Here is a 57671-nt window from a genome sequence, read left to right on the forward strand (position 1 = left end):
ATGATGAGGTTCCCTGGCTTGTCATACGGGGTCGGTGCCCCTTGCAACTGTTCGGGTGTCATCGAATGACAGGGCCTTGCTCACCATCGGACTGCAATGTCCGCTTGTCGAAACGGCATCCTGTCAATCGGTCCACGTGCCGGGAAAGGGTACGTGGACCTCTTCACATTATACCATCTCTAACAGACAAGCTTGTCGAACCACGAACCCCACAATCACCACCCGAGTTGACGACATTCTCCGATTGGCGATACTTACCGTCTCCAGGCAATCGGAGAAGTGAAATGGCCAAGGATGCACTTGTTGTTATCGACGTGCAGAATGATTTTTGCCCGGGCGGTACGCTGGCAGTGGATGGCGGCAACGAGATTGTTCCAATCATCAACAAGCTGATCGTCCGGTTCGATCATGTCATCCTCACGCAGGATTGGCATCCTGCGGGCCACTCCAGTTTTGCCTCCACCCATCCCGGCAAGGCCCCCTTCGATACGATCAAAATGCCCTATGGTGACCAGACCCTATGGCCCAATCATTGCATTCAGGGCACACCGGGCGCCGAGTTTCATTCCGATCTGCACTGGACCAAAGCTGAACTCGTCATTCGCAAGGGTTTCCGCCCGCACATCGACAGCTATTCGGCTTTTTTCGAAAATGACCGCAAGACCCCAACCGGGCTTGGCGGTTACTTGCGTGAACGCGGAATCACCAATGTGACCCTTGTCGGTCTTGCCACGGATTACTGTGTTGCCTATTCCGCGCTGGATGCCGTAAGCCACGGTTTTTCGGCTGATGTGCTGCTCGATGCCAGCCGTGCCATCGACATGGGCGGGTCGCTTGCCGCCATGGTCACAAAAATGCGCAATGCCGGTGTTACCCTGATCTGACCGGCAAAAAGTGAACAGCTGCGCATTTTTTCCACAGGCTCGGTGTCAGACTTTAGGCCAACGTTATAAAACTGTTGTTTCTCTGTCACATAATGAGGATAGTGCCCGTAAGCGCACTCTAGATGACGCCTCATTATGGGAGACACACATGACATTTCGCGGCACTTCGCTAAGCCTCGCATTCGGGCTTATCCTTGCATCCTCCACCTCATCTTTCGCCCTCACCGAAATCAGCTGGTGGCACGCCATGACCGGTGCCAACAACGAGGTTGTTGAAACCCTCTCCAAGGAATTCAACGAGAGCCAGAGCGAATACAAGGTGGTTCCTGTATTCAAGGGCACCTACCCCGAAACACTCAATGCAGGCATTGCCGCGTTCCGTGCCAAGCAGGCGCCGCACATCATGCAGGTTTTCGACGCTGGAACGGGCGTCATGATGGGCGCTGAAGGCGCTATCAAGCCGGTTGCCGACATCCTCTCCATGGGTGGCGCAAAGTTCGACAAGAGCCTCTATCTGCCTGGAATCGTTGCCTATTATTCCAAGCCTGACGGTACCATGCTGTCCTTCCCCTACAACAGTTCGTCGCCAATCCTTTATTACAACAAGGATATCTTCAAGAAGGCCGGGCTTGACGAGAACAATCCGCCAAAGACATGGCCCGAGGTTTGGGAAGCAGCCAAGAAGATCAAGACCAGCGGCGCGGCCAAATGCGGTTACACCTCCACTTGGCTGACATGGATTCACACGGAAAACTTTGCTGCCTGGAACAATATCTCCTACGGCACCAATGAAAACGGCATTGCCGGAACCGATGTCGAACTGAAGATCAATGCTCCGCTCTTCGTCAAGCATTTTCAGGAACTGGCCGATCTGGCCAAGGACGGTACATTCCGTTATGGCGGCCGCACTTCCGAAGCCAAGCCGCTATTCCTGTCGGGCGAATGCGGCATCTTCACTGAATCGTCAGGCGGTCTCGGCGATGTGGTCAAGTCAGGCATGAACTACGGCACCGGCCAGCTTCCCTATGATCCCGATGCCAAGGGCGCACCACAGAACACCACACCCGGCGGCGCCAGCCTTTGGGTATTCGGCGGCAAGACCGATGCCGAATATAAGGGCGTAGCAGCCTTCTTCACCTTCCTGTCGCGCACCGACATTCAGGCCCGCCTGCATCAGGTTTCGGGCTATCTGCCGGTTACGCTTGCCGCTTACGAGGAAACCAAGAAGTCTGGTTTCTACGATAAGAACCCTGCCCGCGAAATTCCAATCAAGCAGATGATGGGCAAGGCACCGACCGAGAACTCCAAGGGCGTGCGCCTGCCAAACCTGCCACAGGTGCGTGATATCGAGAACGAAGAGTTCGAAAACATGCTCTCCGGCAAGCAGACTGCCCAGCAGGCCCTCGACAATGCCGTCAAGCGCGGCAATGCAGCCATCAAACAGGCTAACGGCCAGTAAGCGCCTGTTCATGAACATCCCGTCCGCATTCCCAGCGGGCGGGATAATTTTCAAGAGGGGCAATCATGGCATCGTCAACGCGCGTCACTTTTCCAAATAAGTTTCTGCCTTATCTCCTGCTGGCGCCGCAACTCGCCATCACGATTGTCTTTTTCTACTGGCCCGCATCCCAGGCCATCCGCCAGTCGGTCCTGCGGGAAGACCCGTTTGGCCTGTCGACCCAGTTTGTCGGACTTGGAAATTTCAAACGTATCCTCAGTGACCCCAATTACCTGAACTCGCTTCAGGTCACGGTCGTCTTCTCCATCGCCACAGCCGTGATCGCCATGGGTTTTGCCCTGATGTTTGCCGTCATGGCCGACAAGGTCATCCGCGGCAAAGGCATCTACCGCACGCTGATGATCTGGCCTTACGCGGTGGCTCCGGCCATTGCCGGCATGCTCTGGCTGTTCCTGTTCAATCCATCCATGGGCACATTTGCCTATATGATCCGCTCTGCCGGATATAATTGGGACCCGTTGCTCAATAGCGGTCAGGCAATGCTGCTCGTGGTTGCCGCTGCCGCATGGAAGCAGATCAGCTACAACTTCCTGTTCTTTGTTGCTGGACTCCAGTCTATTCCGAAATCACTGATTGAAGCTGCCGCCATTGACGGCGCGGGTGAAACCAAGCGTTTCTGGACCATTGTCTTCCCGCTGCTCGCCCCGACGACGTTCTTCCTTCTGGTGGTCAACACCGTCTACGCCTTCTTCGACACGTTCGGCATCATCCACGCCGTTACGGGCGGAGGCCCCGGCAAGGCAACGGAGACACTGGTCTACAAAGTTTATAATGACGGCTTCGTCAATCTGATCCTCGGCGACTCCGCCGCGCAATCAGTCATCCTCATGGTTATTGTTATCGGTCTGACGGCGATCCAGTTCCGTTATGTCGAGCGCAAAGTTCATTACGGCTGAGGGGAAAAGACATGATCCAGAACAATCCCATCAGCCGTATCGTGGCCCATATCGTCCTGATTATCGGTATCCTGATCGTCGCCTTCCCGATCTACTACGCCTTTATCGCATCAACACAGTCGCTGCAGGACATTATGCGGCCGCCACTGTCGCTGCTGCCCGGCGGGCATTTCTGGGAAAACTATACAACGGCGCTTTTCGGCGGCATTGGCCGTATCGGCGGCGTCGGCGTCGGGCGCCTGCTCATCAACACAACGATCATGGCGCTGGCAATTGCCGTCGGCAAGATCATCATCTCGATCCTTTCGGCCTATGCCATTGTGTTTTTCCGGTTCCCCGGTCGCATGATCTTCTTCTGGTTGATCTTCATCACGCTGATGCTCCCTGTCGAAGTGCGTATCCTGCCAACCTATAAGGTCATGGTCGATCTCGGTCTCATCGACACCTATACGGGCCTTACGGTTCCACTCATGGCATCGGCAACGGCAACGCTGCTGTTCCGCCAGTTTTTTATGACCATACCGGGTGAACTGGTCGAGGCGGCGCGTGTCGATGGTGCGGGTCCATGGCGCTTCTTCAAAGATATCCTGTTGCCCCTGTCCAAAACCAATATCGCAGCGCTGTTCGTCATTCTCTTCATTTACGGCTGGACCCAGTATCTCTGGCCGCTGCTGATGACAAACCGCAATGACATGACCACCATCGTCATCGGTCTGCGCAAAATGATTTCCTTCGCCGATGCCGATACCGAATGGCATCTGGTGATGGTGACCTGCATTCTGGCCATCCTCCCCCCGGTTCTCGTCGTTGTCCTGATGCAACGCTGGTTCGTGCGCGGTCTGGTCGAAACGGAGAAATGATCTCACATGGCAAGTGTTGAACTTACAAATGTCCGCAAGGTCTATGCCGGAGCCGTCGAGGCGGTAAAAGGCGTCGACATCGCCATCAAGGACGGCGCGTTGTGCGTGCTTGTTGGTCCTTCAGGCTGCGGGAAATCGACGCTTCTGCGTATGATTGCCGGATTGGAATCGATCACTGACGGTACGGTCAAGATCGACAACAAGGTCGTCAATGATCTCGGACCGGCCGAGCGTGATATTGCCATGGTCTTCCAGAATTATGCGCTTTATCCGCATATGAAAGTCTACGACAATATGGCTTACGGGCTGCGCAACCGCGGCATGCCGAAGGATCAGATTGACAAGCGTGTGCGTGAGGCAGCCGCGACCCTCGAACTCACGCATCTTCTCGAGCGCCGCCCGAAGGAACTGTCAGGTGGTCAGCGCCAGCGCGTGGCCATGGGCCGTGCCATCGTACGCAACCCGAAAGTGTTTCTCTTTGACGAGCCGCTTTCTAATCTGGATGCCAAGCTGCGCGGTCAGATGCGTGTCGAAATCAAGAACCTGCAGCGCCAGCTCGGCGTGACCAGCGTTTATGTCACCCATGATCAGTTGGAGGCGATGACGCTCGCCGACATTCTTGTGGTAATGAATGCCGGTGCCGTTGAACAGATCGGCGCACCACTGGATATCTACGAAAAGCCTGCCAGTACATTCGTGGCAAGCTTTATCGGCGCACCGCCAATGAACCTTATTCCGGTGACATCAGACGGTTCGGGATTGATCCTGAAAGACGGCACCCGGATCGGGGCGCAGGGTCTTGCGGTGACCGACAAGGACGCAATCATCGGTTTCCGTCCGGAAGATCTGGAAGTTGCCACCGGGACCGAGTCGCATGTTGGCGGTCTTTTGCTTGACCTCAAAGTGCTCGGCGTCGAGCCTGTCGGTGCGGAAAGCTATGTCTATGGCATTATCGGCGGCGAACGGGTTGTCGTCCGGGTTGCGGGTCGTTCGGTATCAAAGCCCGATGATCATCTCAGGGTCATCATCCCCAAGGAAAAGCTGCACCTTTTTGGCGGCAACGGGAAACGTCTTTAAGGCGTTTTAGAGAGATCACTCCCCTCTACCATCAAGGCAGAAGGGAGTGAGATTATCATTTACCAGGCTGGAACAGCAGCACCCTTGTACTTGTCGAGGATGAACTGCTTGACCGGGTCGGAATGGTAGGATTCGATCAGCGTCTTGACCCAAGGCTTATCCTTGTCGGCTTTACGAACGGCGATCAGATTGACGTAAGGCGCCTTTTCGCCTTCCTTCAGGATCGGGTCCTTCATCGGGTCAAGGCCAGCTTCCAGCGCATAATTGGTGTTGATCGCGGCGGCATCGACATCATCGATCGAACGCGGCAGCTGGGCTGCATCGAGCTCGACGAACTTGAAGTTCTTCTTGTTCTCGACGATATCGGCAAGCGTTACCTTGAGGCCGGAACCTTCCTTCAGCTTGATGACGCCCTTGTCCGCGATGATGAGCAGCGCGCGGCCGCCATTGGTCGGATCGTTCGGAATGGCAATGGTCGCACCATCGGCCAGTTCATCAAAGCTCTTCACCTTCTTCGAATAAACGCCCATCGGAAAATTCACCGTATAGGCGACATCAACCAGATCAAATTTGCGGTCGGCAATCTGGTTGTCGAGATAGGGCTTGTGCTGGAACGAGTTGGCACCAAGCTCACCATCATTAAGCGCCTGATTGGGCACGACATAGTCGGAAAATTCGAAAATCTCGATATCAAGACCCTTGGGCTTGGCGATCTCCTTGACCTTTTCCATGATCTGCGCGTGTTCGCCGGGCGTTACGCCAATCTTGATCGTTTCGGCAAACGCACTGGTCGCGCTGAGAATTGCCGCCAGCGCAGCTGTGGCGAGGATTTTCTTCAACATTTTACTCTCCTGTTTTAACAAAACTCAATTCAGCGGGGACGAATGCGCTTGTCGAACTGCCGCGCCAACCGGTCGCCAGCGCTTTGGACAAGTTGAACAAGCACGATCAACACAAGAACCACGATTGCCATCACGTCAGGCATGAAACGTTGATAGCCATAACGGATGCCGAGATCGCCCAGACCTCCACCACCAACGGCGCCGACCATGGCTGAATAACCGATGAGGCTGACAATGGTCAGTGTTAACGCCGATGCAATACCGGGCCGCGCTTCCGCCAGCAGAACCTTGAACACGATCTGAACCGGGCTTGCCCCCATAGCGCGGGCCGCTTCCGTCAATCCCGGATCGACCTCGCGGATCGCCGATTCAACCAGCCGCGCGATAAAGGGAATGGTTGCAATGGTCAGCGGAACAATAGCCGCCGTCGTGCCGATTGAGGTTCCGGCAATCATCCGCGTGAATGGGATAATGGCAACAACGAGAATGATGAAGGGCGTCGAGCGCGCGGCATTGACGATAAGCCCCAGCACCTTGTTGACCGAAGGCGCGGCAAACAGCTCGCCCCGCTCACTGGTCGCCAGAAAAACGCCCAGCGGAATACCAAACAACGAACCAATGAAGCCGGCCACTGCAACCATATAAAGCGTCTGGCCCATGGACTTCAAAAGCAGTGCGAAAATATCAGCGGACATAACCGACAACCTCCGATGACAGGCCATGATCGGCGAGAAAGCGTCGGGCCTCGACTATCCTTGCCTCATCCGCCAGCAATGAAACAACCAGCATACCAAAAGGACGACCGGCAATCTCGTCAACCGCACCCGCCATAATATTGACCTCAATACCAAGATCGCTGCCGAGCCGTGCAAGCATAGGCTCTGTCGCATTCTCACCCTTGAAGATGATGCGAAGAATCGTTCGCAGACCCGGTTCCGGCTCTTCCACCATCTGCCGCGTCAGAAACTCCGGCAGGTGCAGACCTGCGAGACCGCCGAGCAGCGAACGTGTGGTTGCATGGGTATGGCCGGTGAAAACATTAAAAGTCGGTCCCTGCTCGACAATGCGCCCGCCATCGATCACTGCCACATGATCAGCGATGGTTTTGATCACTTCCATCTCGTGGGTAATCAGAAGAACCGTAAGGCCAAGCTCCCTGTTGATCGTCTTGAGCAGGGCAAGAATGGAACGTGTCGTTTCCGGATCGAGCGCCGATGTCGCCTCATCGGACAAAAGCAGTTTTGGTTCCGTTGCCAAAGCACGGGCAATACCAATGCGCTGCTTTTGCCCTCCTGAAAGTTCGGATGGGTAACGGTTGCGCTTGTCTGAGAGACCAACAAGATCAAGCAGCGGTGTCACGCGCTTTTCAATAGTCTGTCTATCGATACCGGCGATCTCGAGCGGCAGCGCAATATTGTCGAACGCTGTGCGCGACGAAAGCAGATTGAAATGCTGGAAGATCATACCGATTGAGCGGCGCACGTCTCGCAAGCTTTTCTCGTCAAGCTCGGCAATGTTCACGCCATCCACAATGACGCGGCCCGCGGTGGGTTTCTCCAGCCCGTTGACCAGCCGGATCAATGTGGATTTGCCCGCACCGGAGCGCCCGATAATGCCTGTCACGGAACCGCGCGGGACCGTGAGATCAACACCATCCAGCGCCGCGACTTCCGCGCTGGTGCGCCCTGCAGCAAACCGCTTGGAAACACTGTCAAACACCACCATGGGATTTGCCGCTTCGGCCAACCCCTTGTCAGCAGCCTCTCCCGTCTTTTGTACCAACGTTGTCATACTCATTTGCGCTGCACTTGCAGCCGCCCTGTTGTCTGTTTGCGCCTGTCTATACCGATCAGGTCGAGATTTCGATAGGGCCTGCGGACAAGCATGAACATTTTCGACGGAAGAAATATTGATTTCATCGAACTGTGGTCTGAATTGTTCTCATGAACAACGCAGTTTTCTTGCCACTTTAGTTATAAATAACTATTAAAAACAACCACTTACCTCACGAGATTCAACTCTGTATTTCTGGCAAGGCCGGATGAAAACAGGCAATGCATTTGAGCAGGCGTTCTACACGCAATCCGTTTGAGGGTGAAGCAGCACGCACCGAGCCAGCCGGTGTATCGAGAAGATGGGCCTCTCGACCGTGGCAACGGCCTTGCTCTCAAATCTGGAGGTGCTGGTATAAACCGTTTAGCGTCACGCTAGTTGTGAAAAGAACCCGGACCGGCTGGCAGCTGATGTTCCGGGTTCAATTCACTAGCTAGAACAGAGGGACGGGCGAAAGTCCGTCCTTCACTCCAGAACCTTACAACACCTCATCGGGAATTCCAACCAACCACAGGTTTCAGATCATACTTTCAAGTGGCATGAGATACCTTCAACTTTAGTTCCAAACTTCCTTGTTAGAACAACCGCTTACCTCAAAAGATTCAACTCTGCATTTCTGGCGCGGCTTCCAAAAAGCAGGCAGCGTTGAGCAGGCGTTTTCACGCACAATCCATTTGAGGGTGAAGCAGCACGCACCGAGCCAGCCGGTGTATCGGGGAGATGGGCCTCCCCGACCGTGGCAACGGCCTTGCCCTCAAATCTGGAGGTGCTCTATGCGGTATAAACCGTTTAGCGTCACGCTAGTTGTGAAAAGAACCCGGACCGGCTGGCAGCTGATGTTCCGGGTTCAATTCACTAGCTAGAACATAGGGACGGGCGAAAGTCCGTCCCTCACTCCAGAACCTTACAACACCTCATCGGGAATTCCAACCAACCAGAGGTTTCAGATCAGGCTTTCACACAGCATGGGTCACTTCAACTTTAGTTTCAAACTTCACTTTTAAAACAACCACTTACCTCACGAGATTCAACTCTGCATTTCTGGCGCGGCTTCCAAAAAGCGGGCAGCGTTGAGCAGGCGTTTTTACACGCAATCCGTTTGAGGGTGAAGCAGCACGCACCGAGCCAGCCGGTGTATCGGGGAGATGGGCCTCCCCGACTGCGGCAACGGCCTTGCTCTCAAATCTGGAGGTGCTCTATGCGGTACAAACCGTTTAGTGTCACGCTAGTGGTGAAAAGAACCCGGACCGGCTGGACGCTGATGTTCCGGGTTCAATTTACAAACTAGTCCGTGAGGGGTGGATGAAAATCCATCCCTCACTCCAGAACCTTACAACACCTCAATCATATTTCCAACCAACCAGAGGTTTCAGATCAGGCTGCAAGTGCAAGTTTTGATGCGTTCAGGCCACGCTCCAGATCGTCGAGGATATCGTCGATATGTTCGATGCCAACCGAAAGGCGAATATACCCTTCAGAAACACCACTTGCGCGTTGCTCGTCCGGTGAAAGCTGGGAGTGTGTGGTTGTGGCTGGATGAATGGCGAGGCTTCGCACATCGCCGATATTGGCAACATGATAGAAAAGTTCGAGCGCTTCGATGAATTTGCGCCCGGCCTGCAAACCGCCTTTCAGCTCGAAACCGACCAGACCACCGAAACTGCCGGAAAGGTATTTTTCCGCCCGTTCGCGATCGATCCCGCTCTGCTGGGATGGATGGATAACCTTGGCAATTTCCGGTCGCTTCGCCAGAAAATCCGCGACCTTCTTGGCATTTTCCACATGACGTTCGAGACGCAGCGCCAGCGTCTCGATCCCCTGTATCGTCTGGAAAGCATTAAAAGGTGAAAGCGCTGCACCGAGGTCACGCAACAGTGTCACGCGCGCCTTGATGATGTAGGCCACCGGACCAATGGGCTTGACGGCGTCTGTCCAGACCGCACCATGATAGCTTGGATCAGGCGTATTGAGCGCGGGCTGACGTTCCGGAAATTTCTCCCAGTCGAACTGGCCACCATCGACGATGATGCCACCGATGGAAGTGCCATGGCCGCCCAGATATTTGGTGGTGGAATAAACGACGATGGCAGCGCCGTGCTGCAAAGGGCGCGCAATCAATGGTGCCGCCGTATTGTCTACGATCAGCGGAATGCCATATTCGCGCCCGATGGCCGCAACTTCGGCGATTGGAAATACAGTCAGCTTCGGATTGGGGAGCGTTTCCGCATAATAGGCGCGGGTTCGCTCGTCCGTTGCGCGGCGAAACGCTTCCGGGTCTTGAGGATCAACAAAGCGCACTTCGATCCCTTGATCCTTCAGCGTATTGGCAAAGAGATTCCATGTGCCACCATAAAGATCGGTGGAGCTGACGATATTGTCACCTGAACGCGCAAGGTTCTGGACAGCAATCGCCGAAGCCGCCTGCCCTGAAGCAACCGCGAGTGCGGCAATGCCACCATCAAGTGCCGCAATGCGCTTTTCCAGCACATCAGTCGTCGGGTTGCCGATGCGCGTATAAATATTGCCAAGTTCCTTCAACGCGAAGAGATTGGCTGCATGTTCCGTATCGCGAAACTGATAGGATGTGGTTTGGTAGATCGGCACTGCCACGGCACCGGTTGCGGGATCAGCCCGCCAGCCGGCATGCAGGGCGATAGTCTCAGGATGCAAATGGACTGCCATGGTTTTCGTCCTTGTGTTGGTGACGGATTAATCACCTGTGACACTAGGAGAACTTCGAAAAGCGGGACACGCAGACTGTTTCTTATTTAAGCTGGTTCCGGCAATCCTATGCTAAAAACAGACTGGAATAATCCAATCCATGCCGGTGGGCCGCAAGCAAAGCCGGAAATGGAGAATTCCATTCCCGGCTTTACGAAAATCAATAATTTGAGATTACGCGGCCCGATAGCGTTCCAGCCAATGGGCATAGGGAGATGGCAAAACCCATGACGGCTTTTCGACACCAAGTTCCTTGGCGGCACGGAAAGGCCAATGCGGATCAGTCAGCAACGGACGGGCCAGCATGACCAGATCAACCTTGCCTTCCCGTACCAGCGCATCCGCTTCCTGCGGGGTGCTGATGTACCAGGATGTGGAGGCTGGCAGACCGGTTTCACGGCGAACCCGTTCTGCGACTGGTCCAAGGAATGCCGGACCCCATGGAATGCTGGTCTTGCCAAGCGAGAAGCCCATGCTGACATCGATAAAATCAAGGCCATTGTCTTTCAACAATTTGATAAGCTCAATGGCTTCGCTGAGCGTCTTCTCGTCCTGTCCATCATATTCGATAACGCCGAGGCGGGCTGTGAGTGGCAGGTTTTCAGGCCAGACAGCCCGAACAGCGCGAACGGTTTCGATCAGAAAACGGCTGCGGTTTTCAAAACTGCCACCATATTCGTCTGTGCGCTTGTTGGAGTGCTCAGACAGAAAACTCTGGGCGAGATAACCATGGGCGAAGTGCAGTTCCAGCCATTCAAAACCGACGGCAAGCGCACGCTTCGCGCTATCAACAAATGCCTGCTGTACCCGCTCGATATCAGCCTTGGTCATTGCGCGCGGAACCTTTGGAAGTCCTCCCCCATAGGCAACCGCCGATGGGGCGATAGTCTCCCAGCCCCGTGCGTCATCTTCGGCAATATGGTCATCGCCTTCCCATGGGCGATTGGCACTGGCCTTGCGTCCCGCATGGGCAATCTGAATGCCCGGAACGGCGCCCGCATCCTTAATGGTCTGCACCGCAGGCGCAAACGCCTTTGCCTGTTCGTCATTCCAAAGCCCGGCACAACCCGGCGTAATACGGCCTTCCGGCGAGACGGCTGTTGCCTCAACAATCACCAGCCCGGAGCCACCACGCGCCAGCCCACCGAGGTGAACGTGATGCCAATTGTTGATCACGCCATCATTTGCCGAATACTGGCACATGGGCGACACCGCGATTCGGTTACGCAATGTCACATCCTTCAAGGTGAAGGGGTCGAAGAGAGAGGCCATACTGTTACTCCGGTTTAAGAATCTTTGGCTCCACGCCAATCATATTTCTATAGTTCGATATAATTCGAACAATAGCAATACACAAAATTTTGTGCTAGGAAGAGTTTATGAGAGAATATCGTCACCCCCAGATCACCGAAGTGCAACTCGAGTCTGTGCTTTACGCCTTGAGCGACCCCATCCGCCTGTCGATTGTTCGACAGCTTGCGCGGGAGGGTGAAGCAAGCTGCGCAGCGCTTGAAAACGGGCGCCCGAAATCCAGCGTGTCGCATCATTTTCGCGTGCTGCGCGAAGCTGGCATTATCAAGACCCGCAATGACGGAACGTCCCGCATTAATGAGTTGCGCGATAATGAACTCGCCGAAGTTTTCCCCGGTTTGCTGCCTGCAATTCTCGCAGTGCGCAGCTAGGAGATTTCTGCGCGTCCAAAGGGAGCGAGCAACCAACTGTGAGCTGCTGGCGCCCGTAAGCAGCGGGATACGCAACAAACTCGTCGTATATTCTGGTTATACCTTGTTTTATTACAAATATTGACCGCGCAAGTCTTACTTTTTACTTATGACAAGTATCCATCTGTCGATTTACAGGTGGGGATTACAAAACATTTTGCTGGGAATGCAATATTGCTGCGGCATAAACCATAGAACCATAAAGACATTGGTAACTATTATAAAAAATGGTAAGCAAATTAACCAATGCCGAACGTAATAAAAATAGCATAGGGAAATATGAACTCGCCTGTCTGAGGTCCGTGGGTGCCACTGTCGAATTTCCATACACCTGACGCTATCCGGTCGATGTTCGGCATGCGGGGAACGATCAACCCTGCTGTCAAACGGCGTGTCTATGCTGAACAGATGGATGTGGCGCTGAGACTGGCGCCGTTTACCGTCGTTGTCGCCATGAGTGTGGTGTTCGTTGTGGCTTTTGTCTTCTGGGATCAGGGACATAAGCTCTATCTGGGAAGCCTCTCAACAATCGTCACCCTGATGACTGCTGCATCGCTCTTTGCATGCTGGCAATGGTACAAGGTGCCGAAGGTCAAGGAACTTAGCTTTGACGGCATCAAATATCTGATCATCACATCCGCCTGCTATGGCTTATGTCTGGCCAGTATCCCGCTCATGTTGTTTCTGGAAGCCGATGCTTACCATAGGTTGCTTATCGCCTGCACAGCCGCAGGCCTGATGGCAACCGGTATTGGTGTCGCTGTGGTTCCACTTGCAGCCATTGCCTTTTCGGGGGCGATTATCACAGGTTCGTTCTTCGCCCTCGCCTCAACCGGTGAGGATTTCTTTCTTTTCATCGCAATTCTGCTGGCGATCTACGCACTCTTCATTCTGTTCACCATTGTTCACATGAGCAATCTGATCGTTATGCGCACACTCGACCAGATCAAGGTTGAGCAGCAGAAGGAAGTTATCAGTCTGCTGCTTTATGACTTCGAAGAAAACGCCAGCGACTGGATCTGGGAAACCGATGCGGATCTGAAACTTCAGCACACCTCGCCCCGGCTTGCACAGATCGCTGAAAAAACCACCAAGCAATTGCAGGGAATGCCGTTTGCCCAACTCTTCAAGGTTGACCAGTCGCACGCCGAAGAAGCGGTAAAAGTCGGCTCCATCTGGCAGGCCATCGAGAACCGCACGACGTTCCGCAATCACATCCTGCCGATCAACATTAAGGGCGAGACCCGTTGGTGGTCACTTACCGGCAAGGCGATTTTTGACAATGCCGGACAGTTCTGCGGCTATCGCGGTGTTGGTTCCGACGTGACAGCCGCCAAACAGTCGGAAGATCAGCTGTCCTACCTCGCCCGTTATGATGTGTTGACTGACCTGCCCAACAGAACCCTGTTCACGGATCAGCTTTCACAAGCGACCAAAGAACTTGAAGAGGGTCTTGCCGGATTTGCTGTGTTCTGTATCGACCTCGATGAGTTCAAGACGGTCAATGACAGCTTTGGCCATGGTATCGGTGATCAACTGCTGAAACAGGTTGCAGAACGTCTGCGCAGCACATCACCAGCCACTTACATAGTGGCGCGTCTATCGGGTGACGAATTTGCCATCCTCGCCCCCGGCGCGGACCATGCGGATGCAACAACTCTGGCTCAGGATCTCGTCCAGACGATTTCTCAGCCATTCTGGATCGATGGTATCCAGATCAACATTCATATCAGCGTCGGTATTGCTCTTGCGCCGACAGACAGCGTCAATGACATCATGCGTTGCGCTGATCTGGCACTTTATCGCACCAAGAACGAAGGCCGGAACAGTTATCGTTTCTATGAAGTGGAAATGGATRCCCGCATTGAGGCAAAGCGCGCACTCGCAATGGATCTGCGCGGGGCTTTGGCCCGCAAGGAATTTATTTTGCATTTCCAGCCGATTGTCTCGGCCATAACGCTCAAGACAGTCGGATTTGAAACGCTACTGCGTTGGAAGCACCCGGTGCATGGCTATATTTCGCCAGCTATTTTTATCCCGATCGCTGAAGAGACCGGCAATATTATTCCGCTTGGCGAATGGATCATTCAGGAAGCCTGCAGAACGGCAGTGCTCTGGCCAGATGATATTAACGTAGCGATCAATATCTCGGCCATCCAGTTTCGCCACTCGGACCTTGCATCCATTGTTCGCGATGCGCTGACAACGAACAAGTTGAAGCCGAACCGGCTTGAACTCGAAATCACCGAGTCGGTGTTTCTTGAAGCAAATGTCGCTGCCATATCCCTGCTTCGCCAGTTCCGCGCCATGGGTGTCAGCATCGCCCTTGATGACTTCGGTACGGGCTATTCCAGTTTGAGCTATCTGCGCAAAATGCCATTCGACAAGATCAAAATCGATCAGTCCTTCGTGCGTGATCTTCCACACAACCGGGGCAGCCTTGCCATTATTCGCGCTGTCATGGGACTGGGTGCCAGCATGGGCATGAAGATCACAGCGGAAGGCGTGGAAACGCGCGAACAGCTTGCCTGTCTGCAAAAGGAAGGCTGCGATCAGGTTCAGGGCTTTCTCTTCAGCCCCGCAGAGCCTTTTGAAAAGACCTCCGGCCTCATGTCATTTGACCGCGACCGTTACGAAGTCGCCAGCTGAAACCCACAGGGATTGCCCCCTCCAAGGATTAAGCCTGACGTTTTGTCTTGTCCTGCACAACAGGACGATAGCTTGGTGACAGCCGCGAGTCCTTGGGCCAATAGGCCAGAAACCCCTTGATGACCTCGCCCGGAATATCGAGCGGGTTATACTGATCCCGGTCCACAAACATCAAAGACTGTTCCCCATGGCCAAGCAGGCCCTGAGCCGCGCTGTGGATCTCGTGCTGCAATGTTACAAACTTGCGGTTGTGCTTGGCGATCTTGATGCGAACACTGATCTGTTCGAATTCCTTCGATTCCCGGCGGTAGTCATGGGTGAAGGAGCGCGTGAGAATATAGAAGCGTGTTGTTGCCAGATCAAAATCCGGCATGCAGACATTGAAAAACAGCTCACGCGCCTTGCCAACCCAGCGCACATAATTGGCGAAATACACATTACCCACGGAATTGGTGTCGTCATAGGTCGGTGTGAGATGCATGACAAACCACTCGCCATCGAAGCCATGCGATTGCGAGATTTCCTGCGAACCCGTGGCAGTGGTCAGCGGCGCGGCACTCATCATGCGGATTGGCTGATCAACGATTTCTACCGGTATCGCCTTGGATTTCGGACCAATCAATTCGATGATGACAGGCAATGCGCCGATCAAACCGATAAACGGTGACAGGAACAGGAAGCCGGGCACGGGCTGGATGTAACCCAGAACGAAGATCAAGGATGATCCGCAGCCAATAAGAAAGCTCAGCACGGGATCAAATTTCGGCTTCGCACCAAGCGCTTCACACACGAGGTTGGCCGAGGCGCTGACAAACAATGTCGCAAAAGGCATCATGAAATACATGAGTGAAAAATTCGCAGGCACTGCCGCATAGGCGACCCAGGCGGCACCAATCAGCAGCCAGAGCGGTGATGATGCAATGCCATCGGGGATAAGCGCCAGAAGCGGGCTGTTACTGCGCATGTTTTTGCCGCGCAGATACCAATTGGTAGCGCAGTAAAAACTGTCGACTGTCGATGCCAATGCGATGACAGTCCAGATGACAAAGGCGATTTCCAGATAGGTCGAACCGTTTTCTGCGGAGAGCACAGCCGCCGCGGAAACCGATCCCTGTGCACTTGGCAACCCATCAATGGAAATGATGCTGCCAATGGGTCCAACCGCCGAGGCTGTCAGCGCATTGAGCAAAAGAAAGCCGAAGAACAGCAAGGCACCGGCACCATAGGCGAGGCCGACAGACCCGCCCTCGCGTTTGATATAGACGGCACGCTGCCAGTGCTGGATGTCGAGCCAAGGGCCAAGCAAAAACCCGATCAGCGTTGGCATAACCAGACCATAAAAACGCGCATCGAAACTTTGAAGCGGCACACCGGGATAATCAGACGTTTGTCTCAGACCGACCAGCAGGACAATACCGGCGGCAACACCGACAATCATGTAGACGATATGCAGCAATTTGAGCTGTTGCAGGGACAGGGCATGTCCGATCGCACAGGAGACCAAAAGCAGGAAAGCGACGCCGATCGATGCACCCTCACCCACAATCGGTTGCCAGAGATAGGCAACAAACCCGAAAATCGTAACAACAAGCGCCGCCATCTGGAACAGCAGAAAGACGCCAACATAGCGGCTTTCAATGTCCTTCATGATCTGATCAGGCGTTCGCTTGCTGCGACCGAGAATATAACCGAATAGCCAGAGCCCACCGACATTGGCAATCGCGAAGCCGAAAAAGCCCAGCCAGCCATAAGTCAGGGTGACATGGATTGAATAGAAGAAACCCAATCCCCATAACCAGGATAGGCCAATTGTAGGCGCCCACATAAGATTTCGCACGAACGTCATGTCTATCCAGCTTTTCGAGAGTCGGTGATCGTCAACACCAACTTTAATCGACGTTATTCGTCGTGATAAGTCAATGATTTGCTCTTCGCAGTTGCGCAAAGAATCAGCATTTTTTGCTTTCTTTCCTATTGCACGCGCAAAYAGTTTTCATCGGGATTTCCAGTCAGAATAACGTTAAGAATGCTGCCGGGACTGACGTTTGAAGACCCGATACGGACTATCGCGCAATGGTTCCTTCAAGATACAGCAAAATCATGGCAGGAATCACCACAGATCCACGATTTATCGTCTGGGTGTGAAAGCGATATGTCAGCGAGCAGAACGCGATTATAGCCGGGATTCAATACTGGCCAGATGGGTAATCAGCTTTTGATAACGCCCTTGCAAGGGTTGTCATGGGGTAGCTCGAATGGTCTAACCCCATGAGAACATTTGCATCTGGAGGGGCCAATATGAACCAGAACATGCTTTACCTGATCATTGGTGGATTGATCGTACTCGTCCTCGGGCTGGGTTTCTACATTTACGACCAGAATACAAAGCCAGCCGGAATCGAGTTAAAGATCGGCGAAAGCGGCGTGTCCGTTCAACAGAAATAGCACAGGAAGAGCAGGCACCGGCTTTCCATATCGCCGGTGCCTGTTGACTGATTATAGGCCAGCAATCTTCCTGAGATCATCGACTGCGCCCGGCGCGGCAGCAAGAACAGGCGCGCCCTTGGTCAACCCATCTCCCTTCACCGGGAAAGGATGGTGCCAGCCGCCCGCTTCCTTGACGAGGCAATACCCGGCCATGCAGTCCCAGGCATGCATGTAAGGTTCGTAATAGCCAACCAGTCGTCCCGCCGCCACATAGGCCAGCATGAGGGCGCCCGAGCCATTGCGGATAAAATTGCCGCCCGCTTCCAGCAGCTTTTCCACCAGCGACGCAACGACCGCCGGGGTGACGTGATGATTGGCACCGATGCCCGTCACCGCATTTCGAATGGTTTTTTCAGAATCAATAGTCAGAGGCTTGCCGTTCAATGTCGCACCCATGCCAAGCGCTGAAGCATAAAGTTCATCATTACACGGCACATAAATCACCCCAACAACGATCTCCTCACCGCGCATGGCCGCAATGGAAATACACCAGGTCGGCATGCCGTTGACGAAAGGACTGGTGCCATCAATCGGGTCAATGACCCATGTGAACTCCGACGTTCCCTCGCTCACACCATATTCTTCGCCAAGCACTGCATCACCGGGATAGGTAGCGCCGATACGTGCACGGATCAGTTCTTCCACTTCCCGGTCGGCGATTGAAACCACATCCTGCGGATCAGCCTTGGTTTCGATAACCAGCCGCTCGCGCGCATTGAAATGCGCCAGTGCCACGGCTCCGGYTTCGATAGCCATCTTCTTGGCAAGATCAAAACGGCCCTGCAATTCGGCTTGCGCATGCGATGTCATGATAGTCCTTTGAAAATACAGTTTCAGTTGTTGATGATAGCGATGCCACGGTGATGAAAACCGATGCTCACATTGGTTGCGGGGGCAAGATTGCGGTCAACAGCCGGATCAACCACGAACAGTGTTCCGGATGCCGTTTCGACCTCATATTCAACATGATCACCGAGATAGGCGGCATGCCGGATGCTTCCGGCAAAGGCGCCATTCTCCTCCGGCTCCAGCGTAATTGCATTCGGCCTCACTGCAATCTTTGCCGGCCCCGGCTTGGCGTTGCGCCCCGGCACCGTATGTTCCAGCGTGCCAATGCGGATAATAGCCTTGCCGCCATCGCTGCGTAGCACTTCACAAGGCACCACATTGGCCTCGCCGATAAAGTCGGCAATAAAAGATGAAGCCGGTGCCTCATACAGCTCGCGCGGCGTCCCCTGCTGGGCAATCACGCCGTCCTGCATGACGATGATCCGGTCGGACACGGCAAGCGCTTCTTCCTGATCATGGGTGACATAAACTGCCGTGAAACCAAGCCGCTGCTGCAACTCGCGGATTTCCGTGCGCACGCGGCGGCGCAGACGCGCATCGAGATTGGACAGGGGTTCATCCAGCAGCAGCACTTGCGGCTCCAGAACCAGCGCGCGGGCAACGGCAACGCGCTGCTGCTGACCACCGGAAAGCTCGGCAGGCAGGCGCTGGCCATACCCCGCAAGGCCAACCTGTTTAAGACCCTCTTCTGCCTTTTCGCGCGCGTCGGACTTTTTCATGCGGGATGATTCAAGGCCGTAAGCGACGTTCTCAAGCACCGACATATGCGGAAACAACGCATAGGACTGGAACACCATCGATACATCGCGCTCATTGGCCGGAAGCATGGTTACATCCTTGCCGCCGATCAGGATACGGCCCGAAGACGGGTGCTCAAGCCCGGCCAGCATGCGCAGGGTCGTGGTCTTGCCGCAGCCGGAAGGTCCAAGCAGTGTGACAAGCGTGCCGGGCTCGATGTCCAGCGACAGATCATGAATCGCCGTGAAATTTCCAAATTGTTTTTTGACATTGGAGAAAACGACGGAGCCGGTGCGATGCGTGGTCATGAGGCGGCCTTTTCTTTTGGGGTGGCAGACGGAACAAAGGCAGTTGCGACACGGTTTTCACGCCGCAGCTTTCGTTCGCCCACCAGAAGCTGGAAACAGGTGATGATGACGATCATCACGACAATCAACATGGAGGAATAGGCCACCGCCACGCCGTACTCGCCATTTTCGACCAGTCCGACAATGTAGGATGTCGCCATATTATACTCGGCGCTCACAAGGAATATGACAGCGCTGATCGAGGTGATGGCCCGCACAAAGGAATAGACCAGTGCGGCAACGATTGCCGGACGCAGCAGGGGCAGAATGACCTTGCGGATGGTGCGGAAACTGGTTGCCCGCAATGTCAGCGATGCCTCATCGAGGCTCTTGTCGAGCTGGCTCATGGCCGCCACACCGCCACGCACGCCAACGGGCATGTTACGGAAGACGAAACAGGCGATGAGGATCAGCGCCGTACCGGTCATCTCAAGCGGTGGCAGGTTGAACGCCATAATGTAACTGATGCCGATAACCGTACCGGGAATGGCAAAGCTCATCATCAGGGCAAACTCGAAGACATTGCGCCCAACAAAACGCTGGCGAACGATCAGATAGGCCGTCAGCAAACCGACAGCGGCAGTCAGCGGTGCCGAGATCAACGCGATCTTGATGGTCGTCCAGAACGAATTCCAGGCAACGCCGGTCCAGGCAATCGCACCATTCTCGAAGCTGAAAGAGAACGCCCGCTGGTAGTGTTCCAGCGTCAGCGTATTGTCGAGACCCCATGTGCGCACGAAACCGCCAAACAGGATCATGCCGTAGATGACAAGCGTAAAAATGATCCACGGAATGACAATCGCATGGACACCAATGGACAAAGATCGCGGCAAGGCGATATGCGCGCCGGAATCTCCCTTGCCCGTCACCGTGGCAAAGCTCTTGCCCGCCAGCCACACACGCTGGGCCAGAAACGCCGACAGCGTGAAGAAGAGAAGAATGATCGCAAGAACAGCCGCCCGCGACGGGTCATTCTGCGAGCCGACCACTGCAAAGAAGATTTCCGTCGACAGCACGCCGTGACTGCCGCCAAGCACCAGCGGATTACCGAAATCCGCCATGCTTTCGATAAAGCCGATGAGAAATGCATTGGCGAGGCCGGGCTTCATCAGGGGCAGCGAAACCCGCCAGAATGTGCGCCAGCGGTCGGCACGCAGGGTCTGCGACGCCTCTTCCATGGATGGGCTGACACCTTCCACAACGCCAATCAGCACAAGGAAGGATATCGGCGTAAACGACAGGACCTGCGCGATCCATATGCCGGTCAGGCCATAGAGCCAGCGGCCCGGCTCGATGCCGAAAAAATTGGACAATTGCTGGGTCACAACACCCGCCCGGCCAAACAGCAGGATGAGCGCAAGGCCAATAACAAAAGGCGGCGTGATGATCGGCAGGATCGTCAGCAGGCGCAGGCCTTTTTTGAACGGAAAGCGCGTGCGCGTTGCCACCAGCGCAAAACAAAGGCCAAGAAGCGTGGAGCCGGAGGCGGAAAGAATGGCAAGAAACAGCGTGCGCCAGGCAATGCCGCAGCGATTGCCGCCCACAACGCAATCAAGGCTCCAGATTGACGGGTCCTGAATATTGCGGATGAAACCGGATGGATCAAACGAGCCATCAACACTCTGAACCGAGCCAATGAGCATGCTGCCGACGGGGTAGAACACGAAAATCGCGACCAGAAAGATCAGCAGTGCAATCGACGCGACGACAAAGGCGTCACCACGCAGGACACCCCGCTCGGCCAGCCCAAAGGAGAACATCAGGACAAACGATAGCGCGACCAGACCGGCACCGGCACCCATGGAAGGCTGCCCGTCCGCAAGTGCTCCGAAGAGATGTTCGCTGATCGCCCAGGTCCAACCGGTAAAACCAACGGCCAGCCCCTGCAGCACCAGAAACACAATGCCGACAGCCCCTGCTCCAACAAGCAGATTGGCCCGCAAAGGCGAAACCTTGAAAGCGCGCGCGAAAAGGCCCAAGGCAAAAAGAACGGCGATAATGATAAGCGTCCAGCGCCCATGATAAGCCATCTGCACGAGGCCGGGTGCCTCTGCCGGGCCGGACGGAAAATTGCCAAGCCAGCCGAAGCCATAAAAACCGCTTTCGATCCTGTACCACGGTACAAGCGCAAACCCGGCAAGACCTATACCGAGAGCGATGTTCAATCTCCGGTCGCTACGTTCCATTGTGCTACCCAATACTGTCTTCAATGATGGAAATGGCAGTTGCGTGCCCGAACGCATGAAATCGGGCACGCAAAACTCAGGAAATCAGATCAATTGGCGCTTGCGCCGATTTCCTTATCCCAGCGCTCAAGCAATGCCTTGCGCTTTTCCGGATCGCCATAGGTCTTGAAGTCGTAGTCAATAAGCTTGATGTCTTCGAACTTCGGTGCCTCCGGCGGAACAACAGCTGATTTGTTCGAAGGCAGTTGGAAGGATTTTGCTTCCTTCATGTGCGACTGCACTTCGGCTGACAGTGCCCAGTCATACCATTTCTTCGCCGCATCAAGATTGCGCGCACCCTTGATGATCGACATGGAACCGATTTCGTAGCCCGTACCCTCGCACGGTGCCACGGTCTTCACCGGAAAGCCCTCGACAGTCTGGGCAACCGCGTCATGCATGAAAACAATGCCAAGCGCTGTCTCACCGCGCGCAGCAGCTTTCACTGGCGCAGAGCCCGACTTTGTATACTGCGAAACATTGGTGTTGAGCTTCTTCAGGTAATCATAGGCCTTGTCTTCGCCCATGATCTGCACAAGCGAGGCAAGCGCCGTATAGGCTGTGCCCGACGAATTGGGATTAGCCATCTGAATCTCGCCCTTATAGGACGGATCGAGCAGATCAGCCCAGCACTTGGCTTCCTTCAGGTTCTTTTTCTTGACGATATCGGTGTTATAGCCCCAGCCGAGCGCTCCGGCATAAACACCAACAGTCTTGTAGCCGGAACTTTCCGCCTGCTTCTTCGCCCAATCCTGCAACTGGTCGAGCAGTGGTGACTTATATTCCTGCGTCAGACCTTCGGAAGCGGCCTGCAAATGCGGATCACCTGTGCCAGCCCACCAGATATCAGTCTTTGGATTGCGCGCCTCGGCGCGGATTTTTGCATAGGTCTCACCCGATGACAGGCGCACCATATTGACCTGAATACCCGTATCCTTCTCGAACATGCCCTTCATCAACTCGCAGATGACGACATCAGCCGAGCAGATCAAATTGAGATTGTCCGCAGCGTGCGCCTTCATTGGCATCATCTGGATACCAACAGCAAAAGCGGCAGCAATGGCAAAGACTGAACGCATGAATTTCTCCTCCCTGAAAAAACGGCACCTCCATGCCGTCGCTTATTTTTGCAAGCGTGTGCAAAGCTTTCACACCCGAATACATCATGTCAAGTCGGCTCAGCAGTTTTGTCTCAGAAAATATGAACACATACATATTGCGAAGGAGCGCAAACGCGTGCAACCTATGGTGAAACAGAAGATTGCCGGGTGGAACCTTTTTGAACAAATCATTCATCAGCGCTGAAGACGTTGCAAAACGGGCTGGCGTTTCGCGCTCGGCGGTTTCCCGCACATTCACGCCGGGAGCCAGCGTCTCCGAGGAAACGCGCCGACGCGTCATTGAAGCTGCAGATGCGCTTGGCTATCACGTCAATCAGCTTGCCCGCGGACTGATGCGCAGTGAAAGCGGCATCGTCTGCCTCGTCGCTTCGGAAATGGACACGCCCTATCGTGCCCGGCTGGTGCGGGAGTTGTCCCATGCCCTGCAAAGGGCCGGCAAGGTTTGCATGATCATCAACACTGACCGTTCCGATGGCAGCGTCGATGCGGCCCTGCGGCAAACCCTCAATTATCGCGCCGACGCCTCGATCCTGTTGTCGGGGCTGCCTGATAAGGCAATCACCAAACTCTGTCTCGACAGCGGGCAACGTATCGTTCTCATCAATCGGGACGACGACGTCGAAGGCCCGCTTTACATCAACCTTGATGACAGGCGCGCGGCGCGTGCGGTTGTCAGCGCATTCCTGCGGGCGGGTTGCCGGCGCCTCGCCTTTGCAAATTCTGCTGTCGGCACGCCGAGCCTGATGGCGCGCGAGCGCGGCTTTGTTGCCGCAGCGGCAGAGTTCGGGCTTGAGGTGACGGTGATACGGCACGGAAATACGGTTTATGAGAGCGGACAACAGATCGCCCGCATGCTGTTTACCGAACCTGCCCGCCCTGATGCTGTTTTCTGCGTCAACGATCTGATGGCTTTCGGGTTGATGGACAGCGCGCGTCACGAGTTTTCGCTGCGTATCCCCGAGGACCTTTGTGTCACAGGCTTCGATGACATCCCGCAGGCAAGCTGGTCATCCTACGCGTTGACCACTTTTACCCAGCCTGTCGACGACATCGTGAAAAGCAGTGTGGAATGGCTGACCAGTACCGAAAATCCGACCGGGGCAGACAATCCCTCAATCAATCTGCACGCCCCGATGATCTGGCGTAAAACAATTCGCGGCAAACCGGCTTAATCAGTGGAAAAGCTTCCCCAGACGCTGAACCGGCCGCGCCCTGCCCGCTTGGCTTCATAAAGCGCCCGGTCTGCAAGATTGAGCAATTCGTCTGGCCCGCCCAAGGTCGCAGGGCTCATCAGATCAAGGACGCTGACACCAATACTGACCGAGGTTTTACCCGCCGGCGTTCCCTCATGGTCCAGTTGAAGACCTGCCACGGAATCAATGATCGTTTTTGCCACGTCTATGGCATCGGCCATCATTGCGGCGGGTAACAGCGCGGCAAATTCTTCGCCGCCGAAACGGGCGACAACGCCTGTGCCTTCCTTGACGACCTTATTCAGGACACGCCCCACCTGCACGAGGCATCGATCCCCGGCCATATGTCCGTAAACATCATTATAGGCTTTGAAATGATCGATATCGATCATGAGCAGGGCCAAAGACTGGCCACGATCAATGGCCTTGTCATATTCCCGTTTGAGCAGGCGATTGAACTTACGCCGGTTCGGCAGATCAGTGAGATGGTCGCTTTCTGACAGTTTCTTCAGCTTCCGGTTGGCTTCGAGCAGTTTTTGCTCCAGTTCCAGCCGCATCCGAACGGTCGATGAGAGCTGCTCCTCAATCAGCTTCTGGCTGCTGATATCAACACTCGTTGCCAGAAGCCGCAGCGGCGATCCGTCCGGCCCATATTCAACAATCTTGCCGCGGCTCATAATCCAGGCCTGTCCGCCGCTGCCGCGTGGCACGCGATATATAGCTTCGAAATATGGCTTGCGGCCACTCACCACGTCTTCAAAAGCCTGAATGGCGCCCTGCTTGTCGTCAGGATGAACAATGTCCCATGCGATGTTCTCCGTGTCCGGACTTGCCGGATCAAGCCCGAGCAGAGCGCGGTATTGCGGGGATCGCCAGACACGGTTCGTCGCAATATTCATGTCCCATATCCATTGCCCGGCACTTTCCAGGGCATAGGCGGTGCGCTGTTCGACTTGCGCCAGTTGTTCAGACATCCGCTTCATATTGGTGATGTTGGTATAGGCGACGGATATTCCGGCCACTTCGCCAAGATCATTGGTAACAGGAGCGGCCGAAACCATGAAGGTTTCACCCGAGCGTTGAAGCTCGTGATCGGGAACAGGCTTTTCTTCCAATGCAGTAACGAGGCTGACACGAAGCAACGCCGCATGATCAGGCACAATATCCTCGACCAGACGGCCAATGGCATTGTCGCTGCTGATGCCAAGCATACGCGAAAGCTGGTCGTTAACGGTAACAAAGACGCCATCGCGATTGAGATAGCAGAGCCCAACCGGAACCTTGTCATAAACAGCTTCGATCTGGAGCAAGCGATCACCCCCCCGCTCATTTTGGGTGTCGAATGGTGATTGTCGGGACTTGCTCGATGGCATCACGCAGTCTTGGCTCCTCTGCGGGCAACCCGCAGCACCTCTACTTTGGCGACCGGAAAGGCAGAGCGTCAAGTCAAATACTGCAACCTAAGGTTAATTATCGGTCACACAGCCCGAACCATTTTTTGACAGGTGACTGGCGTCTTTTCCAGCCACCCGTTACGCTGTGCCCAACAGACAAGCAGGAGGCATCATGTCGGAAGATCATCACCATCACGATGAACCTGTCGATTGGCGCGAGCATGGCGTGAAAGTCATTCCGGGTAATTCCCTTGATCCCAACACGGCACAAACACCCGGTATGAACCGGGCAGCCGCTATCAACCATGCCCGCGCCGGTGCCGAGAAAATTTGGGCGGGGACCGTTGTCATTCACCCCAATGCCAAAACTGGCGCCCACCACCATGGTGATCTTGAAAGCATTATCTATGTGGTCAAAGGCAAGGCACGCATGCGCTGGGGCGAGAAGCTGGAATATGTTGCAGAAGCAGGTCCGGGCGATTTCATTTTTGTCCCGCCCTACGTTCCGCATCAGGAGATCAATGCCAGTGAGGATGAGCCGCTGGAATGTGTGCTTGTTCGCTCCGGTCAGGAGCCGGTGGTTGTCAACCTCGATATTGAACCCGCCGAAAAGCCGGAAGGCGTTCTTTGGAAAGATCCCATTCACCGATGAGACACAGACTAGGCTATTTGGACGCGTTGCTGTTTCTCAAACCGTTTGACCAGCCGGTCCCGCTTGAGCTTTGACAATCGATACAGCCAGAAAATCCCGTCAAGCTGGTCGATCTCGTGCTGCAGACACACGGCCAGCAATCCATCGGCTTCTTGGGTTTGCGCGGCACCTGTCAGGTCCTGATAGCTTATACGGACGGACGAAGGCCGTTCAACTTCATCGTTGATGCCGGGCATCGACACACTGCCCTCCATATTCTTCACCAGAGCATCCGATACCGATCCAACTGTTGGATTGATATAATATCGCACGCCCTGCCCGTCATCGAGTTCAACAACCACGACGCGTTTCAAAACGCCAATATGCGGCGCCGTAATGCCGATTCCAGGTGCATCGCGCATGGTGTCGAGCAGATCGGCAGCCAAGGTCCGCAGGCTGTCATCAAATTCCGTGACAGGTTCTGCCTTTGCCCGCAGATGCGGGTTGGGAAATTTTACAATTGTGCGGACTGTCATATCGATACTCCGGTCAAAACCGCGTGGCAGATCAGCAACGCCTGTCCACCCTGTTGCCCCAAACCTCTGCCAGAATGCAAGCTTGCTTTACAAGCGGCATCACGCCCGATAATCCACAACGAATGACTGTGGTCTCCGTTATCTGATGGAAAGACCCAACGAGGCTGATGAATGTCCTCCAGCGAAACCGAGATCAAACAACAGGTTCTGCCAAGGGGCGCGCTAGCTTTGACGCTTCTGGCTCTGGCAGCGACGATTGCCTCATTCATCGTGATGATGGGCATCACCACTATATCGCCGACAAAAGAGATCACCCAGCTTATCATCGCGGCCAATACGGTCTCGATCCTGCTGCTCATCTATCTGTCCTATGCGACCGTACGAAAGCTCTTCCTTTTCAAGAACAAGGAAAAGCACAATGATCTGCACACCAATATCGCCTTCATTTTCGCTCTGATCGCGTCGATACCGTGCATCATTGTGGCCTGTTTTTCGTTGATTATTCTGGATAACCGGCTGAATTCATGGATCAATGTCGACAACAACAAGATTATCGACATGTCGATCAAGGCAGCCCAATCCTATACGGAAGACAATGCCCAGAATCTGGTGACCACAACCCTTTCCATGGCCATTGAGCTTGACCAGCGGCGTATGCTTTTCAGCCTGGATCGCGGCGCTTTTGCTGACTGGCTGACCTATGATGCGGGCCGTAACAATCTTCTGGGTGCGTCACTGGTCAAATCAACGGGCGAAATTGTTGTCAGTGCGAACCTCATCAATGACCACCAGCTGCCGCCGGTTCCGCTGACGGCATTGCGCGGCGCTGCTGGCGACCGGCCTGCCCTGATCCCGCCGGGTGAGACCAATCTGGTCGGGGCCGTCGTCAAGACACAGGCACTGCCGGACCTTTATCTCTATACGTTGCGTACCATCGATCCGTCGGCCCTGAAAAATATGCGGGTTATGACCGATAATAACAGCGAGTATCAGTCGCTGGCCAGCAACCGCAAGAACACGCAGATTGCCTATGCGCTGCTCTACGTTGAATTAACATTATTGCTGCTTCTGACAGCTGTCTGGACGGGTATCGCCGTCGCCAATCGCGTGGTTCAGCCCATTCGGCTGCTTATCGGGGCAGCCGAAGAAGTTGCGACAGGAGATTTTGACGTCTCCGTTCCTGTCCGGGGGTCTGATGGCGACATTGGCTCGCTATCCCTGACTTTCAACAAGATGGTCAGACAGTTGAAAACCCAGCATACCGATCTGATCTCGGCAAAAGAGCAGATCGATGAGCGCAGGCGTTTTACCGAGGCTGTTCTTTCCGGCGTCACCGCTGGCGTGATCAGCGTCAACACGCAAGGCGACATTGCTGTTATCAACCGGCCCGCTGAAACCATGCTGCTGGAGGATGGCGTTTCGACGATTGGCGGCAATTTGACTGAACTCCTGCCGGAGTTTGGCGAAGTCTTCACCACGGCACGCGATAGCGGGCGTTCGTCAAGCCGCAAGCAGATTGCCATGACCCGCAACGGTGTCGCCCGTTCATTCAATGTCCAGATCACGCGCGAAGACGCGGACACCCAGAACACATCCTATGTGGTCACGGTCGATGACATCACCGATCTCGTCGCGGCGCACCGCTCATCCGCTTGGGCTGATGTTGCGCGGCGTATCGCCCACGAAATCAAAAATCCGCTGACACCTATCCAACTTTCTGCCGAGCGGCTGCGTCGTCGTTACGGCAAAGTCATCACCGAAGACCGCGAAGTCTTTGACCAGTGCACCGAGACCATTATCCGGCAGGTCGGCGACATTGGCCGCATGGTGGACGAGTTTTCCGAATTCGCCCGCATGCCAAAGCCGCAGCTGGCCGCAACGGATATTCGCGATGTGCTGCGCGACGCATCTTTCCTTGTTGAAATCAGCAACAGCCAGATCAAGTTCGAACATGAATTTGCCGGCGAGCCGCTTATCGGCAATTTCGACAGCCGCCTTCTGGGACAGGCATTCGGCAACATCATCAAGAATGCATCGGAGTCCATTGATGCCGTGCTGCAGTCCGGTGCCATCAGCGAAGGACACATACTGGTGCGGGCGGCGGGCTCTGGTCCTTCCATCATTGTCGAAGTGGTCGATAACGGAAAGGGTTTACCGGCCGAAAACCGGCATCAATTGCTGGAGCCTTACGTGACCACCCGCGAAAAGGGTACCGGACTTGGCCTCGCCATCGTCAAGAAGATTGTCGAGGACCATGGTGGGCGGCTCGAAATGCATGATGCCCCGGCGGGGTTTTATGAAGGCCGTGGTGCGCTGGTGCGTATGATCTTTCCAAGACTGGTTGACCCGGATGCTGGTAACGAAAAATTAACGTAATCTCACGGTTCCGATATCAAATGTGATGATTCCGGGGCGGACAACAAATTGAGCCCCACCCCGGTAAGTGCTATACTCCGTCTCGCTGTAATCCGGATGGCTGAATACCAATTCCGCACGCTCCGGCAGCAGGACATGAATCACTCTTTTCAAAAACGATCGTTGGCCAACAGAGTCAGCGGCGGGTGTTCGTGGTCTTTGAGAACGCGCCGGTTTAGCCGGTTACGCTCAACAGGAGGCAAGTGATGCGACACGTTAAAGAAAACGGCGATCTATGCAATTGGATAACATGCTCTGCCATTTTGTTCGGAGCAATGATGGTAACGGCTGTTATCTTCGCAGTCTGACCGTTCTTGTAAACATCTGATATTTCAGGCGGTAACGCTGGCAAGCGCTCCGGCAGGGGTTTCGTTTGCCAGCAAATTCCATCGTACAATTGCCTGGGATTGCGTCCCGCCGCCAATGCCGATCACCTTCCTGTTACAACCTCTGGTAAGGGTGGCTTTTCTGTGTCATCAATCGCACATGCTGCGTTGACTTTGACATCTGTCCCACAGACACGGATAACCGAGGAGCGGCCTGATGATAGCCCTGAATATAAATGGCGAAGATCGCAACGTTGATGTGCCGGAGGATATGCCTCTGCTCTGGGTGCTGCGTGATGTGATTGGTTTGACCGGGACCAAATTTGGTTGCGGCATTGCCCAGTGCGGCGCTTGTACGGTGCAGTTGGACGGACGTCCGGTACGCTCCTGCGTCCTGCCTGCGGCCTCCGTTGGTTCGCGCAAAATAACAACCATCGAAGCGGTTAGCGCCACGCCATCAGGCAAGAAGATTCAGGACGCCTGGCTCAATCTGGAAGTCGTGCAATGCGGCTACTGTCAGTCCGGACAGATCATGTCCGCCTCCGCTCTGCTTGATCGAAACCCTGACCCCACGGACYGGGATATTGATGCGGCCATGTCCGGCAATATCTGTCGATGCGGCACCTATCCCCGGATTCGAGCGGCCATAAAACAGGCCGCGAAGGCCTGAGGAAATGGAGATAGCCAGCATGAGCAAGCCATCCTCCTCCCCCTCCCCGAAAACAGGAACTTCCCGCCGTGCCTTCCTGCAAGGTGGCGGCCTGATTCTGGGCTTTGCATTATTTGGCGTCGGCACGACGCCTGTTCTCGCCGCCAGCACCGCATTGCCGGTGGACGGCGACGTCACCGCAGCCTTTTCGCCCGATGCCTATATTCGCATTGGCACTGATGGGCAGATCACGCTCATCCTTCCCAATATCGAAATGGGTCAAGGTACGCATACTGGTGAAGCCACACTGATTGCCGAGGAACTTGAAGTCGGCCTTGATCAGGTGAAAGCCGTCGATGCACCGCCGAATGACAAGCTCTATGCGACCGCGGCCCTTGGCGGACAGGCCACAGGTGGCTCGACCTCCATGCGCGCCACCTGGGAACCGCTGCGCAAAGCGGGTGCAACGGCACGGATGATGCTGGTTGCAGCCGCCGCGGCTGAATGGTCAGTACCCGTGACGGAATGTGTTGCGAAGCTCGGTATTGTTACGCACCAACCGACTGGCCGCCAGCTCGCCTATGGCGCTCTTGCCGACGCAGCCGCAAAGCAGCCTGTACCAACCGAGGTCAAGCTGAAGGATCAGAAAGATTTCCAGCTAATCGGGAAGTCGAGCCGCAGACTTGATACTCCGGGTAAGGTCAATGGTGCAGTCAAATACGGCATTGATATCCGCGTGCCCGATATGAAGGTCGCAACCGTTGCCGCATGCCCCGTCTTTGGCGGCAAGCTGCAGGATGTGGACGACAAGGCAGCGCGTGCCATTGCGGGCGTGCGCGATATCGTCAAGCTCGACAATGCCGTTGCCGTCATTGGCGACCATTTCTGGGCGGCGAAGAAGGGCCTTGAAGCACTCAATATCACCTGGAATGAAGGCGCGAATGCCAAACTTGACAGCAGCAACATCATGGCGGCCCTTAAAGCCGCATCCGAGCGCAAGAAACCCATCATGGCGCGGCAGGAGGGCGATGTTGAAGCCAAGATGAAGGCTGCGGCCAAGAAGGTTGAAGCCACCTATGAGCTTCCATTCCTTGCGCATGCGCCGATGGAACCCATCAATTGCGTCGTGCATGTCCGCTCCGATGAATGCGAGATCTGGGTTGGCACGCAGGTGCCTGCGATTGCGCAGGGTGTTGCCGCACAGGTGACAGGCTATCCACTCGAAAAGGTCATCCTGCATAATCAGCTGATCGGCGGTGGCTTTGGCCGTCGCCTTGTGGCGGAATCCGTGGCTCAGGCCGTCGCCATCGCCAAACAGGTCAGCTACCCCGTCAAGGTGATCTGGACTCGCGAAGAGGACATTCAGCACGATCTTTACCGCCCCGCCTATTATGACCGCATATCCGCCGGGCTTGGTGAAGACGGTTTGCCAACTGTGTGGGTTGACCATGTTGCCGGTGGTTCGGTGCTCGGAAATTACATCCCGAGCGGCTGGCCGGAGGATAAGCTTGACGACGATGCGGTTGAAGGTGCTGCAAAGCCTCCCTATGACCTTCCCGTCATTCACGTCGACTGGGTGCGTGAGGACCCGCCGGTTCCGATCACATGGTGGCGCGGTGTTGGTCCTACCCACAATGTGTTTGTGGTCGAGAGTTTCATGGATGAACTCGCCCATGCGGCGGGCAAGGACCCCGTGGAATATCGCCGGGCACTGACCAAGAACCAGCCACGCGTGGCAGGCGTGCTTGAACTTGTTGCTGAAAAATCCGGATGGGGCACACCGCTCGCCGCTGGCATGGGGCGGGGTATCTCGCTGCATGACGCCTTCGGCAGCTTCATGGCTGCGGTATTGGAAATTTCCGTTTCACCCGCTGGCGAAATCACCCTGCACCGCGCAGTGGTTGCCGTCGATTGCGGCGTGACGATCAACCCCAATACGGTTGAAGCGCAGATTGAGGGCGGGCTGATCTTCGGGCTTTCCGCAGCGCTTTATAGCGGCATCACCTTCAGTGAAGGCCGAGTGGATCAGAGCAATTTCCACGACTACCGCATCCTGCGCAACAATGAAGCGCCAAAAATCGAGATCCACCACGTCAAGAGCACCGAATCCCCCGGCGGTATCGGCGAGACCGCAACGGTTTCCGCCGCGCCAGCACTCGGCAATGCCATCTTCTCAGCAACCGGCAAGCGTCTGCGCACGCTTCCCTTCAACCGGGACGAGCTGAAAACCGGCGGAACCGAGAAAAAGAGTGTCTCGATGATACCGCCGCTGACAGCACCCTTGTTAGCTGCTCTGGCAACCACAAAGGCCGAGGAGCCTTCTGAAACTGCATCCGAAGAATTGTGAGGTCTGAATCATGAAGAGACTGGGCCTCCTTTTTCTCGCCGCAGTGGTTGTTATCGGTGCGGGCGTCGCAATCTTCCTGTTCAAACCGGCATCCCTGCCGGATGTATCGGAAGCTGCCGCTAAATTGCCGACCGGTCAGGCACTGATTGATCGCGGTGAGTATCTGACCCGTGCGGCGGACTGCGTTGCCTGCCACACCACGGCGGGCGGCAAGCCCTATGCGGGCGGTCTTGCCTTCAAGCTGCCATTCGGCACCATCTATTCGCCCAATATTACAGCCGACAAGGAAACCGGCATCGGCAACTGGACCGATGCGGAATTCGTGCGCGCGCTGCATCAGGGCATCGACAAGGCCGGACAGAATCTCTACCCCGCCTTTTCCTATGCGGCTTATGCCCAGATGACGACGGAAGACGCACTGGCCATCAAAGCCTATCTGTTCAGCCTGCCGCCGATCAGCGCCGAAGCACCAAAGAATGAATTGGGTTTCCCCTTCAACCAGCGCTACGTCATGCGCTTCTGGAACCTGCTGTTCGTTCCGGGCCCATTGCAACCCGATCCGAAACAGAGCGAAGAATGGAACCGGGGCGCCTATCTGGTTGAGGCCATGGCCCATTGCGGCGAGTGCCACACCCCGCGCAATCTGATGTTTGCGGTCAATAATGGCAAGAAATTCGCGGGAGCCGAACTACAAGGCTGGAAGGCTTACAATATCAGCTCCGACAAGCAGACCGGCATCGGCAGCTGGACCGATCAGCAACTGTTTGACTACCTCTCCAAGGGCCATGCGGAAGGTCGCGGATCGGCCACCGGCAGCATGGGCGAAGCTGTGGATTTCAGCCTGCGTCATCTGACGCCCGAGGATATCAAGGCCATTGTCACCTATGTGAAATCGGTACCGCCACAAACCTCGGCTGATAAGGCCATCGTCGAAGCTGAACCGGCCACACTGACCGCATCCACCGCCTATGCCCCTGCTGCGAATGCGGCAACGCAGGACAGCCTTGGTCTCAAGATTTTCCAGGGTGCCTGTGCCAGCTGTCATGGCTGGAATGGCGAGGGCCTGCAAACGCCCTATGCTTCGCTGAAGGGCAGCCGTACGGTCAACGATCCAGATGGGACCAATCTCATACAGGTGATCCTGAAGGGTGCGCATATGACAACGCAGCAGGGCAGACAGTCCATGCCGGGTTTTGCCAATGCCTATTCGGATGTCGAGATTGCTGCGCTGAGCAATTATGTGCTGGGTCATTTCGGTGGCAAGCAATCCGCTATCACGCCTGATAATGTCGCCAACGCCCGCAAGCAATGAGGCGATGCACCGGCTGATAATATTGGCCACAGAATAAAATGCTTGATTTAGGAAACGATCTCTCCCTATATAGGGAAATGTCTGAAACCACCTCATCAAGCACCCTTGCTGCACGCAGCCGTGGCCGTCCGCGTGCGTTCGATATGAACGAAGCGCTCGACAAGGCTTTGCTTGTGTTTAGCGACCGGGGCTATCACGCCACGTCGATAGGTAATCTAACCGAGGCCATGCAATTGGCGTCAGGCAGTGTTTACAAGGCGTTCAAGGACAAGCGCGGCGTGTTTCTGGCGGTGTTTGACCACTATCGCGCTATCCGGAGTGGCAAATTGCGCACCGCGGTCGAAACGGAAAAACCCGGTTATGACCGCATCCGTGACGCCCTGACTTTTTTTGCCGATGCCTCGCATGGCGTGCAGGGAAAACGGGGGTGCCTTGTCGTCAACTGCGCCACGGAACTGGCAACTTTCGATCCGGAAGTGGCGGAAAAGGTTGCAACGGCAATGGCTACCAATGAGGCCGTGCTTCTGGAACTGATCGAACAGGGCCGGAAAGACGGCTCGGTGCCTGCCCATATTGATGGCAAGGTCACTGCACGAATGATGCTTTGCCTTGTGCAGGGCATGCGCGTGGTCGGGAAAACCGGCCGAACGCGCGAAGAAATGGTGGCTACCGTCGACGTGGCCATGAAGACCCTGATCTGATCTGCCTTTTGACTTCATTTCCTCCCAAGGAGCTACCCATGTCCTCCCCCCATTCAGACAATCCGTCTGATCCACAGGCCATTTCCCCGTGGTTGACCCTTCTGCTTGCAACAGCCTGCGGATTGATTGCCGCCAATCTGTATTACGGCCAGCCTCTGGCTGGTCCTATCAGCGCTGAACTTGGCATGTCACCGGCAGCAGCGGGTCTCATCGTCACGCTGACGCAGATTGGTTACGGCCTTGGCCTGCTGCTGATCGTGCCGCTTGGCGATCTCTTCGAAAACCGCCGCCTTATCCTGACAGTCGTTCTCGCTGGCGCGGCTGCCTTGCTGGCGGCGGGTCTTGTCAGCCATCCATTGCCGTTTCTCACAGCGGCACTTTTTATCGGTCTCGGCTCGGTCGCCGTGCAGATTCTCGTGCCCTATGCCGCTCACATGGCACCGGAAGCGGCGCGCGGCAAGGTTGTCGGCAATGTCGTCAGCGGCTTGATGATGGGCATCATGCTGGCGCGCCCTGTATCCAGTTTCATTGCGCAGGTTTCATCCTGGCATGTAGTCTTCTATCTGTCGTCAGCCACAATGATCGTCTTGATGATCGTTCTGGCACTAGCCCTGCCCAAGCGGGTTCCCACATCGAAACCCACCTACAGCCATCTGCTGTCATCCATGGGTCGCCTCGCCGTGACAACGCCCATTCTGCAACGCCGTGCGCTTTATCAGGCCTGCATGTTCGGTGCGTTCAGTGTTTTCTGGACGACAACACCCCTGCTGCTGGCCGGTCCCGAATTCGGTCTGTCTCAAGGCGGCATCGCCCTCTTCGCATTGGCAGGCGTGGCTGGCGCTATCGCAGCGCCGATAGCCGGACGCTGGGCCGATCGCGGCCTGACACGCCCGGCAACGGCCTTTGCCATGCTGCTCGTCGCGGTGTCATTTCTGATGACGCATCTGGGCTCTCACGGCTCGACATTGGCTTTGGGTCTGCTGACAGCTTCGGCCATCCTGCTTGACTTTGGCGTCACCACCAGCCTCGTGCTCGGACAGCGTGCAATCTTCTCACTGGGACCCGAATATCGCAGCCGTCTGAATGGCCTTTACATGGCAACCTTCTTCACGGGAGGCGCAATTGGTTCAGCCGTGGGCGGCTGGGCCTTTGCCCATGGCGGTTGGTGGCTGACATCCTGGATCGGCTTCACCCTTCCGGTTCTGGCGCTTCTCTATTTTGCCACGGAAAAGCGCCCGGAACTGGTGCCGGCCACATAACCCGGCACATCTTCCAGCCTGTAATAGACTGGAATGCCACGTTCATTGGCAAGGCGGACATCATTATCAGCCCCTTTCGACTCGCCGGGAAGGCGCAGGATCGCATCGCAAAGCGCGATCAATCGTCCCGCTGCCGGGTGGAATATCTGGTCATAGAGCTCATCGCCAACGTGCTTGCCACCAGCCGCATTCCACACGGGCAGAGCCACCCACTCGCCGATCATGGGCAAATGCCCGGCCTGAAACAGCGGCCATGACGCTTCTTCGAGACGCTTCAGGTTGGCAGCCATCTTATCGGCATCATCATTGGTTCCGGACCGGTATGGACCGGCGATCAGAATAAGCATCAGCTTTCTCCGTATGTTTGGGGTGGTTCAAGCAAAAATGTGCAGGGCTGCATATTGGAGCAACATGATTGTCTTGGCGTCCTGAATGGCCCCAGTCCCGATCATCGCAAATGCTTCAGCAAAAGGCAGTTCCAGCACCTCGATGTCTTCGCCTTCGGACGCAAGGCCGCCACCATCCGCAATACGATCCGAAGCGGTATAGGCACCCACGAAGAAATAGAGTTTCTCCGTCACTGATCCCGGGCTCATAAAAGCCTCGAAGACCTTCTGCACTTGGTGGACACGGTATCCGGTCTCCTCCTCCACCTCCTCGCGAATACGCTCTTCCGGCGAGATATTGTCGAGCAGCCCCGCAGGCGCCTCGATCAGGAGTTCCGTATAGCCGCTAGCAAAAGCCGGATAGCGGAATTGCCGCGTCAGGATGACAGTGCGCCGCGAAAGGTCATAGAGCAGGATTGTTGCACCGTTGCCGCGATCATAGGTCTCGCGGTTTTGCGTCTGCCATGTGCCGTCGCCACGCTGATAGTCAAATGTCGTCTTCTTCAACACATACCAGTCATCGGAAAGAGTTTTGACAGTCTGGATGCGGACACGTTCAGTAAGCTTCGTCATTGATACCACCATGTTACGGGATTGGCTTGATAAAACGTGCAATTTCGTGCAGAGTCAAGAAATAACATGCAAAAATAGTGAGAGAGATATGCTGACACAGCAGCGCAAAGCACACATTCTCGCGGTTTTGCGGGAAAAGGGCGAGATCGTCGCCAAGACGTTCAGCCGGGACCTCAACCTTTCGGAAGATACAATCCGGCGGGATTTGCGCGAACTGGCAGCAGAAGGATTATTGCAACGGGTCCATGGCGGCGCCCTGCCCGCCTCGCCTGCCCTGGCCGACTTCTCCGGGCGCCAGACGATTGCCACCGATGGCAAGAAAGCCATTGGCCGTGCCGCGGCGGCCATGGTCCAGCCGGGACAGGTAATTTTTGTCGATGGAGGCACAACGGCCGTTCAGTTGGCCCGCCACCTGCCGCTCGATCTCACAGCGACCATCATCACCCACAGCCCGAGCATTGCTGTTGAATTGATCAACCATCCAAATATCGCGGTCGAGATGATCGGCGGACGTTTGTTCAAACACTCAATGGTGGCCGTGGGTGCATCGACAATCGAAGCCATCGCGTACTATCGCGCCGACATATATTTCATGGGGGTAACGGGCATCCATCCGGAAATCGGCCTGACAACGGGCGATTGCGAGGAAGCAACCGTGAAACGAACCCTGTGCCGCTATGCAGCCGAAACGGTTGTGCTCGCTTCATCCGAGAAACTTGGAGCCGCCTCGCCCTATGTGGTCGTGCCGATGAATTATGTGCAATGCCTGATCGTTGAACGAGATACGCCTAGCGAGACCACTGCCGCATATAATGGCATGGGCATCGCTGTCGCGACGGCCTAAACCTCATTTGCAGCAATAACGCTCATCACCTGATCAAAGGGTTCGCGCGAGCGCAGCATCCGCGCCAATATCCACGCCCCTTCCAGTGAGACGAGAATTTTCATGGCGGGCGCCCGGCCATTCCTCTCGGGATGGAACCTCGTTATCTGGTCCGCAAGGCAGTTGATCCAGCTCTCCATGACATCCTTGATGGCAAGGGACAGGCGTTCGGACTTGGGCGTGGTATCAAGCAAGACGCTGGTAATGGGACACCCCAGCGTCCATCCGGACGCCTCAAATGAATCATACAACCGGGCGATCATCAACTCCGCACCAGCGCGAAAACTGGGCGCATCGCGAAAACTCTTGTTCAGCACGTAAATAAGATAGCCGCCAGCGCTGCGCACCGCGTGCTCAGCCAGCTCTTCCTTGCCGCCGGGAAAATGAAAATAGAAGGAGCCCTTGGGCGCCTTTGCCTGCTCGATAATCTCTGACAACCCGACACCATGATAGCCATGCGCCTGAAACAGGATCACTGCGGTGTCGATAAAGCGGGTCTTTGCATCGGATGGACGTGGCATAATCAGTATTATGCATGTTGTATGGCGATCGGTCTAGTGCTACGTTGTATGGCGATTGCCATAGAACAAACGGCTATCAAGGAGATTGCCGATGTCCGACCAACGCGAACTCAACTTGTCCGATTGCGCTGCAAACTTTGCACCGCCAACGGAAACCCGATTGTTTCAGCGCCTGTTTGATCTTGCTGGCTTTTCCGCCCTGCGCAGTCTTGGTGGCCGCAGCACGACCAAAGAGCAAGCCTGGGATGGTCTGGAGCCATTCGATATGCTGCGCGGCTGGCGCTGCGGCGAGGAATGAGTTGCGAGAAGCAACCAGAATTGTCCAGATATCTCGCTTATAAGTGGCCCATCGGTAACACCGTTTGACCGCATTGGAATATTTGCAGAATAACCTCCACATCGACTGTATAGTTTGGTGTTCTCGCGCCATTTAGTTGCATTTTGCAACCCAATACATGATGATTCGCACTTCATAGACCAATGCAGATCGGCAGATTTTTAACGCATTTCAAAATAGAACCAGTTATTTCCATATATTTTACAATGGTTTAATATTGAAACCAGCTGATTGTGTGGCCGATTTGTGACATTGCGGCAACATTGCGACTTCAACTACTACTCAACTATGAGTTGGATGTTGCTACCCCCGGTCGAAGTGATTTAAGCAATAAAGGTCAATGAAGACCATTGGGGGACCAATATGAACATCAAGAGCATTCTCTTCGGCTCTGCTGCAGCCCTGATTGCAGTAACAGGCGCACGCGCTGCAGACGCAGTTGTTGTCGCTGAACCGGAAGCCGTTGAATACGTTCGCGTTTGCGACGCATACGGCGCCGGATTTTTCTATATTCCAGGAACTGAAACCTGCCTGAAGATCAGCGGTTATCTGCGTTATGACGCAGTTGGCGGCGATGACGTCTACAGCGGCGGCGAACTCGGCACCTGGTGGAAGCGTTCACGTGCGACTGTCCGTTTCGACGCTCGCTCGGAAACAGAACTCGGCACACTTCGTTCGTATATTGAAACACGTTTTCAGTATACCAATGGCGTCAATGCAACCGAACTTCCACAGGCTTACATCGAACTCGGCGGCTTCCGCATCGGTGTATCTGATGAAATCTACGGTTCGTGGACCGGTTATGCTGGCGGCGTGATCAACGACGACGTGATCAACTACCAGTCTGCCACAACCAACCAGGTTAGCTACACCTTCACAGGCGGCAACGGTTTCTCGGCGATCATCGCTGCTGAACAGGGCTCAGCCATCACCTATCCAACAGGCGGCACAGTTGATCATCGCATCGATGACTACATGCCACATGTTCTGGCCGGTGCGAAGTTCGAACAGGCTTGGGGTTCAATCTCCGGCGTTGTCGGCTACGACTCCCGCGTCGAAGAATGGGCTGGCAAGCTGCGTTTGGACGTAAAGTTCAGCGATACAGTGTCTGCCTTCGTCATGGGTGGTTACCAGTCTGACTGGGATGATTCCACCTCTGCCAATGGCAACTGGTTCGGCACCTGGTACGGCGATTACGCTATCTGGGGCGGTTTGACTGCGAAGGTTTCCGAGAAGGCAACAGTCAACGGTCAGGTTGCTTACGAAGAAGACGGCACATGGGCTGCTGCTCTGAACGTACAGTACGAGCTGGTTCCTGGCTTGGTCATCACACCGGAAATCGACTACACCAAGTTTGATGGTCAGCGCGGCAATGATGATGCATTCGGTGGCATGATCCGCTTCCAGCGCAATTTCTAATCGACTGAGATTTGGAGAGATCCCGGGGGCACGCCCCCGGGTTTATAAGGCCTCGGCCCAAAAAGCATCATATCAATGAGTGTCTGGCCATGTAGAAGGACTGCATTTCCAGATTGCGATGATGAGATCTCCAGTCACGTCATTTTCTTTAAACGGTGGGCTTTTGGCCCACCGTTTTTTGATTTTGAGCGGTTACCGGTTGCGRCTGAAAACAACACGCACATCGTGTCGGCAGCCCCCTTGGACGATGTTTTGGCTATCGGAACAGATTGCAGCGGCTGGCCATCGCGATTAGCTGGCCTGTCAGGGTCGTTATTTTGTGCCGAACTCATCGGCCTTTGCTTCAACAAGAGCATCAATTGCCCTCTGGACATCCCCCAGGCTCCAGCCAGCGGCCATTCCTTCCTGATAGATCCGGTACATGTCCTTTGAATCAACGAAATCCAAAAATCGCGCTCGCATTGCCTCCCGGCGTTCAGCATCCCGCTCTTGGTTGTCATCCGCATTCCCTGGAGAGAAAATACTCATAACTGTTCCTCCCAAAACATCCGCATCAAAGTGCGGATGAGGTGCAGGTTCCACAAGCACCTTGCTGGTCTGATCAAAAAACCCTGTTGTCCCCAGATACGAGGACAATCTATTTCAACGGCAACAGACTTTGTTCCATTCTTCAGATTAAAGGCGGGCGTCCGGGGCTAGAAGCGATAGTAATACCGGTGAGCGCGATGGTGCCTCCAATGCCCGTGCCGATAGTGATGATTGCTCCAATGGTAGCGGCGATGATGGTGACGCCCCCAACCATGGCGATAATGGTAGCGATGACCCCAGTGCCGGCGATGATGGTGCTTATACCTGACCTGCTCCACATTCGAAGCGATCGGAGCACTCTGTACGGAAATTGGTGAGGCAACAGAAGGCGTAACCGATGTCAGGCTGACGACAACCGTGATCAAACCAGCAACGACCAGAGCAAGAACATTTTTCATGACAGCTCCCTCCACGTTAGTTTTCTGAAGCTTACGCCTATATCGACGAGGATACAAATGAATGCCCAGATCACGCTGGCGTCATTCATTTGTATCCTCATCAGTTGGAATGGACTTTATCTGCAGTCGACTGGCTCTGTTGGAGGCATTCATTGCCTCCAACACTTGCCGAATATTTACCGATGCTTTCCACTCAAGGGTTAAAGCCCGGTTCAAGACTTCCCGGCGTCATCCTGATTCCGGAATGCAGCCTCTCCGATGTCCGACACTTCGACCCATTTCTTGTCAGGCACCGCATCGGCGACATAACTGTCATGCCAGTTCCACCATTTGTAAGTTGGGGTCTGAGGATAACCCTCCGGAGAATTTTCCCAGACCTCCTGACGGCCGAGCGGCGTGATATCAAGATAGTTCCAGGTGTTACCCATCTGCTCGTCGCCGCGATTGTTGACGAAATAGGTACGGAACACGCGCTCGCCATCGCGATAAAACACGTTTGTGCCATGCCACTCGCCCACATCGAAGTCGGCATCAAAATTGTCCGTGATCGTGAACCAGGGCATCGTCCAGCCCATCCGCGACTTCAGTCGCGCTATTTCAGCCTGCGATGCGCGTGAGATAAAAACGAGAGTCGTGTCACGGGCGTTCAGATGGGCCACATGCGCGACCTGATCGGCCACCATGGAGCAACCTCGACACGCATGGTCGGGCCAGCCAAATACGCCCGGCTCGAAGAAGGCACGATAGACGATGAGCTGGCGCCGTCCGTCAAACAGATCGAGCAGGCTGGCCTTGCGCGCAGGCCCATCGAACACATATTCCCTTTCCACTGCCGTCCAAGGCATGCGCCGACGTTCGGCGGCAAGGGCGTCGCGAGCGTGGGAATGTGCCTTTTCCTTCACGAGCAGTTCCTCGCGGGCGGCCTCCCACGCCTGCGGCGATACGATCGGTGGTGTATTCATGGCAGACTGACTGCCTTTCTGTCCGTTGTCAGTTGAATTGGTCATGGCTTTGCAACCTCCTATCTTGCAAACTCCCGCGCCTCGTGGCCGAGGCGCAATTCATTCACTGCTCTCAATCTTGGTGGTGAGATATTTCTACCACAGCGAAAGGGACGTAAGGAGTAACAACTCTGACGGGATTCAGGTTCCATCGGCTCGTGGTCCGATCCCCAGGATCGTCCAGGGCGATTTTGATGCCATATTGAAAGAATACTGGACCCGGAAAATTCTTCTAAAAATAGTTGGGAGACACATAATAGCCGGGTTCGCGGGCGTGCAGTTTCCCACGCATGTACTGCAGGATACGAACCCTTTCGAATATTGCCGCCCAAACGTCTGTGTTTCCCATCCAAGTGACGGCATCAGTCTGAACATACGGCATGCGCATTACCATAATGCTGGAGCTGATCTTGTTCAGATCGAGATTATGCGGGGCAATGGGCTCCTGCCATAGATATAAAAGACTTACCGTATTGGCGAGATACTTCTCTTGCAGCAATTGGATAAGATGGTTCAGATCCGCTTCATTGCGTGGATTAAAGTCGCGATTATGCGGAAAAGCAGTCGCTGGTGTCACGGCACCGCCAAAGCGTATGAATAGCACGGAGCCGCCTGCCCCGAGGGTTGTCGCCATCTTATTATGCTTGTGGAGCAGTTTGGATCGGCAATTCAGCAACTGCTCATCCGTAATGACAGGCTTACCCAAAGAATCCTTCTTGAATTCATGGGCATAGAGAACCCCATAATGGTCACACTTTATGCAATCCGAAATCGGATCGTAAGTGGCGGCAGTACCAAAACGGGCCCCTTGCGTTTCAAGTATAGATATCAGCCCATCCCAAGGTGTAACGAGCCAATCGAAACAACTTTTGGTATGTGGAAAATTATGTTTTTCAATTTGATATGCCGTTTGGCACCATGCCCCAAGACTAATAAAGTGGTCAAACATCATCCCCCCGGATATCTATATGTCCAACAGCAAGTATATATCAGAGGCATTGGGTTATGTATTGTCTTTAAATGGAAACATCGAAGTTAATCCATTTTATATTTCTGCTGGGGTACATGATCATTCGGATGCCCACACGGTACACAGAACTGTATTGACGAGAAGTGGAACAGGATCGTGTCGCCGCCGATGATATGGATCGGGCAATCGTCTCTTGGGGCGGTCAAAATAGACTGACCAACCTGCGTCATAACGCATTCATTTTGAAGGGAAATGGTGGGCCCGGAGGGACTCGAACCCCCAACCAAGCGGTTATGAGCCGCCGGCTCTAACCAATTGAGCTACAGGCCCCACCTGAAAGCAGCAAACCGGATGGTCCCTGCCCGTCTTCCCCGCGATCAATAGCGGGAAAAATCACGAATGCAATGCCCGATTTGATCTGATCGCCTCATAGGACGATTTCGGGACAAAAATCCACAACTCCTGTGAATTTTCATGGGGTTGGACGATGATTACCAGCGAGCAGCGCCGTGGCTCGAATGAGCAAGGCCTATTCTTTCTCTGCCAGAGCAAGCAATTGACGCGCGCTTTCCTCGTCGGTGATGAAAACCGTCGGACGGATCAGCTTCATCGCCCCAAGCAGAGCGTTGATCTTTTCCTTACCGCCTGACGTCAGCACACGCACCGGCACCTTCTGCAAGGTTTCGATACCCACCGACATGACGAGATCATGGATCGGGTGATCCACAAGACGCCCCTGCTTGTCATAGAAATGGAACAGGATATCGCCAACGGCACCACGCTCGGCGAGCGATGACTGATGCTCTTCGTTAAGGAAGCCGATGCGGTAGGGTGTGCTTGATGCCGTTTCAATGGCGCCAACGCTGAGCAGGACGAGATCAAGATCCTCAGCCATCTCGAACACGCTCTTCAGGCCGCAGCGTTCAATCAGCGCGGTTCTGGTTTCGACACTGTCCACCAGCGCCGGTGCGGGAATGAGATAGCCGTTACCCTGAAACAACTGCGCAAACTGCCAGGCAAATTCGGCAGGGTTAAACCGGCGCGGCTGGCTGATACCGCCAAGCAGCGAAATGACAGTAAAGTCCTCGAGCGCACGCGCTTCCAGATAGGAGAGTGTGCTGAGCAAGGTGCGTCCCCAACCCACGCCCACACGCATACCGTTGCAGACTACCCCGGAAAGGTAGTCGCCAGTTGCAGCACTGATAGCAGGAATCGGATCATTGTCTGCCTGCGACAAGGGAGCGATGATGACCTTATCAAGACCAAACTGCTGTTCAACCTGCCGCTCCAGCGCGATCAGATCGGACAGATAGCCTTGAATTCCAATCTTGACCTCGTTGCGGGCACGGGCTTCAGCGAGCATACGCACGATAGTCACACGGCCAACGCCCAGCACTTCGGCAATCTCGTTCTGCGTCATCTGCTCGATGTAATACATCCACGCAGCGCGCATCCGCATACGGCTGATCTTCGTATCAGGCTGCCCGATGTCAACCGGGGCCTTCTTTGGACTGTTCGTCGCGCTATTCACTCGCTTGCGTCGATCGGTCAATTCTCACCCCCTCAATTGCTCGTATCTGTTTCTTGCCAGTGCCAGAATTGTGTGCTGACAAAAGAACGTTGCACACAGTACACTCCGGCAGAATATTGTTTAGCAAGTCACCAAAAGCAGATACAAAGCATTATCCACTTTGCAAGTCGAGGTCTGCCACATGATCAGGGATATTTCAAACGAGATTGTCGTCGGCCTCAAGGACCGTTTGCGCGATGTGAGGCATATGATCCGTGCCAGCCGCAGCGACAAGATCAAAAACACCGCTCCTGAAGGACCAGAAATTTTGCTCGGCCATGCGGCGCGCGTCGTCGACAAGGCACTTACAGTTGCCGAGACAATCTCGATTTCTCTTGTTTCTCAAGACCCTAAGGCTCATTCGACCACAATCGAGGCGCGCAGTCTGGGTGCCTATTTTTCAAGCGATACGGCAAAAGGCGAGGCTCTGTTCCGCCGCGACGTTTATTACTTGGCGAAACGTATTTTTACCGTGCTTGGCGCTGAAAACACCGTTGTTCATGAGGCAACCTTTGCTTCTGCCCATGCAATCATGATTCGCCGCCATGCTGACCACCTCAAGGCAGCGACCCGAACGGGCGGCCTGAATGATGTAGCAAAGGCCTGTGCAACACTGGCATTCGAGCTTCAGTCCTGCCATCAGGCCCAGCCATTGCCGCCGCATGTACCGGGCGAAAGCGCGCCGGATACTGCAACACAATATCTCTGTTTTTCGGCAATCGCCCTTGCCATCGGGCTTGCCAGCTATAGCGACGATGCAGAACCTGGCGATGAAAAACTGGTAGAGAGCGCCCTGCTGGCATTGAAGGCCCGTCAGGCGACGCTGATGGAAGCCGTACAGGGAAAAGACCGGGCGAATAGCCTGTCCGGCCTCTTTGCATTCCTCATTCCGCTGTTGCCCTAAGCTGTTTTAAACGTATCCAAAACACATTTCTTCGCGCGCTGGATGGATGACGGGCTCATGCTGAGTTCCGTCAGCCCCATGGCAATGAAACCGGGTATCAGATCGGGCCGTCCCGCCGCTTCACCGCACATGCCAACCATGATCCCCGCTTCAACCCCGGCCTTGGCAGTCAGCTCGATTGCAGCCATCACTGCGGGGTGCGTTACGTCATTCAGCTTGGCCACAACAGGGTTAAGCCGGTCAGCGGCCATGATATATTGCGTCAGATCATTGGTGCCGATGGAAAAGAAGGCGACTTCCCGTGCAAGGGCTGGCGCAACCAGCACCGCAGCGGGTGTTTCGATCATCACGCCCAGATCGAAATGCGCGAACGCCTTGCCTTCGGCGGCAAGTTCCTTAGCGCATTCATCGATCAGTGCCCGCGTTGCCTGAACTTCGCCAACACCTGAGATCATCGGCAGCATCACCTTGACATTGCCATGTACGGCGGCGCGCAAGAGTGCCCGCAATTGCGGCTTGAAGACATCAGGCCGGTCAAGGCACATGCGGATACCACGCCAGCCAAGAAACGGATTTTCCTCATCGGGAAACTCGACACCGGCAATCGGTTTGTCGCCGCCAATATCCAGTGTCCGGACAATGACCGGATAGGGTGCGAAGGCCTTGGCAAGGCTTGAATAGGTTTCGGCCTGCAAATCTTCCGAAGGCAAATGAAGATGGCGCATGAACAGAAGCTCGGTGCGGAACAAACCGATACCCATGGCACCGACGTCCTTGGCCGCATCGATCTCCTCAAGCGAACCAATATTGGCAGCAATTTCGATGACCGTGCCATCGGCGCGCTTGGGCGTTACATCCTTATAGGCTGTCAGCGCTTGCTTCTCCGCATCCGCCTTGGCAATTTCTGCCTGAAAATGGTTTGCGACTGCCGCATCGGGATTGGCAAAGACTTCGCCGCTATCACCATCGAGCGCGACTGTTTTGGCGCCCTTGAGATCAAGAATGGATCGGCCAAGGCCAAGCACGGCAGGAATGCCATGGGCGCGCGCAATGATGGCCACATGCGATGTCGCGCCGCCATGGCCGCAGATCACTCCGGCGATACGTTTCAGCGGCGCACGCGCCAGATCCCATGCGCCGATATCATCGGCAACGAGGATCGAACCTGCCGCAACCGCATCAAGGTTGGCATCTTCCTGTCCAAGCAGCGCAAGGCATATCTGCCGCCCGACCGCGTTCACATCATCCCCGCGCGCATTGAGATAGGGATCATCCATGGTGGCAAAATCGGAAGCGATCTTGGACGCTGCCCCAATCACCGCCGAAACAGCGTCAACGCCGCCTTCGACAATGGCAATGGCTCCGCCTGTCAGTTCATCATCATTGGCAATGTCCTTCAGCGCCGCGACAATGCCGCGATCACTATCCGCCAGACTGGTTTCCGCCAGTGAAGCATCCATGCGTTTCTGTACGGTCGCGATAGCCTGTTTGAGGCGCAGAACCTCATCGGCGATCTCATTGGCTGCAAGCGAGCGGTTTTCCTGTTTGATCTCCGCCGGGAAGAAGCCGTAGACGGGGCCAATCGCCACGCCTTCGCTCGCGGCAACGCCGCGCAGCTTGCCATCAGCAGGAAGATTACTCGCTGATTTGCTGGAGGTTTTGCCGGAATCGGTCTTGCGGCTCTGCGCTATGCCCTCTTCTTCCGTCCCCGCCAGTGGATTTTCCAGATAACCAATCAATGCTTCAACAGCCTCGATAGCATCGGCTCCTGTTGCACGAACGGTGATTTCCTCATTCTCCTTGACGCCAAGCAGCATCAGCTTGACCGAACTCTTCGCGCTGACTGACCTGTCATCCTTGACCAGCTCGATATCCGATTCAAAACTCTTGGCGAGTTTGACAAACCGGGTGGCTGGCCGCGCATGCAATCCATCATGCACCCGCACAATCGTCGAGCGTTCCATGCTTTACTCTCTTTGGTATTTCGTTCTGCTGCGGTCCGAATAATTATCCGATGGTTATTGTCGCGCCCACTTTGAGTGTGGAAACCAGCTTGCCGGTATCGACTTCCGATGCACAGATTTCGCCGGGGCGCTCAACATGATCGGACCCGTTGAATGTGATGACAACATGACCGATGTCCCGGACTTTTTGCCACGCATAATCACCGATACCTGTAATCCTGGCCGAAAGATCACCAATGCGGATCACGGAACCGACAGGGGGCGTTGTCTCCGAGGGCTGATCCTCGATCAGATGCAGGATGGAAACTTCGGCAAGTTCCGGCGGCGCACCATCAGCAAACAGGATGACGACGCCTCCCTCTGCGAGGTCCGCCACCTCGGGACCCACGGCTGTTACCCGTGTTTTCAAAAGAACTGACATATGGCGAACCTCTTCTTGTTAATCGAGTTTAGAATACGATCAGGCTGACAACCCAGGCAATCAGCACTGATACGGGACCCATGATCTGGCGGCTGATGAGAACCGCCGGAACACCGATTTCGATTGTCTTTGGTTTGGCTTCACCCAGAGCCAGACCAACTGGCACGAAGTCGCAGCCAACCTGCGTATTATAGGCGAACAGCGCTGGCAGGGCCATTGCCGGCGAAATCGTGCCATTGGCAATCTGCGGACCGATGATCGCCACGCCGATCACCTGCGCAATCACCGCGCCCGGTCCCAGAATGGGCGACAGGAACGGCAGGCCGCAAATGGCTGAAATGATCAGCAAACCGACAATATTGTTGGCAAGCGGCCCCATTGGCTGCGCCAGTACATCGCCAATCCCCGTATAAAGGATGAAGCCGATAAGCATGGTCACGAAGGCCATGAAGGGCAGAACGTTACGCACAACCTGATCGATGGTCCGGCGACCGGCATTGAAGAAAATACCGACAACCCGGCCCATGACCCGGCCAACGGAGCTGATCAATCCAATCAGTCCGCCTTCGCCTGCGTCAGATGCCGCAGCGGTGCGGCTGGACATGGCTGCTGCCATCTCGGCCGGGGTCGGAGTTGATATGCCTGCAACCGTGGCATCTGCCGATCCGTCGGCAAGTTCGATATTGGCTTCTTTCACGCCCGAAACATAAATGTCCTCGGTGATGAACTGCGCCAGCGGGCCCGATTGTCCGACCGGTGTCAGATTGACGGTGGGAATGCGCTTGCGCGGATAGACACCGCAGCGCGCCGTGCCGCCGCAATCGACGACGACAACGCCCATCTCGCCTTCTACGGGCGGTGCCTTGAAGCCATCGACGGCCTCACCGCCGGTCAGTTCAGCGATGCGGCGTGCAACAGGATGAATACCGCCACCGGTAACAGAAACGACCTTGTTGCGCTGCGGCGTCAACTGGATCGTCAGCGGGCCGCCCCAACCATTGGAGCCCCTGGAAATTTTGACTGGTTTATAGGTCTTTGACATTCTTTTTCTCCCCACCCCTGATTTAAAGCTCGATGCCCTGACGYCGCGCCATGATGGCGGTAATGCGCTCGGTCAACATGCCTTTGAGGAGGATAACGACCAGACCAACAATCGCGTACCAGATGGCCACATTGATATGATAGCCAGCGGGAACAGCACCCTTTTTCTCCAGTTCGAGCAGCGCAACGAGAATGCCGCCCCAGACGAAATATTCGCCCGGATTGATATGCGGGAACAGGCCAAGCGGCGGATGCACATAGGAAACCGCAGCATCGTAAAATGCCGGCTTGTGCTTTTCTTCGAGGAACGAACCGAACGTGTAAGCCATCGGGTTGGTGAGGAAGAATACCGATAGCAACGGTAGCACCGTATAACGCGTCAGGGCAATGCGACCCGCACCGCGGGCAATGCCGTGCACGCGTTCTTCGCCGACGAGTTCAGTCAGCGCATAGAAGGCGGTCATCAACACGACGAGCGTTGGAATAATGCCAGTAACGAAACCGGCAAAGACTTCGCCGCCCTTCTGGAAAATACCGATAAAATATTTGCCCGCGCTGGTGAGCCAGCCAAGCTGCTCTTCCTGCTGGACGTGCTGCAGCTTGTTCTTGAATTCTTCGACGGTAATATCGCCGCTGCTCGACTGGGCCAGCACCACGAGATCATTGCCCGCGTGTTGAACGGCCTGCTTGCCGTGCAGGGCAGCGTCCGAGACCATCGACCCCGCCACCGACAGGTGCTGCATGGTAACGTCGGCATGCTGCGCCAACATTGTTAGAATTGACATGTTCCCTCCTCCTTATCAGCCGTTTGCTCGGGTACGGCCACCCCTAGAGCTTATGCCCCTAGAGCCTATGCATTGACTGTCTTGATTCCCGAAAGGCCCGGCTGCTTTGGTTCGGTTCTCGCACGGTCGATCTGTTCGATCGCGCGCTCCGCCGCTTTTGCCAAAGCCGGGTCTTCCACGCCTGAAATGAGCGGATCAGCGCGCAATGCATTCAGCGTGATTCCCTCAAACTCGGGACGACGCGTGAACTTGGCAAAAACCGAGCGACCGCGCATCACCAGAAAGCGTTGCACAATCAGATCCGGCGTTACCACCACGAGGGCAATAACACCTTTGCCAAAACGCCCGCGCACATTGCCTGCACCGACATATCCATCATTATATTTCGACGTAATGCCCTTCATCACATCGCTATAGTGGCGCATCTGATACCAGACACCCAGTGACTGCAAAGCCCAAAGGATTCCAAGGGCAAGCAATCCCCATTGCCACATCGCCATGTCTTCAACCTCCCATTGTCCAGCCATATACATATGCTATGCCGGGACGGAAAAATATAGAACATTTGTTTTTTGTAATGTCAATATGTATGATTTCTTGTATCATTGAAAACTTGGCTTCCGCTGCTTTGAAGCGTAAGACATACACAAGAGACGTCTGAGAGAGACACATGGATTTTCTGTTTCGCGATGAACTGGTCAGTACACCCGATCTGCGCCACCGCCTGCGGCGGCTGCGCTGGTTCCGCATGGCTTTTCGCAAGAATGTCGCGCTGATCGCCGAGCATTATGGCTACCGCTTTGCCATTGACGAAACGAAACTGACAGCCGCATTCCTCAACTGGATCGAGACCGTCGAACAGCAGAAATCCTTTTCGCGTGTAGACCGGAAGGACTTCATTATTTTCGCCGCCGGTCTTGTGCTGAAAGAACTGATCGCCGAAGCGCCAGCCAAGGTTCAGGGCCATACACCGCAAGCCAACAATGACGCGGCTAAAATGGCCGATATCATCGCATTCTGGCCGGAAGGTTTTCTCTACACCAACTTCTGCGTCGGTACGATTGCCGCCATCTACGAGCAGGAATTTGGCGTCGCGCCGCAAATCGCCAGTTGTGCAAATGACCTTCGGACCTGGTGGTCCTACAAGGAAAATGTCAACGAAATGCCCGGCTATGCCATTGCCTATCTCGACAAGTTCCTTGGCGCAGAGCCAAACTGGGTCATGCCCAATCTGGCATCCGCCCGCAGTGCCATCCAGCGCGCCCTGATTGCCTCAAAGGGTGGTAGCCGACTGACTGCACCTACCCCACGGAACGACTGACCTCCCGCAATATCCGCACCACCTTTTCCCGCTGCTCCAGCTGCGGCATGTGGCCTGTCCCAGCGAAAACATGAACTGCGATCTCACCCGGCAGACCCGCCGAATGGGCTGCCGGAATGATCCTGTCTGCCGCACCGAAAATGATGCGGACCGGAATTGCCAATTGGCCAAGATTTCTGCGGATATCGAAAATCTGCGTCCCATCGGCAAAGAAGCGATCAGCCACCAGCTTCTGCGCCTCGCGCAAACCCTCATCCAGCGATTGAGCAAGCGTTGCCTTGACAAAAGATTTGGTCAGAAGGCTCTCATCCTGTACCAGCAGTTTCATCCACGCGAGAAGGCTCGGCTCCGCCCTCGCCCGGACAAACCCTTGCAGGAAAGCACCATTGATCTCAGGCCCAAGACCCGCAGGTGCAATCAGGGTCAAAGCACGAATATCAAGATTGCCACGAGCAGCGACCTTCGCTGTAATCGCCGCACCGAAGGAATGGGCCGCGACAACAACCGGCCCTGTATGAAGGGCCGCAATCGTCTGTTCCACCAGCGCAGCAATGGAATCAAGATCCGCAGGAATATCCCGCATTGACTCGCCATGCCCAGGCAAATCAATGGCAAGGATCGCGCTATCGAGTGTCGTTCCCGCCAGCATCGGCCGCCAGCTATTGAGATCAGAGCCGAAGCCATGGATCAGCACCAGCGGCGCCAGACCTGTATCAGTGCCCTGCCGCAACCAGACCGCATGCAGCGGCGCTTCGCCCGCCTTTGCAGCAATAGGTTTGGCAATAGCTGGTTGCGTGTGTGCAACGCTCGCTTCAACGTCTTTCCGCTGAATCCGCCCCTTGGGACCCGAACCCGACACTGATGCCAGATCAATGCCACTTTCTCTGGCGATCCGCCGCGCCAATGGTGTCGCGCGGACATCATCTCCTTGCGTCACCGATGGGCTTTCAGCCACAACCGGAGATGGTGATGACGCGACCGCCTCCACCACTTCGCTGACTGGCGTAGTTTCAATCGCTTCTGGCATAACGATAGCAGCGTATTCCTCGCCTTCGGCATAAATCCAGGCGACCGACTGGCCCACCGGCACAACAGTGCCTTCCTGTGCCGTCACGCCGCGCAGGATACCAGAGGCAGGAGCGTCCACTTCCATGGCCGCCTTGTCAGTTTCGATTTCGAAAAGCAGCTGCCCTTTGGATACACTGTCGCCCTCCTTGGCGTACCAGCGCGATATCTGGCCGGTCTCCATATCCATGTCGACCTTGGGCAGGATAACTTCGGTGGGCATGACCTAGCGTACCCCCTTCACGAGATCGCGGGCGCTCTTCAATATTCCCGGCACCTGCGGCACGGTGGCCTTCTCCAGCTCCGGATTATAGGGGATCGGTGTCTCCGCGCCGCCAAGCCGTACAATCGGCGCATCGAGATAGTCGAAGGCTTCGCTTTCGGCGATCATGGCGCTGACTTCCGCACCGATACCGAGCGTCTTTACACCCTCATAAACGCACATCAGCTTGGACGTTTTCTTGACACTGGCAATGATCGTGTCCTTGTCCATCGGCCTGATGCTTCGAAGATCAACAACCTCGACGTTGATCCCTTCCTTTTCCAGCTCCTTTGCCGCTTCCAGCGCCTTGTGCACCATGATGGCGGAGGCAACGATGGTAAGATCAGTACCTTCGCGCACCACCGCCGCCTTGCCGATTGGAACAGTGTAATAGCCCTCGGGCACCGGCCCTTTCATCTTGTAGAGCAGCTTATGCTCAAAGATCATCACCGGATCAGGGTCTTCGATCGCGGCCAGCAGCATGCCTTTCGCATCATAGGGGGTGGACGGCTGGATAACTTTCAGACCGGGCACATGGCCAAGCCATGCTTCAAGGCTTTGGCTGTGCTGGGCTGCCGCGCCCGTACCGGAGCCTGATGGAAAGCGCATGACCAGCGGCACCGAAACGGCACCGCCAAGCATATAGCGGATTTTAGCGGCCTGATTGACGATCTGCTCCATGGCAAGTGCAGCAAAATCGGAAAACTGAAATTCAAAAATCGGTCGCATGCCGGTCAGAGCCGCGCCGACGGCAACGCCAGCGCCACCAAGCTCGGAGATCGGCGTGTCCATCACCCGGTCTTCACCAAAGCGATGCACGAGATCGCCTGTAACTTGAAAGGCACCGCCATAGACGCCGATATCCTCACCCATGAGGAACACCCGCTCATCTGCTTCCATGGCCAGCGCCATGGCTTCCTGAATAGCCTGCGAATAGCTCAGCTCGCGAATTGTCTCATTCATCGGGTATGCTTTCAGTCCGTGTACACGTCGCGCGTGAGGTTGTTCAGATCAGGCGATGGGCTGTTCCGGGCAAATTCAATCGCCTCGGCGATTTCCGTCTCCACACCAGCGCGGATTGCTTCGATATCCCCGTCGGTAACAAAGCCGAATTCCTTCAACTGGCTTTCGAACAGATCGATGGGATCACGATTGGCGATCCAGTCCTCGATCTCTTCCTTGGTGCGATAGCGGTTGCGGTCGCTCTTGGAATGGCCGCGATGCCGATAGGTCTTGCACTCGATCAGCGTCGGGCCCTCGCCGCGCCGCGCCCGTTCGACTGCGGCGTTGGAAGCCTCGGCCACATCGGACAGATTGTTACCGTCCACAATCACACCCGGCATGTTGTACCCGGCAGCGCGATCCGCGACGTTAGGAACAGCTGTCGACCGCTGGGTCGAGGTGGACATGCCGTAGCCATTGTTTTCGCAAACGAAGACAACAGGCAGTTTCCAGATGGCGGCAATATTCAACGCCTCGTGGAAAGCGCCCTCATTATTGGCACCATCACCGAAATAGGAAATGACCACCTTGCCGTTCTTCTGCTTCTTGGCGGACAGCGCAGCGCCCACGGCAATTGGAATACCGCCACCGACGATGCCATTGGCTCCAAGATTACCCTTGGACACATCGGCAATATGCATGGAGCCACCGCGGCCCTTGCAATAGCCGGTTTCCTTGCCGAAAAACTCGGCGAACATCTTTGACACTTCCGCGCCCTTGGCGATGCAATGGCCATGCCCGCGATGGGTGGAGGTGATCATATCGTCTTCATTAAGCGGCAGTGAAATGCCGACAGCGCTTGCTTCCTGCCCAATGGAAAGGTGCATCGTGCCGTGGATAAGCCCGCGCGTGTAGGATTCCTCCGCACCTTCCTCGAAGCGGCGGATAAGATACATCTTGCGCAAGGCTTCCTTCAACTGCTCCGGAGAATAATGCCGGAACGCGAAAGGAAGATTACTGCCATCATCCCTGGATTTAGCGTTGGTGGCGGGAGCCATGCTTGGCACTCCTTCGCTGATTGCCCTGAATTCTGATTGGTTGATCTCCTCAGCCATAAACAAGCTTGTCCTGCCGCTGTCTGAGTTCGACGATCTTTGAGCCTGCGATGGGTGCAGCATTGGCGCTGGTGATGAGTTCGCCTTTGGCAATGGGTGCCGTCACTGTGCCGCCCTGCAGAAGGCCGCAGGGGATTGCCTTGGCATCGCGGGCCTCCTGCGCCGTCATGATCCAGGCGCGGTAGCAATATTCGCCGATCGCATCGAGCTTCTCGCCAACCTTGAGGTCCTTTTTGGCAACCGCACAGACTTCCGCCACGGGCTTGGACAGCGGCACCATATCAGCCTTGCCGTAAAGCACGACGCGGGCACAGGTCAGCGGCACTTCGAGCGATGTCAGATGATAGGGCCGGTGGAACGTGAAGTAAGGACCTTTGCCCATCTTCAGATCTTCCATGCGTTCCGATATGCGCGGATGTGACATGTCGGCGACCACGAACACGCCGGGGGCCACGCCCTTGCCAATGGAATAGTCGACAACACCAACGCGCGACAGCAGCCCGCCATCCTTTTGTGGGATCAGCGTCTTGTTGAGCTGGTCGAGCGTTGCCGCCGGGCCATGCATACCCGCCTTGTCAGGCACCAGCCCGGTCGCATTGGCAATCGCCGCCATTTCCACCATGGTTTTCGAACCATCGACGAATTCCACCAGCATGCGCACATTCATGTGGCGGCGTGCTGCCTCTTCCTCGTAATCGTCAGGAATGGCATCAATGTTGAGCGGGTTGTTCTTGCCCTTGCCGGCAGCGACAATCGGATGACCCATGGCCGAGACGAACTCGATCAGTTCCATGCAGGAGGATGGCTCGTCGCCAGCGCCGAGCGAATAGGTCACGCCAAGCCGATCAGCCTCGCTTTTAAGGTATGCGCCGATGGTCACATCAGCCTCGACATTCATCATGACGAGATGCTTGCCATGTTCCATGGCGCGAAGCCCGATCTCGGCACCGACAGCCGGAACACCTGTTGCATCGATCACCACATCGATGAGGTCATTCTCAAGGATGAGATCCGCATTATCGGTGACGGCAATCTTGCCGCTTTCCATGGCTGATGTCAGCGCCGAAGCCGTATTCACTTCGCGAGCATGGCCCGGTTCCTGATAGGCGATATCGACGGCCTTCAGGGCATTGGGCAGGTTCAATTCGGAAATCGCACCGATTTCGACGCCGGGCATGTGGGCGACGCGGGTGACGATATCCGTACCCATCTCGCCCGATCCGATCAGACCAATGCGGATGGGACGCCCCGCATCCGCACGCGCCTGCATATCCCGCGCCAATCCCGTCAATGCTACATTGCTCGCCATACAAATATGCTCCTCGCCGGCCTCCGGTGCGACGCCGGGAACCACTGTCTTTCCATCAATCGAATATTGAACATTTGTATTTTAGTCAACACCTATGTGCATTATAAGAGTTGTAACCATGATCACATAACAAGCGTGTGAACGTTCGGAACGCACGCCCGCAAAAAGAGAGACGGAAATGCCGCAAAACAGGTTTGATCTGATAATTTTTGATTGTGATGGTGTGCTTGTCGACAGCGAACCGCTGGCGGAACGCGCGTACCACAATGTTTATGCGCGACACGGGATGAACCTGCCCGAAGGCACCATTGCCCAATGCGTGGGCATGAAACAGGCCGATATCATCAAGCGAATCGCTGAGCTGAGCGGTTTCCAGCTTTCCGAGGCCGGTGAAGCCGAACTCTGGCCCGAGACAAAACACGTTTTCAGCCAGTTCCTGCAACCAACGCCCGGTATCACCGCGCTGCTCGAAGCGCTGGAAACACCCCGCTGTGTTGCCTCGTCCTCATCGCTGGAGCGCATTCACTTCAGTCTGGAAACCACCAAGCTCGCCGGGTTCTTCGGTGATGCGATCTACTCTTCATCCATGGTCAAGCGTGGCAAGCCTGCACCTGATCTCTTCCTGCACGCTGCGAAAGAAATGGGATACGAACCATCCACATGCGTGGTGATCGAGGATTCGCCATATGGTGTGGAAGGAGCAGTTGCCGCGGGCATGACCGCCATTGGCTATACCGGCGGCGGCCATACCTACACATCCCATGCCCAGACCCTGCTGGACAAAGGCGCCAGCGCGGTGTTCGCAGACTGGAAAGATATCGCCTATTGGATGCGGGCGGCCTGAGAATAACCCCGCAAAACAAAAAGGGTGCCGCAGGGCACCCTTTCGTTTTAGCTAAGGCTCATCTTAGTTCTTCAGCTCGAACGTCACATTGACAGTAACATTGTAGCTGTTCTCACCCGCAGCAACCGGCACGGAATCCGATGCGGGTGCGGCCATCATCTTGGCGCGTCCAGCCATTTCGTATGGGCGCGGCTGGAAAGACTGCTCACTGATCTCGATGATCTTGCCGACTTCTACACCAGCGGCTTGCGTCAAGGTCTTTGCCTTGGCAATGGCGTCGGCCACGGCCTTCGTGCGGGCTTCCTCAAGGATGGTCTCCGGCTTGTCATTGGTGAAGGTCAGATTGCCGCCCTGATTGACGCCAAGCGTCACCGATTGATCCAGAATGTCGCCAACCTTTTTGAGGTCGCGCACCCGCACCGACAGCGAGTTGGAAACCGCATAGCCGACAATCTTCGGCGCTTTCGGCTGTTCGCCCTGCTTGTTGTCAGGATAGACATAGCGTGGATCAATGCTGAAGCCCGAGGTCTGCAGATCGCGCTCGGCGATTCCGGCCTTCTTCATGGCGTCGAGCACCTTGGCCATGGTTTCGTTGTTAGCGGTCAAAGCTTCCCGCGCGGTCGGCTTTTCCTGCAATACAACCAGTGAAAGCACGGCCATATCAGGCGCAGCAGCGGCTTCGCCTTGCCCTGTAACCGTAATGTGCGGACGTGGTGCTTCATCCGCCATAGCGGCGAAAGGAACGGCCATCATTGCGGTTGCGGCAACAGCCACGGCTAGAAATTTTGGTGTCATGGAATATCTCCCCGGATGAAGTGACATGAGCTGCGTCGCAGCTGATTATGGGCGGAATAGGGCGAAAGATAAAACTTTCGCCCTATTAGGTTGTGGTCAGTCGAATTGGATTTAACGGATGACCGGGCAGCCGGGTGCACGGGCAAAGACGATGGCAGTGCGATGACCATAGCGCCAACCGGTAACCCGTACGACATTCCGGTTCACGATAGCCCGTGGATTACGAATGCCCATGCGGCTTGCCTTGTTCAACGCCAGATTGACACTGCACGCGCGCACAGGCCGATAAACAGGGCGATAGCCATGATGATAGCGATGGCCATAACGATGATCGACCTTGATGACATTTGAACCGGCAACATCAATGATCTGAGACGACGGGGCGATGGGCGCTGCGGAAGCGGCGCTGGCACCGAAGAGGGAACCGAGGCCAAGAGCGGCGGTCACAGCGAGCATCTTGAATGAAATGCGGGACATGGCGTTTCTCCTTTATTGTTTTTTGATCCAGACTTAAAATCCGGAAGGTGTTCGTTTGTTCCACAAATCACCTGAACAAAGCTTCAACGTTCCATTCATCTTCCGTTCAGTAGAATTAAATTCCTCAACTTTCTGATTCGGCCATCATCATGTGGTCGAAATAATCCTCGTCCCTTTTCAGGTCGTGATCATAGGCGGTCACCTTGCCGCGCACCGAAATTCCGGCTTCATGCACGGTTTCCGCGCTT

General features: G+C 55.3%; 54 protein-coding genes and 1 tRNA gene (1 of these 55 running past the window's edge). 22 read left to right on the top strand and 33 right to left on the bottom strand.

What is annotated here, in order from left to right; all coding sequences use genetic code 11:
• Nucleotides 1-284 precede the first annotated feature (284 nt).
• The 5 genes from pncA (at nt 285) to ugpC (ending at nt 5236) form a co-directional block, all read left to right on the top strand.
• A complete protein-coding gene (pncA, locus tag AB4Y96_RS22005) occupies nt 285-884 on the top strand; it encodes a bifunctional nicotinamidase/pyrazinamidase (RefSeq protein ID WP_091877892.1) in 600 nt (199 codons plus the stop codon).
• Between the two features lie 148 nt (nt 885-1032).
• Nucleotides 1033-2343: a sn-glycerol-3-phosphate ABC transporter substrate-binding protein UgpB gene (gene ugpB / locus AB4Y96_RS22010; RefSeq protein ID WP_441919894.1), complete on the top strand. Its 1311-nt coding sequence runs from the start codon at nt 1033-1035 to the stop codon at nt 2341-2343.
• 65 nt (nt 2344-2408) lie between these two features.
• A complete protein-coding gene (ugpA, locus tag AB4Y96_RS22015) occupies nt 2409-3299 on the top strand; it encodes a sn-glycerol-3-phosphate ABC transporter permease UgpA (RefSeq protein ID WP_091877894.1) in 891 nt (296 codons plus the stop codon).
• A gap of 11 nt (nt 3300-3310) precedes the next feature.
• Nucleotides 3311-4159: a sn-glycerol-3-phosphate ABC transporter permease UgpE gene (gene ugpE, locus AB4Y96_RS22020; protein ID WP_091877895.1), complete on the top strand. Its 849-nt coding sequence runs from the start codon at nt 3311-3313 to the stop codon at nt 4157-4159.
• Between the two features lie 6 nt (nt 4160-4165).
• Nucleotides 4166-5236 carry a sn-glycerol-3-phosphate ABC transporter ATP-binding protein UgpC gene (gene ugpC, locus AB4Y96_RS22025; protein ID WP_441919896.1) on the top strand — a complete coding sequence of 357 codons (1071 nt, stop codon included), beginning with the start codon at nt 4166-4168 and terminating at the stop codon, nt 5234-5236.
• 59 nt (nt 5237-5295) lie between these two features.
• Here the strand turns inward: ugpC and AB4Y96_RS22030 are convergent, their stop codons facing one another.
• From AB4Y96_RS22030 to AB4Y96_RS22050, 5 genes are all read right to left on the bottom strand, one after another.
• The gene (locus AB4Y96_RS22030) at nt 5296-6078 is read right to left on the bottom strand and encodes a MetQ/NlpA family ABC transporter substrate-binding protein (protein WP_441919898.1); all 783 of its coding nucleotides are present in this window, start codon (nt 6076-6078) and stop codon (nt 5296-5298) included.
• A gap of 29 nt (nt 6079-6107) precedes the next feature.
• Nucleotides 6108-6773 (bottom strand): methionine ABC transporter permease, encoded by a 666-nt coding sequence (locus AB4Y96_RS22035; RefSeq protein WP_441919900.1) that lies wholly within the window; start codon nt 6771-6773, stop codon nt 6108-6110.
• A complete protein-coding gene (locus AB4Y96_RS22040) occupies nt 6763-7803 on the bottom strand; it encodes a methionine ABC transporter ATP-binding protein (RefSeq protein WP_441919962.1) in 1041 nt (346 codons plus the stop codon). The genes AB4Y96_RS22035 and AB4Y96_RS22040 overlap by 11 nt, the downstream gene beginning before the upstream one ends.
• A 1482-nt stretch (nt 7804-9285) precedes the next feature.
• Nucleotides 9286-10593: an O-acetylhomoserine aminocarboxypropyltransferase/cysteine synthase family protein gene (locus AB4Y96_RS22045; protein ID WP_091877898.1), complete on the bottom strand. Its 1308-nt coding sequence runs from the start codon at nt 10591-10593 to the stop codon at nt 9286-9288.
• A 213-nt stretch (nt 10594-10806) separates the two neighbouring features.
• Complete coding sequence (locus AB4Y96_RS22050) at nt 10807-11904, bottom strand: NADH:flavin oxidoreductase/NADH oxidase (RefSeq protein ID WP_441919902.1); 1098 nt, start codon at nt 11902-11904, stop codon at nt 10807-10809.
• A gap of 107 nt (nt 11905-12011) precedes the next feature.
• Here AB4Y96_RS22050 and AB4Y96_RS22055 point away from each other — a divergent pair, with 107 nt between their 5' ends.
• Nucleotides 12012-12314: an ArsR/SmtB family transcription factor gene (locus tag AB4Y96_RS22055; protein ID WP_091877900.1), complete on the top strand. Its 303-nt coding sequence runs from the start codon at nt 12012-12014 to the stop codon at nt 12312-12314.
• Nucleotides 12315-12659: 345 nt separating this feature from the next.
• On the top strand, nt 12660-15002 hold the full coding sequence (locus AB4Y96_RS22060) for a putative bifunctional diguanylate cyclase/phosphodiesterase (RefSeq protein WP_441919904.1): 2343 nt from the start codon (nt 12660-12662) through the stop codon (nt 15000-15002).
• A gap of 28 nt (nt 15003-15030) precedes the next feature.
• Here the strand turns inward: AB4Y96_RS22060 and AB4Y96_RS22065 are convergent, their stop codons facing one another.
• Entirely contained in the window at nt 15031-16827 is a 1797-nt protein-coding gene (locus AB4Y96_RS22065) for an acyl-CoA thioesterase (RefSeq protein WP_441919906.1), read from the bottom strand.
• Nucleotides 16828-17300: 473 nt separating this feature from the next.
• Between AB4Y96_RS22065 and AB4Y96_RS22070 the strand changes: the two genes are divergently transcribed.
• The gene (locus AB4Y96_RS22070; RefSeq protein ID WP_091877903.1) at nt 17301-17447 is read left to right on the top strand and encodes a hypothetical protein; all 147 of its coding nucleotides are present in this window, start codon (nt 17301-17303) and stop codon (nt 17445-17447) included.
• A 51-nt stretch (nt 17448-17498) separates the two neighbouring features.
• On the opposite strand, the gene AB4Y96_RS22075 is transcribed toward AB4Y96_RS22070, so the two are convergent.
• From AB4Y96_RS22075 to AB4Y96_RS22090, 4 genes are all read right to left on the bottom strand, one after another.
• Complete coding sequence (locus AB4Y96_RS22075) at nt 17499-18299, bottom strand: inositol monophosphatase family protein (protein ID WP_441919908.1); 801 nt, start codon at nt 18297-18299, stop codon at nt 17499-17501.
• A gap of 23 nt (nt 18300-18322) precedes the next feature.
• Entirely contained in the window at nt 18323-19384 is a 1062-nt protein-coding gene (locus tag AB4Y96_RS22080) for an ABC transporter ATP-binding protein (RefSeq protein ID WP_091877905.1), read from the bottom strand.
• A complete protein-coding gene (locus AB4Y96_RS22085; protein ID WP_441919911.1) occupies nt 19381-21609 on the bottom strand; it encodes an ABC transporter permease in 2229 nt (742 codons plus the stop codon). Before AB4Y96_RS22085 ends, AB4Y96_RS22080 begins: the two co-directional genes overlap by 4 nt.
• An 89-nt stretch (nt 21610-21698) precedes the next feature.
• Nucleotides 21699-22727, bottom strand: coding sequence for an ABC transporter substrate-binding protein (locus tag AB4Y96_RS22090; protein WP_091877907.1), 1029 nt, complete (start codon nt 22725-22727; stop codon nt 21699-21701).
• Nucleotides 22728-22927: 200 nt separating this feature from the next.
• Here AB4Y96_RS22090 and AB4Y96_RS22095 point away from each other — a divergent pair, with 200 nt between their 5' ends.
• Nucleotides 22928-23941 (top strand): LacI family DNA-binding transcriptional regulator, encoded by a 1014-nt coding sequence (locus AB4Y96_RS22095; RefSeq protein WP_091878494.1) that lies wholly within the window; start codon nt 22928-22930, stop codon nt 23939-23941.
• Here the strand turns inward: AB4Y96_RS22095 and AB4Y96_RS22100 are convergent.
• Nucleotides 23938-25272: a sensor domain-containing diguanylate cyclase gene (locus tag AB4Y96_RS22100; RefSeq protein ID WP_441919914.1), complete on the bottom strand. Its 1335-nt coding sequence runs from the start codon at nt 25270-25272 to the stop codon at nt 23938-23940. The genes AB4Y96_RS22095 and AB4Y96_RS22100 overlap by 4 nt on opposite strands.
• Nucleotides 25273-25528: 256 nt before the next feature.
• On the opposite strand from AB4Y96_RS22100, the gene AB4Y96_RS22105 reads away from it, so the two are divergent.
• Complete coding sequence (locus AB4Y96_RS22105; RefSeq protein WP_112528982.1) at nt 25529-26008, top strand: cupin domain-containing protein; 480 nt, start codon at nt 25529-25531, stop codon at nt 26006-26008.
• Nucleotides 26009-26016: 8 nt separating this feature from the next.
• On the opposite strand, the gene AB4Y96_RS22110 is transcribed toward AB4Y96_RS22105, so the two are convergent.
• Nucleotides 26017-26523, bottom strand: a complete 507-nt coding sequence (locus AB4Y96_RS22110; protein ID WP_441919916.1) for a peptide deformylase — start codon at nt 26521-26523, stop codon at nt 26017-26019.
• A 171-nt stretch (nt 26524-26694) separates the two neighbouring features.
• Between AB4Y96_RS22110 and AB4Y96_RS22115 the strand changes: the two genes are divergently transcribed.
• The 6 genes from AB4Y96_RS22115 to AB4Y96_RS22140 all read left to right on the top strand — a co-directional run bounded on the left by AB4Y96_RS22115 (nt 26695) and on the right by AB4Y96_RS22140 (nt 35532).
• Entirely contained in the window at nt 26695-28899 is a 2205-nt protein-coding gene (locus AB4Y96_RS22115) for an ATP-binding protein (RefSeq protein ID WP_441919918.1), read from the top strand.
• Nucleotides 28900-29481: 582 nt separating this feature from the next.
• Complete coding sequence (locus AB4Y96_RS22120) at nt 29482-29934, top strand: (2Fe-2S)-binding protein (protein ID WP_441919920.1); 453 nt, start codon at nt 29482-29484, stop codon at nt 29932-29934.
• 19 nt (nt 29935-29953) lie between these two features.
• Nucleotides 29954-32260, top strand: coding sequence for a xanthine dehydrogenase family protein molybdopterin-binding subunit (locus AB4Y96_RS22125; protein ID WP_091877913.1), 2307 nt, complete (start codon nt 29954-29956; stop codon nt 32258-32260).
• Nucleotides 32261-32270: 10 nt separating this feature from the next.
• Complete coding sequence (locus AB4Y96_RS22130) at nt 32271-33572, top strand: c-type cytochrome (RefSeq protein WP_441919922.1); 1302 nt, start codon at nt 32271-32273, stop codon at nt 33570-33572.
• A gap of 77 nt (nt 33573-33649) precedes the next feature.
• A complete protein-coding gene (locus tag AB4Y96_RS22135) occupies nt 33650-34273 on the top strand; it encodes a TetR/AcrR family transcriptional regulator (protein ID WP_441919924.1) in 624 nt (207 codons plus the stop codon).
• Nucleotides 34274-34311: 38 nt separating this feature from the next.
• Entirely contained in the window at nt 34312-35532 is a 1221-nt protein-coding gene (locus AB4Y96_RS22140) for an MFS transporter (RefSeq protein ID WP_441919926.1), read from the top strand.
• Here the strand turns inward: AB4Y96_RS22140 and AB4Y96_RS22145 are convergent.
• On the bottom strand, nt 35487-35879 hold the full coding sequence (locus tag AB4Y96_RS22145; protein ID WP_441919928.1) for a DUF4406 domain-containing protein: 393 nt from the start codon (nt 35877-35879) through the stop codon (nt 35487-35489). The genes AB4Y96_RS22140 and AB4Y96_RS22145 overlap by 46 nt on opposite strands.
• Before the next feature lie 27 nt (nt 35880-35906).
• Nucleotides 35907-36491: an NUDIX domain-containing protein gene (locus tag AB4Y96_RS22150; RefSeq protein ID WP_441919930.1), complete on the bottom strand. Its 585-nt coding sequence runs from the start codon at nt 36489-36491 to the stop codon at nt 35907-35909.
• A gap of 88 nt (nt 36492-36579) precedes the next feature.
• On the opposite strand from AB4Y96_RS22150, the gene AB4Y96_RS22155 reads away from it, so the two are divergent.
• Nucleotides 36580-37335: a DeoR/GlpR family DNA-binding transcription regulator gene (locus tag AB4Y96_RS22155; RefSeq protein ID WP_441919931.1), complete on the top strand. Its 756-nt coding sequence runs from the start codon at nt 36580-36582 to the stop codon at nt 37333-37335.
• Here AB4Y96_RS22155 and AB4Y96_RS22160 read toward each other — a convergent pair.
• Nucleotides 37332-37895 carry a TetR/AcrR family transcriptional regulator gene (locus tag AB4Y96_RS22160; protein WP_091877919.1) on the bottom strand — a complete coding sequence of 188 codons (564 nt, stop codon included), beginning with the start codon at nt 37893-37895 and terminating at the stop codon, nt 37332-37334. The genes AB4Y96_RS22155 and AB4Y96_RS22160 overlap by 4 nt on opposite strands.
• Nucleotides 37896-37986: 91 nt before the next feature.
• Between AB4Y96_RS22160 and AB4Y96_RS22165 the strand changes: the two genes are divergently transcribed.
• A complete protein-coding gene (locus AB4Y96_RS22165; protein WP_441919932.1) occupies nt 37987-38193 on the top strand; it encodes a hypothetical protein in 207 nt (68 codons plus the stop codon).
• A gap of 402 nt (nt 38194-38595) precedes the next feature.
• Complete coding sequence (locus tag AB4Y96_RS22170) at nt 38596-39651, top strand: porin (RefSeq protein WP_441919934.1); 1056 nt, start codon at nt 38596-38598, stop codon at nt 39649-39651.
• Nucleotides 39652-39963: 312 nt separating this feature from the next.
• On the opposite strand, the gene AB4Y96_RS22175 is transcribed toward AB4Y96_RS22170, so the two are convergent.
• The 6 genes from AB4Y96_RS22175 to AB4Y96_RS22200 all read right to left on the bottom strand — a co-directional run bounded on the left by AB4Y96_RS22175 (nt 39964) and on the right by AB4Y96_RS22200 (nt 44160).
• Nucleotides 39964-40179 carry a hypothetical protein gene (locus AB4Y96_RS22175; protein ID WP_091877922.1) on the bottom strand — a complete coding sequence of 72 codons (216 nt, stop codon included), beginning with the start codon at nt 40177-40179 and terminating at the stop codon, nt 39964-39966.
• 142 nt (nt 40180-40321) lie between these two features.
• The gene (locus AB4Y96_RS22180) at nt 40322-40519 is read right to left on the bottom strand and encodes a hypothetical protein (RefSeq protein ID WP_441919936.1); all 198 of its coding nucleotides are present in this window, start codon (nt 40517-40519) and stop codon (nt 40322-40324) included.
• A 330-nt stretch (nt 40520-40849) separates the two neighbouring features.
• Complete coding sequence (locus AB4Y96_RS22185) at nt 40850-41644, bottom strand: DUF899 domain-containing protein (protein WP_441919938.1); 795 nt, start codon at nt 41642-41644, stop codon at nt 40850-40852.
• 226 nt (nt 41645-41870) lie between these two features.
• Nucleotides 41871-42587 (bottom strand): DUF1796 family putative cysteine peptidase, encoded by a 717-nt coding sequence (locus tag AB4Y96_RS22190; protein WP_441919939.1) that lies wholly within the window; start codon nt 42585-42587, stop codon nt 41871-41873.
• Between the two features lie 274 nt (nt 42588-42861).
• Nucleotides 42862-42938 (bottom strand) — tRNA-Ile (locus AB4Y96_RS22195).
• A gap of 199 nt (nt 42939-43137) precedes the next feature.
• A complete protein-coding gene (locus tag AB4Y96_RS22200) occupies nt 43138-44160 on the bottom strand; it encodes a sugar-binding transcriptional regulator (protein ID WP_441919941.1) in 1023 nt (340 codons plus the stop codon).
• Between the two features lie 160 nt (nt 44161-44320).
• Here AB4Y96_RS22200 and AB4Y96_RS22205 point away from each other — a divergent pair, with 160 nt between their 5' ends.
• Nucleotides 44321-45082 carry a hypothetical protein gene (locus AB4Y96_RS22205; RefSeq protein ID WP_441919943.1) on the top strand — a complete coding sequence of 254 codons (762 nt, stop codon included), beginning with the start codon at nt 44321-44323 and terminating at the stop codon, nt 45080-45082.
• Here AB4Y96_RS22205 and ptsP read toward each other — a convergent pair.
• From ptsP to AB4Y96_RS22230, 5 genes are all read right to left on the bottom strand, one after another.
• On the bottom strand, nt 45079-47046 hold the full coding sequence (gene ptsP, locus AB4Y96_RS22210; RefSeq protein WP_441919945.1) for a phosphoenolpyruvate--protein phosphotransferase: 1968 nt from the start codon (nt 47044-47046) through the stop codon (nt 45079-45081). The two genes, AB4Y96_RS22205 and ptsP, sit on opposite strands and share 4 nt — an antisense overlap.
• Before the next feature lie 43 nt (nt 47047-47089).
• Nucleotides 47090-47467, bottom strand: coding sequence for a PTS glucitol/sorbitol transporter subunit IIA (locus AB4Y96_RS22215; RefSeq protein WP_441919947.1), 378 nt, complete (start codon nt 47465-47467; stop codon nt 47090-47092).
• Nucleotides 47468-47495: 28 nt separating this feature from the next.
• Nucleotides 47496-48509: a PTS glucitol/sorbitol transporter subunit IIB gene (gene srlE, locus AB4Y96_RS22220; RefSeq protein ID WP_091877929.1), complete on the bottom strand. Its 1014-nt coding sequence runs from the start codon at nt 48507-48509 to the stop codon at nt 47496-47498.
• 22 nt (nt 48510-48531) lie between these two features.
• The gene (srlA, locus tag AB4Y96_RS22225) at nt 48532-49293 is read right to left on the bottom strand and encodes a PTS glucitol/sorbitol transporter subunit IIC (protein ID WP_091877930.1); all 762 of its coding nucleotides are present in this window, start codon (nt 49291-49293) and stop codon (nt 48532-48534) included.
• 65 nt (nt 49294-49358) lie between these two features.
• Nucleotides 49359-49793, bottom strand: coding sequence for a transcriptional regulator GutM (locus AB4Y96_RS22230; protein WP_091878499.1), 435 nt, complete (start codon nt 49791-49793; stop codon nt 49359-49361).
• Nucleotides 49794-49963: 170 nt separating this feature from the next.
• Here AB4Y96_RS22230 and AB4Y96_RS22235 point away from each other — a divergent pair, with 170 nt between their 5' ends.
• Complete coding sequence (locus AB4Y96_RS22235) at nt 49964-50614, top strand: hypothetical protein (RefSeq protein ID WP_441919949.1); 651 nt, start codon at nt 49964-49966, stop codon at nt 50612-50614.
• Here the strand turns inward: AB4Y96_RS22235 and AB4Y96_RS22240 are convergent.
• From AB4Y96_RS22240 to AB4Y96_RS22255, 4 genes are read right to left on the bottom strand one after another with little or no spacing between them, the layout of a single operon-like run.
• The gene (locus AB4Y96_RS22240) at nt 50595-51902 is read right to left on the bottom strand and encodes an acetoin dehydrogenase dihydrolipoyllysine-residue acetyltransferase subunit (RefSeq protein WP_441919950.1); all 1308 of its coding nucleotides are present in this window, start codon (nt 51900-51902) and stop codon (nt 50595-50597) included. The two genes, AB4Y96_RS22235 and AB4Y96_RS22240, sit on opposite strands and share 20 nt — an antisense overlap.
• 3 nt (nt 51903-51905) lie before the next feature.
• A complete protein-coding gene (locus AB4Y96_RS22245; protein ID WP_091877933.1) occupies nt 51906-52904 on the bottom strand; it encodes an alpha-ketoacid dehydrogenase subunit beta in 999 nt (332 codons plus the stop codon).
• Between the two features lie 11 nt (nt 52905-52915).
• The gene (locus AB4Y96_RS22250; protein WP_441919952.1) at nt 52916-53941 is read right to left on the bottom strand and encodes a thiamine pyrophosphate-dependent dehydrogenase E1 component subunit alpha; all 1026 of its coding nucleotides are present in this window, start codon (nt 53939-53941) and stop codon (nt 52916-52918) included.
• Nucleotides 53942-53990: 49 nt separating this feature from the next.
• Nucleotides 53991-55307, bottom strand: a complete 1317-nt coding sequence (locus AB4Y96_RS22255; RefSeq protein ID WP_441919953.1) for an NAD(P)H-dependent oxidoreductase — start codon at nt 55305-55307, stop codon at nt 53991-53993.
• A 178-nt stretch (nt 55308-55485) separates the two neighbouring features.
• Between AB4Y96_RS22255 and AB4Y96_RS22260 the strand changes: the two genes are divergently transcribed.
• Nucleotides 55486-56151: an HAD family hydrolase gene (locus AB4Y96_RS22260; RefSeq protein WP_441919955.1), complete on the top strand. Its 666-nt coding sequence runs from the start codon at nt 55486-55488 to the stop codon at nt 56149-56151.
• Nucleotides 56152-56214: 63 nt separating this feature from the next.
• Here AB4Y96_RS22260 and AB4Y96_RS22265 read toward each other — a convergent pair whose 3' ends face one another.
• From AB4Y96_RS22265 to AB4Y96_RS22275, 3 genes are all read right to left on the bottom strand, one after another.
• Nucleotides 56215-56946, bottom strand: a complete 732-nt coding sequence (locus tag AB4Y96_RS22265; protein ID WP_441919957.1) for an SIMPL domain-containing protein — start codon at nt 56944-56946, stop codon at nt 56215-56217.
• 111 nt (nt 56947-57057) lie between these two features.
• The gene (locus AB4Y96_RS22270) at nt 57058-57423 is read right to left on the bottom strand and encodes an antifreeze protein (protein ID WP_441919958.1); all 366 of its coding nucleotides are present in this window, start codon (nt 57421-57423) and stop codon (nt 57058-57060) included.
• 124 nt (nt 57424-57547) lie between these two features.
• On the bottom strand, nt 57548-57671 hold the final stretch of the coding sequence (locus AB4Y96_RS22275; protein ID WP_091877937.1) for a YcgN family cysteine cluster protein. It continues 332 nt past the right edge of the window; only the last 124 of its 456 coding nucleotides appear in the window; the start codon falls outside the window, past its right edge; its stop codon occupies nt 57548-57550.

Origin of the sequence: Phyllobacterium sp. TAF24, from assembly GCF_052113785.1 — a bacterium.
In the GTDB taxonomy this organism is placed as follows: domain Bacteria; phylum Pseudomonadota; class Alphaproteobacteria; order Rhizobiales; family Rhizobiaceae; genus Phyllobacterium.

Coding starts and splice junctions, on each gene's coding strand:
- AB4Y96_RS22185 (WP_441919938.1), bottom strand. CDS start 41,644: ATGACCAATTCAACTGACAACGGACAGAAAGGCAGTCAGTCTGCCATG.
- AB4Y96_RS22110 (WP_441919916.1), bottom strand. CDS start 26,523: ATGACAGTCCGCACAATTGTAAAATTTCCCAACCCGCATCTGCGGGCA.
- AB4Y96_RS22245 (WP_091877933.1), bottom strand. CDS start 52,904: ATGAATGAGACAATTCGCGAGCTGAGCTATTCGCAGGCTATTCAGGAA.
- AB4Y96_RS22080 (WP_091877905.1), bottom strand. CDS start 19,384: ATGACCACGCATCGCACCGGCTCCGTCGTTTTCTCCAATGTCAAAAAA.
- AB4Y96_RS22240 (WP_441919950.1), bottom strand. CDS start 51,902: ATGCCCACCGAAGTTATCCTGCCCAAGGTCGACATGGATATGGAGACC.
- ugpC (WP_441919896.1), top strand. CDS start 4,166: ATGGCAAGTGTTGAACTTACAAATGTCCGCAAGGTCTATGCCGGAGCC.
- AB4Y96_RS22145 (WP_441919928.1), bottom strand. CDS start 35,879: ATGCTTATTCTGATCGCCGGTCCATACCGGTCCGGAACCAATGATGAT.
- AB4Y96_RS22055 (WP_091877900.1), top strand. CDS start 12,012: ATGAGAGAATATCGTCACCCCCAGATCACCGAAGTGCAACTCGAGTCT.
- AB4Y96_RS22070 (WP_091877903.1), top strand. CDS start 17,301: ATGAACCAGAACATGCTTTACCTGATCATTGGTGGATTGATCGTACTC.
- AB4Y96_RS22205 (WP_441919943.1), top strand. CDS start 44,321: ATGATCAGGGATATTTCAAACGAGATTGTCGTCGGCCTCAAGGACCGT.
- AB4Y96_RS22040 (WP_441919962.1), bottom strand. CDS start 7,803: ATGGTGGTGTTTGACAGTGTTTCCAAGCGGTTTGCTGCAGGGCGCACC.
- AB4Y96_RS22140 (WP_441919926.1), top strand. CDS start 34,312: ATGTCCTCCCCCCATTCAGACAATCCGTCTGATCCACAGGCCATTTCC.
- AB4Y96_RS22125 (WP_091877913.1), top strand. CDS start 29,954: ATGAGCAAGCCATCCTCCTCCCCCTCCCCGAAAACAGGAACTTCCCGC.
- AB4Y96_RS22065 (WP_441919906.1), bottom strand. CDS start 16,827: ATGTGGGCGCCTACAATTGGCCTATCCTGGTTATGGGGATTGGGTTTC.
- AB4Y96_RS22190 (WP_441919939.1), bottom strand. CDS start 42,587: ATGTTTGACCACTTTATTAGTCTTGGGGCATGGTGCCAAACGGCATAT.
- AB4Y96_RS22150 (WP_441919930.1), bottom strand. CDS start 36,491: ATGACGAAGCTTACTGAACGTGTCCGCATCCAGACTGTCAAAACTCTT.
- AB4Y96_RS22265 (WP_441919957.1), bottom strand. CDS start 56,946: ATGACACCAAAATTTCTAGCCGTGGCTGTTGCCGCAACCGCAATGATG.
- AB4Y96_RS22050 (WP_441919902.1), bottom strand. CDS start 11,904: ATGGCCTCTCTCTTCGACCCCTTCACCTTGAAGGATGTGACATTGCGT.
- AB4Y96_RS22130 (WP_441919922.1), top strand. CDS start 32,271: ATGAAGAGACTGGGCCTCCTTTTTCTCGCCGCAGTGGTTGTTATCGGT.
- ptsP (WP_441919945.1), bottom strand. CDS start 47,046: ATGGAACGCTCGACGATTGTGCGGGTGCATGATGGATTGCATGCGCGG.
- AB4Y96_RS22090 (WP_091877907.1), bottom strand. CDS start 22,727: ATGCGTTCAGTCTTTGCCATTGCTGCCGCTTTTGCTGTTGGTATCCAG.
- srlE (WP_091877929.1), bottom strand. CDS start 48,509: ATGTCAAAGACCTATAAACCAGTCAAAATTTCCAGGGGCTCCAATGGT.
- AB4Y96_RS22215 (WP_441919947.1), bottom strand. CDS start 47,467: ATGTCAGTTCTTTTGAAAACACGGGTAACAGCCGTGGGTCCCGAGGTG.
- AB4Y96_RS22135 (WP_441919924.1), top strand. CDS start 33,650: ATGTCTGAAACCACCTCATCAAGCACCCTTGCTGCACGCAGCCGTGGC.
- AB4Y96_RS22035 (WP_441919900.1), bottom strand. CDS start 6,773: ATGTCCGCTGATATTTTCGCACTGCTTTTGAAGTCCATGGGCCAGACG.
- AB4Y96_RS22255 (WP_441919953.1), bottom strand. CDS start 55,307: ATGGCGAGCAATGTAGCATTGACGGGATTGGCGCGGGATATGCAGGCG.
- AB4Y96_RS22260 (WP_441919955.1), top strand. CDS start 55,486: ATGCCGCAAAACAGGTTTGATCTGATAATTTTTGATTGTGATGGTGTG.
- AB4Y96_RS22230 (WP_091878499.1), bottom strand. CDS start 49,793: ATGGCGATGTGGCAATGGGGATTGCTTGCCCTTGGAATCCTTTGGGCT.
- pncA (WP_091877892.1), top strand. CDS start 285: ATGGCCAAGGATGCACTTGTTGTTATCGACGTGCAGAATGATTTTTGC.
- ugpE (WP_091877895.1), top strand. CDS start 3,311: ATGATCCAGAACAATCCCATCAGCCGTATCGTGGCCCATATCGTCCTG.
- AB4Y96_RS22045 (WP_091877898.1), bottom strand. CDS start 10,593: ATGGCAGTCCATTTGCATCCTGAGACTATCGCCCTGCATGCCGGCTGG.
- AB4Y96_RS22250 (WP_441919952.1), bottom strand. CDS start 53,941: ATGGCTCCCGCCACCAACGCTAAATCCAGGGATGATGGCAGTAATCTT.
- ugpB (WP_441919894.1), top strand. CDS start 1,033: ATGACATTTCGCGGCACTTCGCTAAGCCTCGCATTCGGGCTTATCCTT.
- AB4Y96_RS22115 (WP_441919918.1), top strand. CDS start 26,695: ATGTCCTCCAGCGAAACCGAGATCAAACAACAGGTTCTGCCAAGGGGC.
- AB4Y96_RS22170 (WP_441919934.1), top strand. CDS start 38,596: ATGAACATCAAGAGCATTCTCTTCGGCTCTGCTGCAGCCCTGATTGCA.
- AB4Y96_RS22105 (WP_112528982.1), top strand. CDS start 25,529: ATGTCGGAAGATCATCACCATCACGATGAACCTGTCGATTGGCGCGAG.
- AB4Y96_RS22180 (WP_441919936.1), bottom strand. CDS start 40,519: ATGTGGAGCAGGTCAGGTATAAGCACCATCATCGCCGGCACTGGGGTC.
- AB4Y96_RS22085 (WP_441919911.1), bottom strand. CDS start 21,609: ATGGAACGTAGCGACCGGAGATTGAACATCGCTCTCGGTATAGGTCTT.
- AB4Y96_RS22175 (WP_091877922.1), bottom strand. CDS start 40,179: ATGAGTATTTTCTCTCCAGGGAATGCGGATGACAACCAAGAGCGGGAT.
- AB4Y96_RS22030 (WP_441919898.1), bottom strand. CDS start 6,078: ATGTTGAAGAAAATCCTCGCCACAGCTGCGCTGGCGGCAATTCTCAGC.
- AB4Y96_RS22165 (WP_441919932.1), top strand. CDS start 37,987: ATGTCCGACCAACGCGAACTCAACTTGTCCGATTGCGCTGCAAACTTT.
- AB4Y96_RS22155 (WP_441919931.1), top strand. CDS start 36,580: ATGCTGACACAGCAGCGCAAAGCACACATTCTCGCGGTTTTGCGGGAA.
- ugpA (WP_091877894.1), top strand. CDS start 2,409: ATGGCATCGTCAACGCGCGTCACTTTTCCAAATAAGTTTCTGCCTTAT.
- AB4Y96_RS22160 (WP_091877919.1), bottom strand. CDS start 37,895: ATGCCACGTCCATCCGATGCAAAGACCCGCTTTATCGACACCGCAGTG.
- AB4Y96_RS22270 (WP_441919958.1), bottom strand. CDS start 57,423: ATGTCCCGCATTTCATTCAAGATGCTCGCTGTGACCGCCGCTCTTGGC.
- AB4Y96_RS22235 (WP_441919949.1), top strand. CDS start 49,964: ATGGATTTTCTGTTTCGCGATGAACTGGTCAGTACACCCGATCTGCGC.